Origin of the sequence: Flavimaribacter sediminis (genome assembly GCF_019492055.1) — a bacterium.
GTDB lineage: Bacteria > Pseudomonadota > Alphaproteobacteria > Rhizobiales > Rhizobiaceae > Flavimaribacter > Flavimaribacter sediminis.
In genome coordinates this window covers 795136-851368 of record NZ_JAICBX010000002.1, presented here as the reverse complement: position 1 = coordinate 851368, position 56233 = coordinate 795136, and the positions used below count along the sequence as shown (strand labels likewise).

The 56233-nt window shown below is 61.3% G+C and carries 58 protein-coding genes (1 of these 58 cut by a window edge); 42 read left to right on the top strand and 16 right to left on the bottom strand.

Features of this window, described 5'->3' with window-relative positions; translation table 11 throughout:
* Window positions 1-336, bottom strand: partial view of a DMT family transporter gene (locus tag K1W69_RS12230; RefSeq protein WP_220228625.1) — the 5' portion only. The gene continues 585 nt to the left of window position 1, outside the view; the window shows 336 of its 921 coding nt (coding positions 1-336); its start codon is at window positions 334-336; its stop codon lies off the left edge, out of view.
* Between the two features lie 59 nt (window positions 337-395).
* Entirely contained in the window at window positions 396-1793 is a 1398-nt protein-coding gene (locus K1W69_RS12225; protein WP_220228624.1) for a coniferyl aldehyde dehydrogenase, read from the bottom strand.
* 174 nt (window positions 1794-1967) lie between these two features.
* On the opposite strand from K1W69_RS12225, the gene K1W69_RS12220 reads away from it, so the two are divergent.
* On the top strand, window positions 1968-2912 hold the full coding sequence (locus K1W69_RS12220) for a nucleoside hydrolase (protein WP_220228623.1): 945 nt from the start codon (window positions 1968-1970) through the stop codon (window positions 2910-2912).
* Between the two features lie 9 nt (window positions 2913-2921).
* On the opposite strand, the gene K1W69_RS12215 is transcribed toward K1W69_RS12220, so the two are convergent.
* Window positions 2922-3836, bottom strand: a complete 915-nt coding sequence (locus K1W69_RS12215; RefSeq protein ID WP_220228622.1) for a ribokinase — start codon at window positions 3834-3836, stop codon at window positions 2922-2924.
* Window positions 3837-4073: 237 nt separating this feature from the next.
* Here K1W69_RS12215 and K1W69_RS12210 point away from each other — a divergent pair, with 237 nt between their 5' ends.
* The 31 genes from K1W69_RS12210 to K1W69_RS12060 all read left to right on the top strand — a co-directional run bounded on the left by K1W69_RS12210 (window position 4074) and on the right by K1W69_RS12060 (window position 37257).
* Complete coding sequence (locus K1W69_RS12210; protein ID WP_220228621.1) at window positions 4074-6908, top strand: [protein-PII] uridylyltransferase; 2835 nt, start codon at window positions 4074-4076, stop codon at window positions 6906-6908.
* Window positions 6905-8515 (top strand): murein biosynthesis integral membrane protein MurJ, encoded by a 1611-nt coding sequence (murJ, locus tag K1W69_RS12205; protein WP_220228620.1) that lies wholly within the window; start codon window positions 6905-6907, stop codon window positions 8513-8515. The genes K1W69_RS12210 and murJ overlap by 4 nt, the downstream gene beginning before the upstream one ends.
* Entirely contained in the window at window positions 8512-8916 is a 405-nt protein-coding gene (locus tag K1W69_RS12200; protein WP_370688237.1) for a VOC family protein, read from the top strand. Before murJ ends, K1W69_RS12200 begins: the two co-directional genes overlap by 4 nt.
* A 79-nt stretch (window positions 8917-8995) precedes the next feature.
* Window positions 8996-10060, top strand: a complete 1065-nt coding sequence (trpS, locus tag K1W69_RS12195) for a tryptophan--tRNA ligase (protein ID WP_220228619.1) — start codon at window positions 8996-8998, stop codon at window positions 10058-10060.
* A 78-nt stretch (window positions 10061-10138) separates the two neighbouring features.
* The gene (locus K1W69_RS12190) at window positions 10139-10630 is read left to right on the top strand and encodes a universal stress protein (protein WP_220228618.1); all 492 of its coding nucleotides are present in this window, start codon (window positions 10139-10141) and stop codon (window positions 10628-10630) included.
* 149 nt (window positions 10631-10779) lie between these two features.
* The gene (locus tag K1W69_RS12185) at window positions 10780-11346 is read left to right on the top strand and encodes a NifU family protein (protein ID WP_220228617.1); all 567 of its coding nucleotides are present in this window, start codon (window positions 10780-10782) and stop codon (window positions 11344-11346) included.
* A 145-nt stretch (window positions 11347-11491) separates the two neighbouring features.
* Window positions 11492-12181: a tRNA (adenosine(37)-N6)-threonylcarbamoyltransferase complex dimerization subunit type 1 TsaB gene (tsaB, locus tag K1W69_RS12180; protein ID WP_220228616.1), complete on the top strand. Its 690-nt coding sequence runs from the start codon at window positions 11492-11494 to the stop codon at window positions 12179-12181.
* Window positions 12171-12668 carry a ribosomal protein S18-alanine N-acetyltransferase gene (rimI, locus tag K1W69_RS12175; RefSeq protein ID WP_220228615.1) on the top strand — a complete coding sequence of 166 codons (498 nt, stop codon included), beginning with the start codon at window positions 12171-12173 and terminating at the stop codon, window positions 12666-12668. Before tsaB ends, rimI begins: the two co-directional genes overlap by 11 nt.
* A 64-nt stretch (window positions 12669-12732) precedes the next feature.
* The gene (gene olsA / locus K1W69_RS12170) at window positions 12733-13542 is read left to right on the top strand and encodes a lyso-ornithine lipid O-acyltransferase (RefSeq protein ID WP_220228614.1); all 810 of its coding nucleotides are present in this window, start codon (window positions 12733-12735) and stop codon (window positions 13540-13542) included.
* A gap of 141 nt (window positions 13543-13683) precedes the next feature.
* Window positions 13684-15075 (top strand): tRNA (N6-isopentenyl adenosine(37)-C2)-methylthiotransferase MiaB, encoded by a 1392-nt coding sequence (miaB, locus tag K1W69_RS12165; RefSeq protein ID WP_220229318.1) that lies wholly within the window; start codon window positions 13684-13686, stop codon window positions 15073-15075.
* Window positions 15076-15091: 16 nt separating this feature from the next.
* Window positions 15092-16147, top strand: coding sequence for a PhoH family protein (locus K1W69_RS12160; protein WP_220228613.1), 1056 nt, complete (start codon window positions 15092-15094; stop codon window positions 16145-16147).
* A complete protein-coding gene (gene ybeY / locus K1W69_RS12155; RefSeq protein ID WP_220228612.1) occupies window positions 16144-16665 on the top strand; it encodes an rRNA maturation RNase YbeY in 522 nt (173 codons plus the stop codon). The genes K1W69_RS12160 and ybeY overlap by 4 nt, the downstream gene beginning before the upstream one ends.
* 6 nt (window positions 16666-16671) lie before the next feature.
* Window positions 16672-17859: a hemolysin family protein gene (locus K1W69_RS12150; protein ID WP_220228611.1), complete on the top strand. Its 1188-nt coding sequence runs from the start codon at window positions 16672-16674 to the stop codon at window positions 17857-17859.
* Window positions 17860-18023: 164 nt separating this feature from the next.
* Window positions 18024-19604 (top strand): apolipoprotein N-acyltransferase, encoded by a 1581-nt coding sequence (gene lnt, locus K1W69_RS12145; protein ID WP_220228610.1) that lies wholly within the window; start codon window positions 18024-18026, stop codon window positions 19602-19604.
* 163 nt (window positions 19605-19767) lie between these two features.
* Window positions 19768-20184, top strand: a complete 417-nt coding sequence (locus K1W69_RS12140; protein ID WP_220229317.1) for a helix-turn-helix domain-containing protein — start codon at window positions 19768-19770, stop codon at window positions 20182-20184.
* Window positions 20185-20486: 302 nt separating this feature from the next.
* Window positions 20487-21728 carry a methionine adenosyltransferase gene (gene metK / locus K1W69_RS12135; protein ID WP_220228609.1) on the top strand — a complete coding sequence of 414 codons (1242 nt, stop codon included), beginning with the start codon at window positions 20487-20489 and terminating at the stop codon, window positions 21726-21728.
* 24 nt (window positions 21729-21752) lie between these two features.
* Window positions 21753-22445: a tRNA (guanine(46)-N(7))-methyltransferase TrmB gene (trmB, locus tag K1W69_RS12130; protein ID WP_220228608.1), complete on the top strand. Its 693-nt coding sequence runs from the start codon at window positions 21753-21755 to the stop codon at window positions 22443-22445.
* Window positions 22446-22580: 135 nt separating this feature from the next.
* Window positions 22581-23192: a ribosome maturation factor RimP gene (rimP, locus tag K1W69_RS12125; protein ID WP_370688236.1), complete on the top strand. Its 612-nt coding sequence runs from the start codon at window positions 22581-22583 to the stop codon at window positions 23190-23192.
* 52 nt (window positions 23193-23244) lie between these two features.
* The gene (nusA, locus tag K1W69_RS12120; protein WP_220228606.1) at window positions 23245-24876 is read left to right on the top strand and encodes a transcription termination factor NusA; all 1632 of its coding nucleotides are present in this window, start codon (window positions 23245-23247) and stop codon (window positions 24874-24876) included.
* 29 nt (window positions 24877-24905) lie between these two features.
* Window positions 24906-25541: an RNA-binding protein gene (locus tag K1W69_RS12115; protein ID WP_220228605.1), complete on the top strand. Its 636-nt coding sequence runs from the start codon at window positions 24906-24908 to the stop codon at window positions 25539-25541.
* Window positions 25538-28135 carry a translation initiation factor IF-2 gene (gene infB / locus K1W69_RS12110; RefSeq protein ID WP_220228604.1) on the top strand — a complete coding sequence of 866 codons (2598 nt, stop codon included), beginning with the start codon at window positions 25538-25540 and terminating at the stop codon, window positions 28133-28135. The genes K1W69_RS12115 and infB overlap by 4 nt, the downstream gene beginning before the upstream one ends.
* A gap of 98 nt (window positions 28136-28233) precedes the next feature.
* On the top strand, window positions 28234-28638 hold the full coding sequence (rbfA, locus tag K1W69_RS12105; protein WP_220228603.1) for a 30S ribosome-binding factor RbfA: 405 nt from the start codon (window positions 28234-28236) through the stop codon (window positions 28636-28638).
* Window positions 28638-29573 (top strand): tRNA pseudouridine(55) synthase TruB, encoded by a 936-nt coding sequence (gene truB, locus K1W69_RS12100; protein ID WP_220228602.1) that lies wholly within the window; start codon window positions 28638-28640, stop codon window positions 29571-29573. Before rbfA ends, truB begins: the two co-directional genes overlap by 1 nt.
* 28 nt (window positions 29574-29601) lie before the next feature.
* On the top strand, window positions 29602-30282 hold the full coding sequence (locus K1W69_RS12095; protein WP_220228601.1) for an HAD family hydrolase: 681 nt from the start codon (window positions 29602-29604) through the stop codon (window positions 30280-30282).
* A 9-nt stretch (window positions 30283-30291) separates the two neighbouring features.
* On the top strand, window positions 30292-31248 hold the full coding sequence (locus K1W69_RS12090) for a sugar-binding transcriptional regulator (protein ID WP_220228600.1): 957 nt from the start codon (window positions 30292-30294) through the stop codon (window positions 31246-31248).
* A 151-nt stretch (window positions 31249-31399) separates the two neighbouring features.
* The gene (locus tag K1W69_RS12085; RefSeq protein WP_220228599.1) at window positions 31400-32713 is read left to right on the top strand and encodes an ABC transporter substrate-binding protein; all 1314 of its coding nucleotides are present in this window, start codon (window positions 31400-31402) and stop codon (window positions 32711-32713) included.
* A 72-nt stretch (window positions 32714-32785) separates the two neighbouring features.
* A complete protein-coding gene (locus tag K1W69_RS12080; protein ID WP_220228598.1) occupies window positions 32786-33658 on the top strand; it encodes a carbohydrate ABC transporter permease in 873 nt (290 codons plus the stop codon).
* Window positions 33659-33661: 3 nt separating this feature from the next.
* Window positions 33662-34492 (top strand): carbohydrate ABC transporter permease, encoded by an 831-nt coding sequence (locus K1W69_RS12075; protein WP_220228597.1) that lies wholly within the window; start codon window positions 33662-33664, stop codon window positions 34490-34492.
* An 11-nt stretch (window positions 34493-34503) separates the two neighbouring features.
* Window positions 34504-35520: an ABC transporter ATP-binding protein gene (locus tag K1W69_RS12070; protein ID WP_220228596.1), complete on the top strand. Its 1017-nt coding sequence runs from the start codon at window positions 34504-34506 to the stop codon at window positions 35518-35520.
* Window positions 35521-35529: 9 nt separating this feature from the next.
* A complete protein-coding gene (locus tag K1W69_RS12065; RefSeq protein WP_220228595.1) occupies window positions 35530-35784 on the top strand; it encodes a hypothetical protein in 255 nt (84 codons plus the stop codon).
* A gap of 6 nt (window positions 35785-35790) precedes the next feature.
* A complete protein-coding gene (locus K1W69_RS12060; RefSeq protein ID WP_220228594.1) occupies window positions 35791-37257 on the top strand; it encodes a mannitol dehydrogenase family protein in 1467 nt (488 codons plus the stop codon).
* Here K1W69_RS12060 and K1W69_RS12055 read toward each other — a convergent pair.
* Window positions 37242-37637 carry an acyl-CoA thioesterase gene (locus K1W69_RS12055; RefSeq protein WP_220228593.1) on the bottom strand — a complete coding sequence of 132 codons (396 nt, stop codon included), beginning with the start codon at window positions 37635-37637 and terminating at the stop codon, window positions 37242-37244. The genes K1W69_RS12060 and K1W69_RS12055 overlap by 16 nt on opposite strands.
* A gap of 175 nt (window positions 37638-37812) precedes the next feature.
* On the opposite strand from K1W69_RS12055, the gene K1W69_RS12050 reads away from it, so the two are divergent.
* The 3 genes from K1W69_RS12050 to pnp all read left to right on the top strand — a co-directional run bounded on the left by K1W69_RS12050 (window position 37813) and on the right by pnp (window position 41507).
* On the top strand, window positions 37813-38721 hold the full coding sequence (locus K1W69_RS12050) for a DMT family transporter (protein ID WP_220228592.1): 909 nt from the start codon (window positions 37813-37815) through the stop codon (window positions 38719-38721).
* A gap of 155 nt (window positions 38722-38876) precedes the next feature.
* A complete protein-coding gene (gene rpsO / locus K1W69_RS12045) occupies window positions 38877-39146 on the top strand; it encodes a 30S ribosomal protein S15 (protein WP_220228591.1) in 270 nt (89 codons plus the stop codon).
* 219 nt (window positions 39147-39365) lie between these two features.
* The gene (gene pnp / locus K1W69_RS12040) at window positions 39366-41507 is read left to right on the top strand and encodes a polyribonucleotide nucleotidyltransferase (RefSeq protein ID WP_220228590.1); all 2142 of its coding nucleotides are present in this window, start codon (window positions 39366-39368) and stop codon (window positions 41505-41507) included.
* A gap of 269 nt (window positions 41508-41776) precedes the next feature.
* Here pnp and K1W69_RS12035 read toward each other — a convergent pair whose 3' ends face one another.
* Genes K1W69_RS12035 through K1W69_RS12025 form a run of 3 tightly spaced genes read right to left on the bottom strand, consistent with a single transcriptional unit; the run spans window position 41777 to window position 43117 of the window.
* Window positions 41777-41914, bottom strand: coding sequence for a hypothetical protein (locus K1W69_RS12035; RefSeq protein ID WP_258571010.1), 138 nt, complete (start codon window positions 41912-41914; stop codon window positions 41777-41779).
* Between the two features lie 37 nt (window positions 41915-41951).
* Complete coding sequence (locus K1W69_RS12030) at window positions 41952-42170, bottom strand: hypothetical protein (protein ID WP_220228589.1); 219 nt, start codon at window positions 42168-42170, stop codon at window positions 41952-41954.
* Between the two features lie 29 nt (window positions 42171-42199).
* Window positions 42200-43117: a LysR substrate-binding domain-containing protein gene (locus tag K1W69_RS12025; protein WP_258571009.1), complete on the bottom strand. Its 918-nt coding sequence runs from the start codon at window positions 43115-43117 to the stop codon at window positions 42200-42202.
* A gap of 63 nt (window positions 43118-43180) precedes the next feature.
* Here K1W69_RS12025 and K1W69_RS12020 point away from each other — a divergent pair, with 63 nt between their 5' ends.
* Together K1W69_RS12020 and K1W69_RS12015 are read left to right on the top strand one after the other, a co-directional pair.
* Window positions 43181-44350: an MFS transporter gene (locus K1W69_RS12020; RefSeq protein WP_220228588.1), complete on the top strand. Its 1170-nt coding sequence runs from the start codon at window positions 43181-43183 to the stop codon at window positions 44348-44350.
* A 251-nt stretch (window positions 44351-44601) separates the two neighbouring features.
* A complete protein-coding gene (locus K1W69_RS12015; RefSeq protein WP_220228587.1) occupies window positions 44602-45153 on the top strand; it encodes a hypothetical protein in 552 nt (183 codons plus the stop codon).
* A 185-nt stretch (window positions 45154-45338) separates the two neighbouring features.
* On the opposite strand, the gene K1W69_RS27045 is transcribed toward K1W69_RS12015, so the two are convergent.
* The 4 genes from K1W69_RS27045 to fabA are packed head-to-tail and all read right to left on the bottom strand — an operon-like array spanning window position 45339 to window position 48318.
* Window positions 45339-45695, bottom strand: coding sequence for an antitoxin Xre/MbcA/ParS toxin-binding domain-containing protein (locus tag K1W69_RS27045; protein WP_258571088.1), 357 nt, complete (start codon window positions 45693-45695; stop codon window positions 45339-45341).
* 8 nt (window positions 45696-45703) lie between these two features.
* Complete coding sequence (gene fabI, locus K1W69_RS12005) at window positions 45704-46516, bottom strand: enoyl-ACP reductase FabI (RefSeq protein ID WP_220228585.1); 813 nt, start codon at window positions 46514-46516, stop codon at window positions 45704-45706.
* Window positions 46517-46525: 9 nt separating this feature from the next.
* The gene (gene fabB, locus K1W69_RS12000; protein WP_220228584.1) at window positions 46526-47746 is read right to left on the bottom strand and encodes a beta-ketoacyl-ACP synthase I; all 1221 of its coding nucleotides are present in this window, start codon (window positions 47744-47746) and stop codon (window positions 46526-46528) included.
* A 59-nt stretch (window positions 47747-47805) separates the two neighbouring features.
* A complete protein-coding gene (fabA, locus tag K1W69_RS11995) occupies window positions 47806-48318 on the bottom strand; it encodes a 3-hydroxyacyl-[acyl-carrier-protein] dehydratase FabA (RefSeq protein ID WP_220228583.1) in 513 nt (170 codons plus the stop codon).
* A gap of 380 nt (window positions 48319-48698) precedes the next feature.
* On the opposite strand from fabA, the gene irrA reads away from it, so the two are divergent.
* Window positions 48699-49136, top strand: coding sequence for an iron response transcriptional regulator IrrA (gene irrA / locus K1W69_RS11990; protein ID WP_220228582.1), 438 nt, complete (start codon window positions 48699-48701; stop codon window positions 49134-49136).
* 23 nt (window positions 49137-49159) lie between these two features.
* Here irrA and K1W69_RS11985 read toward each other — a convergent pair whose 3' ends face one another.
* On the bottom strand, window positions 49160-50416 hold the full coding sequence (locus K1W69_RS11985; protein ID WP_220228581.1) for a DNA recombination protein RmuC: 1257 nt from the start codon (window positions 50414-50416) through the stop codon (window positions 49160-49162).
* 102 nt (window positions 50417-50518) lie between these two features.
* On the opposite strand from K1W69_RS11985, the gene def reads away from it, so the two are divergent.
* The 4 genes from def to arsC are packed head-to-tail and all read left to right on the top strand — an operon-like array spanning window position 50519 to window position 53167.
* Window positions 50519-51043: a peptide deformylase gene (gene def, locus K1W69_RS11980; RefSeq protein ID WP_220228580.1), complete on the top strand. Its 525-nt coding sequence runs from the start codon at window positions 50519-50521 to the stop codon at window positions 51041-51043.
* Between the two features lie 39 nt (window positions 51044-51082).
* Complete coding sequence (gene fmt, locus K1W69_RS11975) at window positions 51083-52012, top strand: methionyl-tRNA formyltransferase (protein WP_220228579.1); 930 nt, start codon at window positions 51083-51085, stop codon at window positions 52010-52012.
* The gene (gene truA, locus K1W69_RS11970) at window positions 52012-52755 is read left to right on the top strand and encodes a tRNA pseudouridine(38-40) synthase TruA (protein ID WP_220228578.1); all 744 of its coding nucleotides are present in this window, start codon (window positions 52012-52014) and stop codon (window positions 52753-52755) included. The genes fmt and truA overlap by 1 nt, the downstream gene beginning before the upstream one ends.
* Window positions 52756-52765: 10 nt before the next feature.
* Window positions 52766-53167, top strand: coding sequence for an arsenate reductase (glutaredoxin) (gene arsC, locus K1W69_RS11965; protein ID WP_220228577.1), 402 nt, complete (start codon window positions 52766-52768; stop codon window positions 53165-53167).
* Window positions 53168-53169: 2 nt separating this feature from the next.
* Here arsC and K1W69_RS11960 read toward each other — a convergent pair whose 3' ends face one another.
* From K1W69_RS11960 to dapD, 4 genes are read right to left on the bottom strand one after another with little or no spacing between them, the layout of a single operon-like run.
* On the bottom strand, window positions 53170-53739 hold the full coding sequence (locus tag K1W69_RS11960; protein WP_220228576.1) for a hypothetical protein: 570 nt from the start codon (window positions 53737-53739) through the stop codon (window positions 53170-53172).
* A complete protein-coding gene (dapE, locus tag K1W69_RS11955; RefSeq protein WP_220228575.1) occupies window positions 53736-54929 on the bottom strand; it encodes a succinyl-diaminopimelate desuccinylase in 1194 nt (397 codons plus the stop codon). Before dapE ends, K1W69_RS11960 begins: the two co-directional genes overlap by 4 nt.
* Window positions 54930-54979: 50 nt before the next feature.
* Window positions 54980-55348 (bottom strand): DUF805 domain-containing protein, encoded by a 369-nt coding sequence (locus tag K1W69_RS11950; RefSeq protein ID WP_220228574.1) that lies wholly within the window; start codon window positions 55346-55348, stop codon window positions 54980-54982.
* Between the two features lie 30 nt (window positions 55349-55378).
* Window positions 55379-56233, bottom strand: a complete 855-nt coding sequence (gene dapD, locus K1W69_RS11945) for a 2,3,4,5-tetrahydropyridine-2,6-dicarboxylate N-succinyltransferase (protein WP_220228573.1) — start codon at window positions 56231-56233, stop codon at window positions 55379-55381.

Genomic DNA, 56233 nt, shown 5'->3' with positions numbered 1-56233 from the left:
GACCGGATAGGTCATGTAGAGAACGCCGGCCGTCGAAACCGGCGCCACTTCGATCGCCCGGACATAGCCGACCCAGCCGACGCCCATCACAATGCCCGCGCCGATGCCCCAGGCGATCGTCCGCCACAGGACGCGGGGCAGGATAAGCGTTGGCAGAAGCGCTATCGCAGTAAAGGCGAAGCGGTAGAAGGCGACCGCGTGCGGGGCCATGCCCTCGTCGGTCAGCGAACGCGCGAAGAACGGCACCGTCCCGAAGCCGATCGCCGCGACGATGACGCCGAACGTTGCAAGAAGGGTTCCGGTCGAAGAAGAAGATACGGCGGGCCGAACGGTCATGTCCGCCCCATATCAGTCGTGTTCCGCGCAGGCAAGCGCAGTGGTTGCGGGGCGCCCGTTCAGTAGCGCGCGAGAAACCGTCCCATGGCCGAACTGAGCCAGCCCCATGGCGGTCCCACGCGTTCGAACATGTTGATGAAGCCCACCTTGTGGACGCCGCGCACATGGCTGAAGCGGCGAAAGCCCTCCAGGCCATGATAGGCGCCGACGCCGCTCGGACCTATGCCGCCGAACGGCAGGGAATCCTGCGCTGCGTGCAGCAGCGTTCCGTTCAGCGTCACGCCTCCCGAAATTGCGCCCGACAGAACTTTCTCCTGTTCCGCCCGGTCGTCGGAGAACAGGTACAGCGCCAGAGGCCGGTCACGCGCCGTCACAAAGGCGATCGCCTCGTCCAGCGTCTCGTAGGGAACGATCGGCAGGATCGGGCCGAAGATCTCTTCGCTCATCAGCACGCCGTCGGCGGGCGCGCCGATGACGACCGTCGGCGCGATCTTAGGGGAGTTGTCGCCCTGCGGTTCATGGCTCTTCACAGTGGCGCCGGCGGCCGCGGCTTCGTCGAGCGCCGAGACCAGCCTTTGGCGATGCCGGTCCGAGACGATGGACGTGTATTGCTCGTTGTCGGCGATGCCCGGATAGGATTTCTTCGCTCGCGCAAGCACGGCCTTCGCCAGATCCTCGACGGATCCGGCGGGCGCCAGCGCATAGTCTGGCGCAATGCAGGTCTGCCCGGCATTGGCGAATTTTCCCAAGGCGATCGAGCGCGCCGCCTTGTCGATCGGATAGCCCGGCGCGACGATCGCCGGCGATTTGCCGCCGAGCTCGAGAGTGACCGGCGTCAGGTTCTTTGCAGCCGCCTGCATCACCTGACGTCCGACATTCGTCGATCCGGTGAAGAGAAGGTGATCGAAGGCGAGACCTGAAAAGATTTGCGCGGTTTCCACGCCGCCGGTCACGACCGCGACCTGCTCCGGCGCAAAATGCTCGGCGATAAGGCGTTTCAGAAGTTCGGAGAATGCGGGCGTCAGTTCCGAGGGCTTGATCATGGCCCTGTTTCCGGCTGCAAGCGCATTGCAAAGCGGCCCGAGGGCCAGGAACAGGGGATAGTTCCAGGGCGAGATGATCCCGACCACGCCGACCGGTTCATAGCGCACCCACGCGCGCGCCGGATGCAGGGCGAGATCGACGGAGCGGCGTTCCGGCCGCATCCATCGGGCCACCTTGCGCCGCGCATGGCGGATGCCGCGCGCCGTTGGAACAATCTCCAGCATCTCGGTTTCCGCGCGGGCGCGTCCGCGAAAATCCTCGGAAATCGCCGTTGCGATGACCTCGCCATTATCCAGCAGCAGCTTTTCTAGCGTCGTCAGCGCCCGGCGGCGCGCCTTTGCGTCGGGCGCTGCTTCAACGCGCGAGAGCGCGTGCTGCCGCTTGAAAGTCGCGATCACTTCATCTTCTGTCATTGGCCTCCCCGTTTCCTTTGGCGAATACGCCAAAAGCCACAATATAGCGACGGTGCTCCAAATCCAATCAGTGCGCGTTGCGCAACTGCGCGGGATCAGCTGAATTTCCGCCAGGCCGCGCTTGCCTTTCGGGTCGGCCCGGGCCCATAGTCGCGCGATATTTTGGGGAGCCGCATGCAGGATACCGTTCAGAAAATCATCATCGACACCGATCCCGGACAGGACGACGCGCTGGCCATGCTTCTGGCATTCGCCAGCGACAGGCTGGAGGTGCTGGGCGTCACGGCGGTGGCCGGCAACGTGCCGCTGGCGCTCACCAGCGTCAACGCCCGCAAGGTCTGCGAACTTGCCGGACGAACCGACATACGGGTATTCGCCGGCGCCAGCGAACCGACAGACCGGCCGCTGGTCACGGCTGAGAATGTCCACGGCAAGACGGGCCTGGACGGGCCGGATCTCCCTGAGCCGACGATGCCGTTGCAGCCGGGCCACGCCGTCGATTTCATTATCGAAACGCTGCTTGCGCATCCGCCGGGAGAGGTGACGCTCTGCACGCTCGGCCCGCTCACGAATATCGCCATGGCGCTGCAGCGCGCGCCGGAAATAGCCGACAGGATCGGCCGTATCGTTATGATGGGCGGCGGCTTCTTCGAGGGCGGCAACATTACGCCGGCGGCCGAGTTCAACATCTATGTCGATCCGATGGCCGCGGCCGCCGTCTTCGCCTCACGCGCGCCGATCACCATGATGCCGCTCGACGTCACTCATCAGTGCCTGACGACCCGTTCGCGCCTGCAGGCGATCCACAGGCTCGGCACGCCGGTTTCGAAGGCGGCCGTCGAACTGCTGGAATTCTTCGAGCGCTACGACGAGGCCAAATACGGCACGGACGGCGGTCCGCTGCATGACCCGACAGTGATCGCCTGGCTCCTGAAGCCGGAGTTGTTTTCCGGGCGCCAGTGCAATGTCGAGATCGAGACCGCGTCACCGCTGACGGAGGGCATGACGGTCGTCGACTGGTGGCAGGTCACCGACCGTCGGCACAATGCGCTGGTCATCCGTGATGTCGACGCGGACGGCTTTTACGCCCTCCTGACCGAGCATCTCGCGCGGCTTTAGGCGAAACCGTTACAGAACGAAAATCTCGAGCGCGGCGTCGACATCGCTGGCGGCGGGGATAGCCGGCTGCGCGCCTTCGTGCATGCAGGCGAGGCTCCCGGCGATGGTCGCGCGCTGCAGGGCCGAGCCGATCTCCATGCCGTTGTCGAGCGCAGCGGCCAGATAGCCGCAGAACGTGTCGCCGGCGCCCACCGTGTCGATGGTTTCGACATCCATCGCCGCGACGCGGCTGATCTGGCCGTGCCGGGCGGCAAGGGCCCCCTCCGCGCCAAGCGTGATGACGATCGTCTGGCCCGACTCTTCGTGCATCCTGGCAAGTTCCGCGTCGCGCTCTTCGGTCGCAAGCTCGGACTTGCCGCACAATTCGGCGAATTCCGTCTCGTTGGTGATGAGGATATCCGCGAGCTTGGCCAACTCCGCAGCTTCGGCGGTGAAGGGCGCAAGATTGAGCAACGTGGAGACACCGGCCTTGCGGGCGTTGGTGAGCGCGGTTCTCAGCGCATCGGCGGGGATTTCCATCTGCAAAAGCAGATGATCTCCAGGATTCATTTGCTGCACCGCATAGGCCGCGTCGATCCGGTCAAGCCGGCCATTGGCCCCCGGCACGACGGTGATCTGGTTTTCTCCTTCGGCGTTGACGAGGATCATGGCGATGCCAGTCACATCGTCGACCGAGCGGACGGCTTCGAGATTGACCTTCTCGGCCCTCAGCAGTTCCAGCGACTGTTCGGCGAAGGAATCCTTGCCGACCGCGCCGTATAGCACAACGCCTGCTCCGGCGCGCCGCGCCGCCAGCGCCTGGTTGGCGCCCTTGCCGCCGGCCGAGGTCGAGAAGGCCTTTCCACCTACCGTTTCCCCCGGTTTCGGAAACCGCTCGACCTTGGCGATGAGGTCCATATTGATCGAGCCGAGTACTGTAATCATGAACGCCTTTTCCTGGTGCAGCGAAGGGCCGGCGTAACCGGGCAAGCCTTCGATCTGTCGATTCAGGCTGATTTACAACGTCAAATCACGATAGGAAACACATACTTGCCGCCAATCCATCGAAAATATCTATAGCAACCCTGCGGTGATTGTTGATCCGGATTGCCGGTGGCCCTCGGTCGCAAAACGGTATACAGCAATTCCCCCGCAGCAGTAGGAAAGTGAAACCGGTCGCCCATGGCATCGAAAGACCTTCAGCTAGACCGTATTATCGAGACGGAAAGATTTGCGCGCGCGCTGACGGCCATTGCGCAGGATCATCCCGATCCGGCCTCTCCGGCGGCCCGCAATGCGCTGTTCCTCTTTGTCAAGGAAACGATCAGGGAAGGCCGCCAGACGATCCGCGCCATGCTCGACGAGGATGGCGGCGGGATCCTGTGCGCACAGCGGCTTTCGGCGTTCCAGGACGTCGTCATCGCAGGCATATTCGACTACGCGGTCAAGCACGCATTTCGCGTCGACAATCCGTCGACCGCGGAACACCTGTCGGTCGTCGCAGTTGGCGGATACGGTCGCGCAACGCTTGCGCCGGGTTCCGACATCGATCTCCTGTTCCTGCTGCCCTACAAGGAAACGCCTTGGACGGAGAGCGTCGTCGAATTCATTCTCTACATGTTGTGGGATCTCGGTTTCAAAGTCGGCCACGCCACCCGCAACATCGATGAATGCGTCCGTCTGTCCCGCTCCGACATGACGATTCGCACGGCCATTCTGGATCATCGGCTGATCTGCGGATCGCCGGAGCTGCACAGCGAAATGGCGCAGCGCTTCGAAGGCAGCGTGATGAAGAACACGACGCGTGAATTCATCGCCGCCAAGCTGGACGAGCGCAATGCGCGCCACCGCAAGGCCGGCGACAGCCGCTATCTGGTCGAGCCGAACATCAAGGAGGGCAAGGGCGGCCTGCGCGACCTTCAGACCCTGTTCTGGCTTGCCAAGTATCACTATGACGCCGCAGCGTCGCGCGACCTCGTCAAGCTCGGCGTGCTGTCGCGCCGCGAGGCGAACCTGTTCGACAAGTCGGGCGATTTTCTGTGGGCGGTGCGCTGCCACATGCATTTTCTCACCGGCAAGGCGGAGGAAAGGCTGACATTCGACATCCAGCGCGAAATCGCGGCGAGCCTCGGCTATCAAGACCACCCGGGCCTTTCGGCCGTCGAGCGATTCATGAAGCACTATTTCCTTGTCGCCAAGGACGTTGGCGACCTGACGCGCATTTTCTGCTCCACGCTGGAAGCCGAACAAGCCAAGGAAAGCCCGTCGCTCAGGCGCGTGCTGCGGCGCTTTTCGCAGCGGCCCAAGAAGATTCCCGGCACGACCGATTTCATCGAGGATCATGGCCGCATCAATGTCCTGGACGACGAGGTGTTTCGGCGCGATCCGGTCAACCTGATCCGGCTGTTTCACCTGGCCGATATCCACGAGCTCAAGTTCCATCCGGAAGCGCTCAGGCTGGTGACCCGCTCGCACGGGCTTATCAAGACCGAGCTGCGGGAGAACGAGGAGGCCAACCGGCTGTTCCTCTCCATCCTCACCTCGCGCCGCGATCCGGAACTGATCCTGCGGCGGATGAACGAGGCCGGCGTGCTCGGCCGCTTCATCCGCGAATTCGGCAAGATCGTGTCGATGATGCAGTTCAACATGTACCACCACTACACCGTCGACGAGCATCTCATCCGCGCGGTGGGCATTCTTGCGCGGCTGGATCGCGGCGAGGAGGAAGGCTCGCATCCGTTGGTGGCTCGCATCATGCCGGACATCAAGGACCGAGAGGTCCTCTATGCGGCCGTCCTGCTGCACGATGTGGCCAAGGGCCGTCCGGAAGATCATTCCGTCGAAGGCGCCAGGATTGCGCGCAAGCTCGGGCCTCGCTTCGGCTTCAGCAGCGGACAGACCGATCTTCTGGCCTGGCTGATCGAACAGCATCTGGTCATGTCGCTGGTCGCACAGACCCGGGACCTGCACGATCGTCGCACGATTGTCGATTTCGCGGACACGGTGCAGTCGCTCGACCGCCTGCGAATGCTTTTGTGCCTTACGGTATGCGATATCCGGGCCGTCGGGCCGGGCGTCTGGAACGGCTGGAAAGGCCAACTCCTGCGCACGCTTTATGGCGAAACGGAACTGACGCTCACAGGCGGCTTCACCGCCGCTTCGGCCCGTCAGCGCGCCGCGGATGCGCGCGCGGCGCTTGCAAAAGAACTCGACGGCTGGACGAAGAAAGAACGCGACGACTACGTCAAGCTGCATTATCAACCCTACCTCCTGTCGGTTTCGACGGAGGATCAGGTCCGGCACGCCGAGTTCATCCGCGAAACCCGGAAGGAAGACAAGGTGCTGGCGACCATGGTTCGCACCTATTGTTTTCACGCCATCACAGAGATCACCATCTATGCGCCCGACCATCCGCGGCTGTTGTCCGTCGTGGCCGGCGCCTGCGCGGCCGCCGGAGCGAACATCGCCGACGCTCAGGTCTTCACGACCACCGACGGACGCGCCCTGGACACCATCATGATCAACCGGGAATTCGACGATGACAGCGATGAATTGCGTCGCGGCGAACGCATCGGCAAGGTCATCGAGGATGTGCTCACAGGCCGCAAGTACCTGCCCGAAGTCATCGCGACCAAAAAGACCAGGAGGCGCCGGACGCGGCCGTTCAAAGTCACGCCCAAGGTCTCGATCAGCAACACGCTGTCCGATCATTTTACGGTTATCGAGATCGAGGGACTCGACCGCGTCGGATTGCTGTCGGATGTGACCGCTGTGCTTTCGGATCTGTCTCTCGATATCGGCTCGGCCCACATCACCACCTTCGGCGAGCGGGTGATCGACACCTTTTATGTGCGCGATCTCGTCGGTCACAAGATCGTCAACGAAAACAAGCAGGCCAACATCATCGCGCGTCTGAGAGCGGCCGTCGCCGGCGTCGAGGACGACATGCGCGAAAAGATGCCGGCCGGCATCATCGCGCCGCCCGCGCCGGTGATGCGCCGCGGCGGTCGGTCATGAGCCTCGTCGGCAAGTTCGCCAGTGTCGGCTCCGCCACCATGGCGAGCCGCGTTCTCGGCTTCGTCCGCGAGGCGCTGATTGCGGCCTTGCTGGCGGCCGGTCCGGTGGCCGACGCGTTCTACGCGGCTTTTCGCTTTCCGAACCTGTTTCGGCGCCTGCTTGGCGAGGGAGCCTTCAACTCAGCCTTCATTCCGCTCTTCGCAAAGGAACTGGAGGGTGGCGGGCAGGCGGCGGCCGAGGTGTTCGCGCGACAGGTACTTTCGGTGCTGCTGGTCATCCTGATTGCGCTCTCGGCGCTGGCGATGATCTTCATGCCGTTCCTCGTCGGCACGGTGATCGCGCCGAAATTCGCCGACACGCCGGACAAGTTCGATCTGACGGTGCTGCTGACACGCGTCATGTTTCCCTATCTCGCAGCCATGTCGCTGGTCGCCATGCTGTCCGGCGTTCTCAATTCCTACCGGCGGTACTTTTTGGCCGCGCTCGCGCCCACCCTGCTCAATATCGTGCTCGTGCTGGTGCTGCTCGTCGCTCTCTACAATGATTTCGCGCCTGACACTGTCGGTATCGCGCTCGCCGCCGGCGTCACCATTTCGGGTCTCCTGCAATTTGCCTTGCTGTACGCTGCCGTCAGGCGCACAGGCTTCGGTCTTCAGATCGCCAGGCCGCGCCTGTCGAAGCCCGTCCGGCGGCTGCTCTGGCTGGCGCTGCCTGCGGCCATAACCGGCGGCATCACGCAACTCAATCTGCTGGTCGGTCAGGTCATCGCCTCGGGTCAGGACGGCGCCATATCGGTGCTCAACTACGCGGACCGCATCGAACAGCTTCCGCTTGGCGTCATCGGCATCGCCGTGGGCGTAGTGCTGCTTCCGGAATTGTCCCGCGCGCTCAAGGCGCAGGACATAAAGGAAGCGATATACCTGCAAAACCGCAGTCTCGAATTCGGCCTTGCGCTGACTGTTCCGGCGGCCGTGGCGTTGATCGTCATTCCGGCGGAACTCGTCGCCCTGCTGTTCGAGCGGGGCGCGTTCGGTCGCGAGACGACGCTGCTGACGGCCTCGGTGCTCGCGGGCTTCGCCGCCGGACTTCCGGCCTTCGTTCTCAACAAGATATTCACACCGGCCTACTACGCCCGGGAGAACATGCGCACGCCAATGGTCTTCGCAGGCGCCAACGCCGCGGTCAACATCGCCGGAAGTCTGATCCTGTTTCCACAAATCGGCGTGCTCGGCATCGCCATCGCGACGTCGCTTGCCGGCTGGGTCAATGCGCTGCTGCTCGCCGGCGCGCTGTTCCGCTACAATACGTTCAGGCCCTCCGCGCTGACAGGCCGGCGCATTCTTCTGATCATCGTCGGATCCGCGATGATGGGCGGCCTGCTTTTTGTACTGTCCGGATGGATCGGGCCGGTGCTGCTTGACGGCAATATTCTTGTCAGGATTGGCCTGATGGCGCTGGTCATTGCTGTTGCAGGCGGGTTCTATCTGTCCTTCGCGATCCTGACGGGCGTGTTTGAACTGTCGCAGCTCAGGAAGCTGATGCGACGGGGCCGGAAAACGTCCAGCGCCGATTCAGACGAACCGGCCAATCCGGCCAAAGAGGAATGAACGGCCCAATGCGCGCCATCGCCCATGTGACGTTTCTCGTGCCAAGCTATGATGAAGGCATCGCCTTCTTCACCGAAACGCTCGGTTTCGATCTCGTGGAGGATACGCCGCTCGGCGGAGGCAAACGCTGGGTTCTCGTCCGCCCCTCGGGCGGAAACGGGGCGTCGTTGCTTGTCGCCGAAGCGACCGATGATGCGCAGCGAGCGGCGATCGGACGGCAGACGGGCGGTCGCGTCGGGTTCTTTCTGCACACCGACGATTTCGCTCGCGATCACCGGCAAATGCTGGATCGGGGCGTCGAATTCATCGAGGAGCCGCGCTTTGAAGCCTATGGAACAGTCGCTGTCTTCCGCGATCCCTTCGGCAACAGTTGGGATCTGATCGAACCTGCCCATACCTGATTTTCCTTGATCCTGGCCGGCGCCCCGTGCATAACCCGCCGCGACTTGTCCAACCGAAAAAGTTATCGCGTAACGATCCATGTCTGAATTCAAACCGCTCGTCTTTTCCGGGGTTCAGCCGACCGGCAATCTGCATCTCGGCAATTATCTCGGCGCAATCCGCAAATTCGTCGCGCTGCAGGACAGCCACGACTGCATCTACTGCGTGGTGGACCTTCATGCGATCACCGCCCAGCTGGTGCACGAGGATCTCAAGCACCAGACGCGATCGATCACCGCTGCGTTTCTCGCCTCCGGCATCGATCCGAAGTCGCATATCGTGTTCAACCAGAGCCGGGTGCCGCAGCACGCCGAACTGGCCTGGGTGTTCAATTGCGTTGCGCGCATCGGCTGGATGAACCGCATGACGCAGTTCAAGGACAAGGCCGGCAAGGATCGCGAGAACGCGTCGCTGGGGTTGCTCGCCTATCCGAGCTTGATGGCCGCCGATATCCTCGTTTATCGCGCCACCCATGTCCCGGTCGGCGACGACCAGAAGCAGCATCTGGAACTCACGCGCGACATCGCCCAGAAATTCAACATCGATTTTTCGAACCGCATTCAGCAATGCGGACTGGACGTTGCGATGACAGTGGGCGAGGAAAAGATAAAGGGATATTTCCCGCTGACGGAGCCGCTGATCGACGGGCCGGCGCCGCGCGTCATGAGTCTGCGGGACGGAACGAAAAAAATGTCCAAATCGGACGTCTCGGACCTGTCGCGGATTAATCTCACTGACGACGCCGACACCATTTCGAAGAAGATCCGCAAGGCGAAGACCGATCCGGAACCGCTCCCGGGCGATGTGGCCGGGCTTGCCGAGCGGCCGGAAGCCGACAATCTCGTCGGTATCTACGCGGCTCTTTCCGATCGAAGCAAACAGGACATCATCGACGAATTCGGCGGCCAGCAGTTCTCGGCCTTCAAACCGGCGCTCGCGGATCTTGCGATCGAGGTGCTGTCGCCTGTCAGCGTGGAAATGCGGCGTCTGCTTGATGACCCGGGACATATCGACGCCGTGTTGAAGGACGGCGGCGAGCGGGCCTCGGCCATAGCCGAACAGACGATGCGCGACGTCAAGTCGATCATCGGCCTCATCGACTGAGCTTCCCAAATCATCGGCGAACCGCTATGATTCAGTTGTCGCGGTTGTCGACGTCCGGGGAAATGGCAGAGTCCGTTCATGGTTTCGAAAAGACTTTCCAGGGTCGAAGGCCACAAACGCAAGTTTCTTGCCGTCATCGACGAGACGCCTGAGTGCGAGCGCGCCGTCTATTATGCGGCGAACAGGGCGAAGCGGACCAACGGCACGCTTGTCATGATCTATGTCATCGAGCCTGGTGATTTCCAGCACTGGCTCGGCGTCGAGGAGATCATGAAGGCAGAAGCGCACGAGGAAGCCGAAACAGCAGTCGCCAAATTCGCAGCCATGGTGCGCGAGCGCGTCGGCATCGAGCCGGAAACCCAAATTCGCGAAGGCGATACAGCCGAAGAGATCCACTCCCTTATCGAGGAAGACCAGGATATCGCCATTCTGGTTCTTGCCGCTGGGTTAGCCAAGGAAGGCCCCGGACCGCTGGTCTCGACAATAGCCGGCCGCGGCGCGGCGTTTCCGATTCCCGTCACGGTCATTCCGGCGAGCCTGGGCGACGAGGATATCGAGGCGCTCTGCTGATTCTTCGAAATTCCGACCGCTGTTTCAATCCTGAGTGTTAAACTCTATATAGACGCCAGGACAGGCCTCGACGTCTTGAAGACGCATGGTCCGAAGCCTATAATCTGGAATAATTCCAAAAAGGCGGAATTTCCGCCCGGAGACGAAGCATGTTCATTCAAACAGAAGCAACCCCAAATCCGGCGACGCTCAAATTCCTGCCGGGCAAGGTCGTCCTGGAGGACGGTACGGCCGATTTCCGGGATGCCGACGCGGCTGCGGAATCATCGCCGCTTGCTGCAAAACTGTTCTCGATTCCGGGCGTCACCGGCGTTTTCTACGGCTATGACTTCATAACCGTTACAAAGGACGACGCCGAATGGCAGCACCTCAAGCCGGCTATTCTCGGCACGATCATGGAACATTACATGTCCGGCGATCCGGTGATGGCCAGCGACGCCTCCACAGACGAAGCCGGAGCCGATGGCGAATTCTTCGATGCGGATGACGAGCCGATCGTCGCCACCATCAAGGAATTGCTTGAAACCCGTGTTCGGCCGGCCGTTGCCCAGGATGGCGGCGACATCACCTTCAAGGGATATCGCGACGGCAGGGTTTTCCTCAACATGAAGGGCGCCTGCGCCGGTTGCCCCTCTTCGACGGCGACTCTCAAGCACGGCATTCAGAACCTGCTGCGTCATTTCATTCCTGAAGTGCAGGAAGTCGAAGCGGTCTGAGGTCTGGCCTGATTTCAGGTTGAATTCCGGTGAGACGGAGAAAAGCTTGCTGGCCCGTTTGATTTCGCAATCGACCGGGCCTTTTCTCTTTGCGGCCGCGGCTCTATAAGCTGCGCATTTTCAACTGTCGGAAACCGGACATCCGATGAAACTGCTTGCCGTCGACACCGCCGCGCATCTCTGCGCCGCCTGCCTCTACGATTCGCAAACGCGGCGCGTAGCCGGGCGCGCTGTCGAAGACATTGGCCGGGGTCACGCCGAAAGACTGCTCGCGGTCATCGAAAAGGCGCTCGATCTGTCCGACCTCGATTATCAATCCGTTGACCGGTTGTGCGTTTGCGTCGGACCCGGATCCTTTACCGGGATCCGCGTGGGCGTTGCGGCCATGCGCGGCATGGCGTTATCGCTCGACATACCGCTGGTCGGCGTCACCGCCCTCGAGGCGCTTGCCGCCGAGGTGGAAGATGAACGCGCTGTTATGGCCGTGCTTGATGCAAGACGCGGCGAAGTCTACGCCCAGCTGTTTCCATCAGAAGGTAAACCGTCGGAGGCTCGCGCCATGCTTCCCAGGGAGGCGATGGCTCTGGCGGCCGACAACAGCGCGGTTCTTGTCGGCTCGGGCGCCGACATCATAGCTGCACAGCCGGGATTCGATGTGTCCGGCCTGACCATCGCTAAGACGGCAGCGACGCCGGACATTGAAACCATCGCCAGGCTTGGCGCACAGCGCGCGCCTGACGCGGCGTCGCCAGGTCCGCTCTATTTGAGATCTCCCGATGCGAAGCCACAGCAGGGATTTGCAGTTGCAAGGCGTATGACAGGGCATGAGACATAGGTTTCCGTTCCGGCGGCAGGTCGAATTCGATATCGCCGTCATGACATCTCAGGACTGCCAGGAAGCATCGCGGCTGCACGCCACGGGTTTCACTCGCCCCTGGAGCGACGGGGAAATCAATACGCTCATGAACAAGTCGACGGTCTTCGGCTTCATTGCGCGCCCGGAAGGCGGCAGGGAAGCGGGGACCGCCATGGGCTTCGTGCTGGCGCAGCTTGCCGCTGGCGAAGCGGAAATCCTGACGATCGCGGTTGCGCCGGATGGGCGACGCCAGGGTATGGGATGGCGGCTGATGGGCGCGGTGATCCGACATCTGCGCGCCGAGGGAGCGGAGGCGCTGTTTCTCGAAGTCGACGAAACCAACGCCGCGGCGATCGCGCTCTATCGCAAGCTGGGTTTCGGCGAAGTGGCGCGGCGCGACCGCTATTATGGTGACAGGAACGCTGCGAAAAGCGCGGCGCTTGTCATGCGCCTCGATCTTGGATAAAGGCCGATGATGCCTTCGACATTCCGCACATATGGTCTTCTCGCATGACCGAGAAACGCCGCCGATGATAGCATGGATCCGCATCGTTTCGGGTCTTGCGCTGGTTGTGCTGGTGACCATTGTGTTGTTGCCGGTACAACTGATCGGCAACCGTTTCGGCTGGAAGCTGTCCTGGTATCTACCGCGCTACTGGCACAGGATTGCGCGCCGGGTTCTTGGTCTCAAGATCATACGACATGGCCAGCTTGAGAAGCGGCGTCCGGCGCTGCTTGTCGCCAATCACAGCTCATGGATGGACATCATTGTGCTCGCCGCCGTGGCCGATGTGGTCTTTATCGCCAAGTCCGAAGTCAAGGACTGGCCGGTCTTCGGTTGGCTGGCTGTCTGGCAGAGGACAGTCTTCGTCGAGCGGGAGCGTCGTCGCGATACGGGCAATCAGGTTTCCGAAGTCGGGCGTCGCCTGGCCGATGGTGAAATCGTCGTGCTCTTCGCCGAAGGCACGACGTCGGATGGAAATAGGGTGTTGCCGTTCAAGAGTTCGCTTTTCGGCGCCGCCGCGTCGGCGCTCGACGCATCGCCTGAAGGACGCGTCGCGATCCAGCCTGTCGCGCTTGCCTACACCCACGCCAACGGATTGCCGCTTGGCCGCTACGGCAGGCCGATGGCCGCCTGGCCTGGCGACGTCGAACTGCCGCCGCATCTTTTGGCCATTTTGAAGGAAGGCAGCGTCGATGTTCACGTCTGTTTCGGAGAAACCGTGATCTTCGACAGTTCAGCCAATCGCAAGCTTGTCAGTCGCAGCGCCGAACAGCAGGTGCGCAGAATGCTGCAGAAGCGGCTTTACGGTTACGAAGCAGGCAGGGAATCGGCGTGATTTGGCCTGTGCGAGGCGTTGAAACGCCGGATTTGTCTTGACTCTTCGCCCCAGAGCCGCAATTGCGTGCCCGAAATCCCCAAAGATGCTAGGAAGGACGCGGATCAGTTGAGCGGATTCGCAAAGTCGGTAGAAGCGAGCATGCAGTTGGAAGCCCTTACAGACGAGACGTCGACGAAATCTGCAGGAGACAATACCCGCAAGGTTTTCGTCAAGACCTATGGCTGCCAGATGAACGCCTATGATTCCCAGCGCATGGCCGATGCGCTGGGGCGGGAGGGATATGAGCGCACGGACAGTCCGGAGGACGCCGACCTGTTGCTTCTCAATACCTGTCATATTCGCGAAAAGGCGGCTGAAAAGGTCTATTCCGAACTGGGCCGCATTCGCCGCCTCAAGGAGGAGCGCGCGGGCCAGGGGCGGGAAATGCTGATCGGCGTTGCCGGTTGCGTCGCTCAGGCCGAAGGCGAAGAGATCCTGCGCCGCGCCCCGATCGTCGATCTGGTGATCGGGCCGCAGACCTATCATCGACTTCCGGACGCGATCGCCAGGGTGCGCGACGGCGAGAAGGTCGTCGAGACCGACTATGCGATCGAGGACAAGTTCGAAAACCTGCCGGAGCCTGAGAAAAAGGCGATCGCAGCGCGCGGCGTCACAGCCTTCCTCACCGTTCAGGAGGGGTGCGACAAGTTCTGCACCTTCTGCGTCGTTCCCTATACGCGCGGATCGGAAATGTCGCGGCCAGTGTCGCAGATCGTTTCGGAGGCGCGCAGGCTTGTTGCTGGCGGCGTCAGGGAAATCACGCTGCTTGGCCAGAACGTCAACGCCTGGCATGGCGAAGGCGATGACGGCCGCGAATGGGGGCTCGGCGAATTGCTTCGCCATCTGGCCGGCGTCGACGGCCTGGCGCGTCTGCGCTACACGACCAGCCATCCGCGCGACATGGACGATGCGTTGATCGAGGCGCATCGCGATCTCGACAAGCTGATGCCCTATCTGCATCTTCCGGTGCAGGCCGGTTCCGACCGGATCCTGAAGGCGATGAACCGCCGTCACACCGCCAACGACTATCTCGGACTGATCGACCGCATCCGCGCCGCGCAGCCCGGTCTCGCCCTTTCGGGAGATTTCATCGTCGGGTTTCCGGGTGAAACCGAAGGTGATTTCGAAGACACGCTGGCGCTTGTCGAGAAGGTTCGTTACGCGCAGGCCTTCTCGTTCAAGTATTCGCCCCGACCGGGCACGCCCGGCGCCGAACGCACTGACCATGTTGCCGAAGAAGTCAAATCGGAACGCCTGCAGCGGCTTCAGGCGCTGTTGTCGCAGCATCAGTCGGAGTTCGCCGAATCCTGCGTCGGCCGCGATATCGACCTGCTGCTGGAAAAGCCGGGCAGGCTGCCCGGACAACTCGTCGGCCGGTCTCCATGGCTGCAGCCGGTAATTGTTGATGCAATGTCGTCGCAAATAGGTGACATTATCAGGGTGAGAATCACCCGGACCGGGGCAAACTCGCTGTTTGCCGACCGGATTTGAGGCCAGGAGCCCGCTGTTGAGCACGAGTCAGACGAGCAGCAGACCGAACAGAAATCCCGCCGGCGCTTCAGACGCCACCCACATAGTCCTGACTTTCGAGAACAATCGTCTCGCCTCAGAGCTTTTCGGCCAGTTCGACCAGAACCTTGCGCTGATCGAGCAGAAGCTGGGCGTCGATGCGCGGGCCCGCGGCAACCAGGTGTCGCTGCACGGCGCCGAGGAGGCGACGAACCAGGCGCGCCGCGCCCTCGATTATCTCTATGAGAGGCTGCAGGAAGGCGCCGAGGTGCAATCGTCCGACGTCGAGGGCGCGATCCGCATGTCGGTCGCGGCCGACGACCAGCTCACCTTGCCGACCATGGAGCGCAAGGGCCGCATGTCCTTTGCCCAGATCGCCACCCGCAAGAAGACGATCGCCGCACGCACGCCGACCCAGGACGCCTATATCCGCGCCATGGATCGCGCGGAACTGGTTTTCGGCGTCGGGCCTGCGGGCACCGGCAAGACCTATCTCGCCGTCGCCCACGCGGCGCAGCTTCTGGAACGCGGCGAGATCGAGAAGATCATCCTGTCGCGCCCGGCGGTCGAGGCCGGCGAACGGCTTGGCTATCTGCCCGGCGATATGAAGGAGAAGGTCGATCCCTATCTGCGTCCGCTTTATGACGCCCTTTACGACATGATGCCCGGCGACAAGGTCGAACGGGCGATCACCGCCGGCGTTATCGAGATTGCGCCGCTGGCCTTCATGCGCGGGCGCACGCTCGCCAACGCCGCGGTGATACTCGACGAGGCGCAGAACACCACGTCGATGCAGATGAAGATGTTCCTGACGCGGCTTGGCGAAAATGCCCGGATGATCGTCACCGGCGATCCGAGCCAGATCGACCTTCCGCGCGGTCAGCGCTCCGGCCTCGTCGAGGCGCTGCACATCCTTCGGGGCGTCGAAGGCGTCGTCACCGTGCGCTTCACGGAGACCGACGTTGTCCGTCATCCGCTCGTTGCGCGCATCGTCGCGGCCTACGATTCGGAGCAGCGCATGGTCGATGAAAGCGGCAAGCCGGACACCGAATGAACTCGCCCGCACAATCGAAGAAACTCCTGATCGAAGTTTCGGTCGAAGGCGGGCAATGGGAGCCGGAAGGCGTCCTGTCGGCGATGTGCGAGCGTGTGCTGGGCTGCGCCGCTGACTATTTGGCAGAGCATGGCCAGCCGTTTCCCGAAAACGGGACGGAGGTGTCGATGCTTTTTACCGAGGACGAGGAGATGCGGCTCATCAATGGCCGCTGGCGCTCGAAGGATGCGCCGACCAACGTTCTGTCGTTTCCGTCCGCGCCGCTCGAACCCGGCCATATTCCGGGCGTGTTCCTGGGCGATATCGTTCTGGCGTATGATACGATCGCGCGCGAGGCGGAAAGCCTGGAGATCCCTTTTGATAACCATCTGACGCATTTGCTGGTGCATGGACTGCTTCATCTGCTAGGGTATGATCACATACATGACGGGCAAGCGCGTGTGATGGAAAATCTCGAGACTCGCATTTTGGCGAAACTCAACCTATCTGACCCCTATGAGGACACCGATCCGGTTTGAGGATAGATGAACCAGAATAAAACGACGGCCGCTCCTTCCGTAGCCGCCGAAACGGGCGATGGATCCGGCGACGAGCCGGGGAGTAGTCGGGCGCTCGTACCGCTAAACCTGAAACCGCAGTTGCAGCCCTCGCTTTGGAGCCGTCTTGTCCGGCTGATCAGGGGCGGCATGACGCAGCACCCCGACGAGGAGCTCAACGAAGCCCTTGGCGCAAGCGGCGCCGGCGCGACCTTCCGCCCGGAAGAGCGCGCGATGCTCGACAATATTCTGAAGCTCCGGGTGCTTCGCGTCGAGGACGTGATGGTGCCGCGCGCCGATATCCGTTCGGTCGACCAATCGGTGACGCTTGGCGAGCTGCTTGAAATCTTCGAGGAGTCAGGCCATTCGCGTATGCCCGTTTACGGCGATTCGCTCGACGATCCCCGCGGCATGGTTCACATTCGCGATTTTCTCGCGCATATCACCAAACAGGCGCGTGGGCGACGACGGTCGCCCGCCAGTAACGGAGCCGCAGCCAAGGCGGACAATGGCGGCGCAGCGAGCACGCGCGAGCGGCCGCGCAAGGTTGAAAAATTCGATCTCGCGCGGGTTGACCTCAACAAGACGGTTCACGAGGCCGGCCTTGTCCGCGACGTCCTGTTTGTGCCCCCGTCCATGCTTGCGTCGGACCTCATGCAGAAGATGCAGGCTACGCGGACGCAGATGGCGCTGGTCATTGACGAATATGGCGGGACCGACGGTCTCGTTTCGCTGGAAGACATCGTGGAAACCGTCGTCGGCGACATCGAGGACGAACATGACGACGAGGCCGAAATGATCTCGCGGCAATCCGAAGACGTGTTCATCGCCGACGCCAAGGCGGAGCTCGACGATATCGCGGAGGTGATCGGCGGCGATTTCGACGTCGGAGACAAGGGAGAGGAAGTCGACACGCTCGGCGGTTTGATCTTCTCCATCCTCGGGCGCATTCCGGCGCGCGGCGAAGTCGTCAAGGCGCTGCCACATTTCGAGTTCCATGTGCTTGAGGCCGATCCGCGCCGCATTCGCCGCGTGCGCATCGTGAGGCAAAGGGTGGCCGAACGCCGCCGCAGACCGGTTCCGGTCAAGGTCGAGGCCGATAACTCCAACGATCCGGTTCCGCCGCAACCTGCCGAACACCCCGCCGAGGCGCAGGAAAGCGAACTCAGCCGGTAGCCTCTGGATTCTTGCCGCAGTTTTGCGCCGGCGGGAATTGTTCTACACCATCATCGCAGTCCGAATCAGTTGATTCGCGTTCGTTCGGCGCGCAGCAAAGCGGGTCGGTTGATTTGGTGCGTCACGCCGGCGCGGCCAGTTGGTCCGCCTGTAACGGGGAAGCGATGGAGCGACTTGCCGGAAAGATTACGCTGAGTTGGGGCGCAAGCCGGTGGGCGTGTGCGTTCGGCGCCGGCGCGCTGGCGGTGCTGGCGCTGGCCCCCTTCGATTTCTTCGCAGTCCTGTTCGTCTCGTTCCCTTTTCTCGTCTGGCTGCTGGACGGCGCAACAGGCGATCCCGACGCAGGCTTCCTGCGTCGGCTGTCTCCGGCGTTCTGGACCGGCTGGTGGTTCGGTTTCGGATATTTCGTCGCCGGTCTGTGGTGGCTCGCCAACGCACTGTTCGCAGAAGGCTACGCCTTTGTCTGGGCGCTGCCCTTTGCTGTTTTCGGACTTCCCGCCATGCTCGCCGTGTTTTACGGGCTGGCCGCCGCGCTCGCCCGCGCCATGTGGTGCGACGGCGCGGGACGTCTCGCAGCCCTGGCGCTCGCTTTCGGGCTGGCCGAATGGCTGCGCGGGTTCGTATTCACCGGGTTTCCCTGGAATACGATCGGCTATGGCGCGATGCCGACGCCGCTTTTGATGCAGTCGAGCATGATTGTCGGGATTTACGGCGTGTCGGCGCTCACGGTGTTCGTCGCGAGCGTTCCTGCGTTGCTTGTCACGCGCGACGGTCTGCGCGCCGCTTTGCTCGTTGCGGCGCTGCTTGTCGCAGCCCATATCGGTTTCGGCTTCTGGTCGCTGGCGCAGCCGGGCGATGAGGCGGATAGTGGCGCGGTCGTGCGCATTGTGCAGCCTTCTGTCCCTCAATCGAGCAAATGGGATGTCGAAGAGCGCGAGGAGATCTTCAGCACCCTGCTGCGTCTGAGCAGCGCAAATGCGGGAAGCGGGGCGCGTCCGGGATTGATCGTCTGGCCGGAAACGGCTCTGCCTTTCCTCCTGACCGAAAATCCCGATGCGCTCGGCCGCATCGCCGACATGCTGCAGGAAGGGCAGGTGCTCCTGACGGGCGCGGTCAGGCAAGAAAACAGCGGCGGCGCGACGCGCTACTACAATTCCATTCTCGTCATCGACGACGCCGGTGAAATCGTCACCGCGGCCGACAAGGTCCACCTTGTTCCCTTCGGCGAATACCTGCCGTTCCAGGAATTGATGGAAAGCATCGGCCTTCAGGCCATCGCCACCATGCCGGGCGCCTTCAGCGCGGCAAGCAGTCGCGCCACGGCGCCATTGCCCGATGGTCGCCACTTTCTTCCGCTGATTTGTTACGAGGTGATCTTTCCGGACGGCGTTGACGCAGCAGGCCCGGCGGCCGACTTCATCGTCAACGTGACCAATGACGCCTGGTACGGTGTAACGCCCGGCCCCTGGCAGCATTTCCGGCAGGCGCAAGTGCGAGCGGTTGAAACCGGCCTGCCAATGATTCGTGCAGCAAACAATGGAATATCTGCAGGAATTAATGCACGAGGCCAAGTATTAGATGGACTTTTACAAAACGTGATTGCATCTGTGGATTTAAATATTCCGTACAAACGCCATTTAATTGTGGGTAGTATAGGCAGGTCTTTGCTATTTTTGGTGATAATCGCAGTACTTTTGGCGTGGGCGCTCAGTTGTCGTTTCGGTTTTCTCTCGCGCAGCAATTGACGTCAAAGATCCAAAATTGCATATTCGGCCGTACTACACCTACGCTTGATGTTTGTGTTGTTTAAGGTTCGTTTCAGGGGCGAGGGAATCTGGCAGTCGGCATCTAAATCGTCAATCAAACGGCGGGATTTGTTTAGTACCCGCGGGAAAACTTGAAATGAATATGATCGTAAACAAGAAAAAGCCCAATCCTATCGACATCCATGTCGGAAGCCGCATCCGTCTGAGACGGACAATGCTCGGAATGAGCCAGGAAAAGCTCGGAGAAGCGCTTGGCATCACGTTCCAGCAGATCCAGAAGTATGAAAAGGGAACGAACCGGGTCGGCGCCAGCCGTCTGCAGAATATCGCCTCTATACTTAACGTTCCGGTGTCTTTCTTCTTTGAAGACGCGCCGGGCGACCCGTCAACCGGACGTGGCGGCAGCTCGGAAGCTTCCAGCTCCAACTACGTGGTCGATTTTCTTTCTTCTTCGGAAGGTCTTCAGCTCAATCGTGCGTTCGTCAAGATCGAGGACCCCAAGGTTCGCCGCAAGATCGTCGATCTCGTAAAGTCGCTCGCCGCGGCGGAAGCCGACTGACCAGACGGATTCCCTCCCAAGAAATCGGATTCGATGAAATGACGGCCTTTCGAGGCTGTCATTTCTTGTGATGTCTGTGCGCAATTTGCGTTGGTCTTCGCCGCCTTCAGGTCGCGAAAAAATCATATCAAGATATATTTATGTCGTTCTGCGCTTGTTTTTGGGCGCCTTCTTCAATAACACCACTGCCAGCGCGTGTCCGGGAACGGGCACTGTCAAGATAATGAGTCCGGGGTGGTTTGCGGATCTGGCTTTCCTGTGAACGTCAATTCCGCCACACTGCCTCTCCGTTGGGGTAGAATATGTCTCGCAACAATTATTTCTTTACGAGTGAATCGGTGTCCGAAGGGCATCCCGACAAGGTCTGCGACCGGATTTCCGACGAGATCGTCGATCTGATATACAGGGAAGCCCGCAAAACGGGTGTTGATCCGTGGAACGTCCGCATCGCCGCCGAAACCCTGGCGACCACCAATCGCGTCGTCATCGCCGGCGAAGTCCGGGTTCCGCCGTCGCTGATGAAGACGGACAAGAACGGCTGCGAGGTCATTAATCCGTCGCGTTTCCGCTCCGCTGCGCGCCGCGCAATCCGCGACATCGGCTACGAACAGGACGGCTTCCACTGGAAAACCGCCAAGATCGACGTGCTGCTGCATTCGCAGTCCGCCGACATCGCTCAGGGCGTCGACAGCGCGTCGGACATGCAGGGCCATGAGGGCGCCGGCGACCAGGGCATCATGTTCGGCTACGCATGCAACGAGACGCCGGACCTGATGCCGGCGCCGATCTATTATTCCCACAAGATCCTGAGGCTCCTGGCCGATGCCCGCAAAAGCGGCGAGGGCGATGCGGGTCAGCTCGGTCCGGACGCCAAGAGCCAGGTGACAGTCCGCTACGAAGACGGCAAACCCGCCGAGGTCACGCAGATCGTCCTGTCGACCCAGCACCTCGCGCCGGACTGGGATTCGAAAAAGGTCCGGGCGGTCGTCGAACCCTTTATTCGGGAAGCTCTGGAAGGGCTGCCGATTGCAGACGACTGCAACTGGTACATCAATCCGACGGGTAAATTCGTCATTGGCGGCCCGGACGGCGACGCCGGCCTGACCGGCCGCAAGATCATCGTCGACACCTATGGAGGCGCAGCGCCGCATGGCGGCGGCGCATTTTCCGGCAAGGACACGACCAAGGTCGACCGTTCGGCCGCCTATGCTGCGCGCTATCTGGCCAAGAACGTCGTCGCCGCGAAGCTGGCTGAACGGTGCACGATCCAGCTTTCCTACGCGATCGGCGTCTCGCAGCCTCTTTCAGTCTATGTGGATCTGCATGGCACAGGAAAGGTCAGCGACGAGAAGGTGGAGCAGGCGATCCGCGCGGTCATGGATCTTTCGCCTTCCGGCATCCGCAAGCATCTCGATCTGAACCGGCCGATCTACGCAAAGACTGCGGCTTATGGACATTTCGGTCGCAAAGGCGGTCGCGACGGTTCTTTCTCCTGGGAAAAGACCGATCTTGTCAAAGCACTCAAGGAAGCCGTCCGCGACTGAAGGACGTCGCTCTGCTCTGTTCTGATGGCCACCGGGCGTGACAACCAGAGATCCTTCTTCGGGCGTCGCAAGGGCAAAACCCTGCGTCCGAAGCAGCGGCAGGCGGTAGACGACGTACTGCCGCTCTACCGGATTGATATTTCCGGTCCATCCCCCGCGGACGCCGCCGGCCTTTTCGAGGCCGATGTCGATCGCATGCGCCTGGAAATCGGCTTCGGAGGCGGCGAGCACTTTCTCCACCGGGCGGCGGAGCAGCCGGAAACCGGCTTCATCGGCGTGGAGCCCTTTGTCAACGGCATGGCGAAATGCGCAGCGGCGCTGGCCGAAGAGCCGCTTCGCAACGTCCGTCTGTTCGATGAAGAAGCCGCCTTGCTTCTGGACTGGCTGCCTGAAAATTCGGTCGATCACGTCGACCTTCTCTATCCCGATCCATGGCCCAAGAAACGACACTGGAAGCGACGGTTCGTGAACGAGGAAAGCCTCGACCGCCTGGCGCGCGTTCTCAAACCCGGCGGCGTGTTCTGTTTCGCCTCCGACATCGACACCTATGTCAACTGGACGCTTTTGCATTGCCGCAGCCACCCGGCCTTCGCGTGGCGGGCCGAAACCGCGCAGGATTGGCGTCGGCCCTATCCGGGCTGGCCCGGCACGCGCTACGAGGCAAAGGCCGTCAGGGAAGACCGGACGCCGGCCTATCTCACCTTTCGCCGGGTGTGAGGGTCGAGGGCGAAACGCCCTTGCAATTGCGCGCTCCCGCCGTTATATGAGAGACAAATCTTGATCATGATGAGCAAGAGTGGGCCCCACCGGACCCGCTCTTTTTGTTTGTCGGGATCTGTCGGAGAGAGCCGTTTGAACGAACAGACCAAGCCGCTGGATAACGAGTCGGAAGAACCGCGTCTGGTGACCGAGACCGGCGTTGAAGCGCGTATTGCCGCAATTGTCGAGCCGGTGCTGCAGTCGATCGACTTCCGTCTCGTGCGGGTGCGATTATCCGGCCAGAATGGCCTGACGCTACAGATCATGGCCGAGCGCAACGACGGAGCCATGACCGTCGAGGATTGCGAGGCTGTGTCGCGCGCCCTGTCGCCGGTGCTGGATGTTGAGGATCCGATCGATCGCGCCTATCATCTTGAAGTGTCGTCCCCGGGCATCGACCGGCCGATGGTCAGGCGGTCCGATTTCACCCGCTGGCAGGGCCATCTGATGAAATGCGAGACGTCGGTTCCCGTTGAGGATCGCAGGCGTTTCAAGGGGCGTATCGCCGCCGCCGAAGACGACGCGTTCATGCTGGAACGTAATCAGCCGGGTTACGGCGAAGCCCTGACCGTGCGTATCCCGTTCGAGGCGTTGACCGAGGCCAGGCTGATCCTGACCGATGATCTGATCCGGGACGCGCTGGCTGCGGACAAGGCGGCGAAGGCTGCGCGAGCGAAACGGGAAGAAACCGGGAATACCCATTGAATTCGGTCTGATTGCGGCCAAGCCGCATCGGAGACAGTAACGGAGATCAAAAATGGCAGTCAGTGCTAACAGGCTGGAGCTTCTTCAAATCGCCGATGCGGTGGCGCGCGAAAAGGCCATCGATCGTGAGATCGTCATCACCGCAATGGCCGACGCCATACAGAAGGCGGCGCGTTCGCGCTACGGCTCGGAATCGAACATCCGCGCTGACATCAATCCGAAAACCGGAGAGATCAAACTGCAGCGCCTGCTTGAGGTCGTTGAGCAGGTTGACGATTATTCCACGCAGATCGCCATCGAACTGGCCCGCGACCGCAATCCGGACGCCCAGTTCGGAGATTTTATCGCCGAGCCGCTTCCACCGATGGATTTCGGTCGCATCGCCGCCCAGTCGGCCAAGCAGGTCATCGTCCAGAAGGTGCGTGAAGCCGAACGCGACCGGCAGTACGAGGAATTCAAGGATCGCGTTGGCGAGATTATCAACGGCACGGTCAAACGCGTCGAATACGGCAATGTCATCGTCGATCTCGGCCGCGGCGAAGCCATCATCCGCAGGGACGAACTGATCCCGCGTGAAAGCTTCCGATATGGCGACCGCGTTCGCGCCTTTGTCTACGACGTGCGCCGCGAACAGCGTGGACCGCAGATTTTCCTGTCGCGGACGCATCCGCAATTCATGGTCAAGCTGTTCACCATGGAAGTGCCGGAAATTTATGACGGCATCATCGAGATCAAGTCGGTCGCCCGCGATCCGGGCTCCCGCGCAAAGATCGCGGTGATCTCCAACGACAGTTCGATCGATCCGGTCGGCGCCTGCGTCGGCATGCGCGGCAGCCGCGTTCAGGCGGTCGTCGGTGAATTGCAGGGCGAGAAGATCGACATCATTCCGTGGTCCTACGATCCGGCGTCGTTCATCGTTAACGCGCTGCAGCCGGCGGAAGTCGCAAAGGTCGTTCTCGACGAGGATGCAGAGCGCATCGAGGTCGTCGTGCCTGACGATCAGCTCTCGCTCGCGATCGGACGTCGTGGTCAGAATGTGCGCCTCGCTTCGCAGTTGACCGGCTGGGATATCGACATTCTGACCGAGCAGGAAGAATCGGAACGTCGTCAGAAGGAATTCAATGACCGCACCGAACTCTTCATGAACGCTCTCAATGTTGACGAGATGGTCGGCCAGGTTCTGGCGTCGGAAGGCTTCTCCCAGGTTGAGGAAGTCGCCTATGTCGATCAGGACGAAATCGCCTCCATCGAAGGTTTCGATGAGGAAACGGCGGAAGAAATCCAGAGCCGCGCCCGGGAATATCTGGACGCCCTCGAAGCCGAGCTTGAGGAAAAGCGCATCGAACTGGGCGTCGAAGACGATCTGAGAACCATTCCCGGCATGACCACGGGGATGCTCGTGGCGCTCGGCGAGGAAGGCATGAAGACGATGGACGACTTCGCTGGTTGCGCCGCGGACGATCTGGTCGGCTGGGTCGAGCGCAAGGATGGCGAGACCAAGAAGTTCGACGGAACTTTCTCCAGCATGGATGTGTCGCGCGCCGACGCGGAGCAGATGATCGTCGCGGCCCGGCTGGCTCTTGGCTGGATCACGGAAGAAGATCTCGCCGAGCCTGAAGCGGAAGAAGTGGAAGGCGAAGGCGAGGCCGTCGCTGAGGAGCAGGAAGCGGGAGCGTCCGCCTGAACCCTGCCGGCTCGGCCGGAGGTTGTGGCATGAACGACCGGACCTGCATCGTCACACGGCAATGTCTGACCGCGGATCAGATGATCCGTTTCGTGGCTGCGCCTGACGGAACGGTGGTTCCCGATCTCAAGGGTCGGCTGCCGGGTCGCGGTTGCTGGGTTACGGCCAGCCGCGAGTGTATTGAAAAGGCGATCGCAAAGAAGGCTTTCGCCCGCGCGCTCAAGGCTGATGTGAAGGCGCCGGCCGATCTTGCCGATTCCATCGAGGCGCAGATGGTCGCGGCGCTTGTCGGCATGATCAACATGGCCCGCAAGGCCGGTCAGATTGTGATGGGCGGCGCGAAGGTCGACGCGGCGATCCGTTCAGGCAAGGCGGTCGCCGTTTTCCACGCCGTGGACGCGGCGGCGGACGGGGTGCGCAAGCTTGATCAGGCGCGGTTTGCGGCGGTTGCTGCGGGAAGCGATGAAATTTTATCCTTCCGGCTGCTGCCGGCGGAAGAAATGACCGCGATTTCGGGCGACCGCAACCTAATTCACCTTGCGGTGCTTGCAGGGCAGGCCGGTGAAGGTGTAGTGAAGCGCGCAAAGATGTTGGACCGCTATCGCAATCCTGCGAAAGGCGGTCGGATGGCGGGTGATCCCGCAAAGGAAACGGATACGGAATGAGCGAAACGAAGGACGACAAGACTCTCAGTGTCGCCGGTAAGAAGACCCTGACCCTGAAGCGATCGGGTGTCGAGCACGGAACTGTGCGCCAGGATATGGGTCGTGGCCGCACCAAGGCTGTCGTGGTCGAAACACGCAAGCGGCGTATTTCGCGTCCCGAAGACGAGAAGCCGGCGCCGGCTCCGGCCGGATTGGCGCCCAAGCCCGCCCCTGCCCCGAAGCCCAAGCCGGCGGCTGCGCCGAAGCGTGTGACGGAAGACGCGGACGCGCGCAAGCCATCGGTCGTGCTGAACGAACTTTCGGCCAGCGAAATGGATGCGCGCAAGCGCGCCCTTGAAAACGCGAAAGTGCGCGACGCCGAGGAGCGCCGGGTCGCCGAGGAACAGGCCAAGCTTCAACGGGAGCAGGAAGCGCTTGAAAAGCAGCGCGCCGAAGAAGAAGCCCGCCGCCAGGCCGAGGAAGCAGCAAAGCAGCCGCAACCGGAAGAGGTTGCGGAGGCGGCGGCTGAACCGGAGCCTCAACCGGTTACTCCGGCAGTTGTGGAAGCTGCCGAGGCGACGCCGGCGCGTGCGCCCGACAAGACCGCCCGCCAGCAACGCGGCAGTGACGAAGAGGAAGATCGCGGACACAGACCGGCCCAGCGCGGCAAGCCTGCGCGCCCCGAAACACCCAGACCTTCGCGTCCGCGCAGCGACGATTCACGCCGCCGCGGCAAACTGACGCTCAACGCGGCTCTGAGCGACGACGGCAACCAGAGAGGGCGCTCGCTTTCGGCGATGCGTCGTCGTCAGGAGAAACTCAAGCGGGCTCACACACAGGAAGCGCGCGAGAAGATTTCCCGCGAAGTCACCCTGCCTGAGACGATCACCATCCAGGAACTGTCACAGCGCATGGCGGAGCGTTCGGTCGACGTCATCAAATACCTGATGAAGGAAGGCCAGATGATGAAGCCCGGCGACGTCATTGACGCCGATCTGGCCGAACTGATCGCCGGCGAGTTTGGGCACACCGTCAAGCGCGTCGCCGAATCCGACATCGAGGAAGGCATCTTCAACATCGAGGACGATGCAGGCGCCCTGAAACAGCGTCCGCCGATCGTCACCATCATGGGTCACGTCGACCACGGCAAGACCTCGTTGCTCGACGCCATCCGGCATGCCAATGTTGTTTCCGGTGAAGCCGGCGGCATAACCCAGCATATCGGCGCCTACCAGGTCGAGCAGGACGGTCAGAAGATCACCTTCATCGATACGCCGGGCCACGCAGCATTTACTGCGATGCGCGCCCGCGGCGCAGAAGCGACCGATATCGCCATTCTGGTGGTGGCGGCCGACGACAGCGTGATGCCGCAGACGATTGAGTCCATCAACCACGCCAAGGCGGCAGGCGTGCCGCTGATCGTGGCGATCAACAAGATCGACAAGCCGGAAGCGGACGCCAACAAGGTTCGCACCGAGCTGCTTCAGCACGAGGTTTTCGTCGAGTCCATGGGCGGCGAGGTGCTCGACGTCGAGGTCTCCGCAACCAAGCAGACCAATCTGGACAAATTGCTGGAGGCCATCCTCCTGCAGGCGGAACTGCTCGATCTGAAAGCCAATCCGGATCGTACGGCGGAAGGCACGGTCATCGAGGCGCAGCTTGATCGCGGTCGTGGTTCGGTCGCCACCGTCCTGGTGGAAGCGGGTACGCTTCATACCGGTGAAATCGTTGTCGCCGGCGACGAGTGGGGCCGTGTGCGCGCGCTCGTCGACGACCACGGAAACCAGGTCAAGGAAGCCGGACCGGCCATGCCGGTCGAGATCCTCGGACTTCAGGGCACGCCGCAGGCCGGCGACCGTTTCGCGGTCGTCGAGAACGAGGCGCGCGCTCGCGAAATCTCCGAATATCGTCAGCGCAAGGCCCGCGAAAAGGCGGTCGCCCACCAGGCCGGTTCCCGCGGTTCGCTGGAACAGATGATGTCGCAGTTGCAGGCGTCCGGCGTAAAGGAATTCCCGCTGGTCATCAAGGGCGATGTGCAGGGATCGATCGAGGCGATCGCCGGAGCGCTCGAGAAGCTTGGAACAGACGAAGTCCAGGCCCGTATCGTGCATTCGGGCGCCGGAGGCATCACGGAGTCCGATATCTCGCTGGCGGAAGCGTCCAATGCGGCGGTGATCGGCTTCAATGTCCGCGCGAATGCCCAGGCGCGCGACGCTGCAAGCGCGGCCGGTATCGAAATCCGCTACTACAACATCATCTACGATCTGGTCGACGACGTGAAGGCCGCCATGTCGGGCATGTTGTCGCCGGAACGGCGCGAAACCTTCCTCGGCAACGCCGAGATTCTCGAAGTCTTCAACATCACCAAGGTCGGCAAGGTTGCCGGCTGCCGCGTGACGGAAGGCAAGGTCGAGCGCGGCGTGGGCGTGCGCCTCATTCGCGACAACGTCGTGATCCACGAAGGCAACCTGAAGACGCTCAAGCGCTTCAAGGACGAAGTCGCCGAAGTGGCCGCCGGACAGGAATGCGGCATGGCCTTCGAAAACTACGAGGATATTCGCCAGGGCGATGTCATCGAGTGTTTCCGGGTCGAGCACATTACACGCACGCTCTGATCTGCGAAAAATTGCGGCCCCGGACGTCCGGGGTCGCCCGAATTTGAACCATTCGCGTCCGGTCCGAACCCGGAGCCAATGTCGAAAAGGTACGTTGCATGTCCAGATTTACTTCCGCTGGCCCGTCCCAGCGCCAGTTGCGCGTTGGCGAACAGGTCAGAGCCGCCGTCACCTCCGTGCTGCAGCGCGGAGAAATTCGCGATCCGCTGATCGAAAGCGAAGTCATCTCCATTTCCGAGGTGAGCATGTCCCCGGATCTGAAGATCGCGACCGCCTATGTGACGCCGCTTGGCCAGTCTGACCACGCAGCCATCGTCGAGGCGCTGAACCGAAACGCCAGGTACATTCGCAAACAGATAACGCCGGCGCTCCGTCAGATGAAATACATGCCGGAACTCCGCTTTCGCGACGACACCAGCTTCGAGAACTACCGCAAGATCGATGAATTGCTGCGCTCGCCCGAAGTCGCGCGCGATCTCGACCGAAAAGAGGACGACGACTGATGGGGCGCCGCGGTAAGAAAAAGGGCCGGGCGATATCGGGCTGGCTGATCCTGGACAAGCCGGTCGATTTCGGTTCGACCGAGGCGGTCTCCAAGATCAAGTGGCTCTTCAAGGCGCAGAAGGCCGGCCATGCGGGCACGCTTGATCCGCTGGCTTCCGGCATGTTGCCGATCGCCCTGGGCGACGCCACGAAGACCGTTCCCTACGTCATGGACGGCAGCAAGATCTATCGTTTCACCGTTGCCTGGGGCGAAGAGCGCGAGACGGATGATCGCGAGGGGAACGTCGTCCGGTCAAGCGAGGACAGACCGGAGCGCAGCCAGATCGAAGCGCTGCTCCCGCGTTACAAGGGCGTCATTGAACAGACGCCGCCGCAATATTCCGCGATCAAGATTGACGGAAACCGCGCCTACGATCTGGCGCGCGAGGGCGAGGTCGTGGAAATGCCCACGCGCGAGGTCGAGATATTCCGCCTCGATCTTGTCTCCGTTCCCACGCCCGATACGGCGGTGTTCGAGGTCGAGTGCGGAAAAGGCACCTATGTGCGATCGCTTGCCCGCGATTTCGGGCGGGATCTCGGCTGCTTCGGACATGTCGCCGATTTGCGGCGCACCTATGTCGCGCCATTCGACGAGGAGGATCTGGTGCCGCTCGAAGAGCTGATTGCGCTGGAGGAGGTCGAAGATGACGCGGAGCGCCTGGCCGCTCTTGACGACTACCTCGTCCACACCGGCGAGGCGCTCAGCATGCTGCCGCAGGTCGCCGTGAGCGACGGCCAGGCCCAGCGATTGCTCAGCGGCAATCCTATCCTGTTGCGGGGGCGCGATGCGCCGCTGCCCGCCGACGCCGCCTATGCGACCAGCCACGGCCGACTTGTCGCAATCGGTGAAATAGCAGAAGGTGAATTCCGCCCGAGAAGGGTCTTCGCCACCTGAGCCAACCGCAACCGGATCGTTCGAGGCCATGTCGTCAGATCGCGTTTCACTGGTCATATTCGATTGTGACGGCGTGCTGATCGACAGCGAGATCATCAGCGCCCGTATCCTGATCGACCTTCTTGCCGAACGCGGCGTCCACGTCGATCTGGACTACGTGCAGCGCAATTTTCTTGGCCGAAGCTTTCCAAAGGTGGCTGAGGAAATCCGCACCAGCCTCAATTACCGGCTGCCGGAAGATTTCGAGGCGCTTTACCGGTCGAACCTGCTGGCCGCTTTCGAAACGGAATTGCGGACGGTAGCGGGCATTGAGGCCGTTCTGGCCGACCTCGGCGTCGCCTCCTGCGTTGCGACGTCAAGCAGTCCGCCGCGGGCGAAACGGTCGCTCGAACTCGCCGGTCTTTCGGGCTTTTTCAGAGATCGGTTATTTACCGCTTCAGAGGTTGCGAACGGCAAGCCGGCTCCGGATCTGTTCTTTCACGCAGCGGAGCGGATGGGCGCAAACCCCGCCAATACGCTCGTCATCGAGGACAGCCTGCCCGGTTTGAAAGCGGCGCGCGCCGCCGGCATGCAGGTTCTGCATTTCACCGGCGCCGGTCACATGCTGAACCGGGCGTCGAGCCTGCCGGACGAACTCGCCGACGTGCCGGCTTTTGACAAATGGGGCGATTTCTATGATATGGCCCCCTTGCTGAAAAGAGCCGGTTAGGAAAACGCAATGCCGGGCAGGACCGACCATGAGACAAGCCGGCTGGACGACGCGGCCCGCGCCGGATGGCTCTATTATGTCGCCGGCAACACCCAGGACGAGATCGCCCGCAAGCTCGGCGTGTCCCGGCAATCCGCGCAGCGTCTGGTCTCTCTCGCCATCACTGAAAAGCTGATCAAGGTCCGCCTTGACCATCCCATCGCCCATTGCATGGAACTGGCGCGCAGGCTGACGGACGTCTATCGGCTCGACTATTGCGACGTTGTGCCCAGCGACCCTGATTCGCCCGGCTCCATCGTCGGTCTGGCAGAGGCCGGCGCCGGGCTCATGGAGCGCGAGCTCAAATCATCCGATCCCAAGATCATCGCCTTCGGCACGGGGCGGGCGCTGCGCGCCTGCGTTGAAGAGCTATCGCCGATGGATTGTCCGCAACACCGCATCGTGTCGCTGCTCGGCAACATGTCCGCCGACGGATCGGCGTCGGCCTACAACGCCATCATCCAGCTCGCTGACAAGGTCCGGGCCCGTCACTATCCAATGCCGCTGCCGGTCTTCGCCACCTCGCCGGAAGAGCGCGAATTGCTGCATGGGCAGAAGCCGGTGCGCAATATTCTGGATCTCTGCGCCAGCGCAGACGTCACCTTCGTCGGCATTGGCAATATCGGCGACAACTCGCCGCTCTTCGTCGACGGCTTTATCGACCGGGATCAGATGGACGCCGTCATTCGGGCCGGCGCGGTGGGCGAGATCGTGAGCTGGATCTACGATGCGCAGGGTCGCCTCATCGAGAACCACACAAATTCGGTGGTGGCGAGCGCCCCGATCCGCTCCAATCCCGCAAATTCGGTGATCGGCATCGCCGCCGGAGACCAGAAAGTCCCGGCGATCCGCGCCGCGCTTGCCGGCCGGCTCATCAATGGGTTCATCACCAATGAAGCGACGGCCGAAGCTCTTTTGCGAAACTGATTTCCCTAACAATATGAAATAAAACTGAAAAATCAGAAATTCCACTGTCAGTCAAAGAATGTGATTGATGTGGCGGTTGACAAATGTGCGTCGAAAGCGAATAATTGCCCGAAGCAATAGCAATTGCTCAATGCCTTTTTGGGAGGAAGTCATGAAAAAGCTTATTACCGCTCTCGCGGGCGCGTCCGCGCTTGCGCTTTCCGTATCCGCTCCGGCGCTCGCCGAAACGCTCACCATCGCCACCGTCAACAATGGCGACATGATTCGCATGCAGAAGCTTGCGGATGATTTCACGTCGAAGAACCCCGATATCGACCTGGAATGGGTGGTTCTCGAAGAAAACGTTCTGCGCCAGCGCGTCACCACCGACATCGCCACGAAGGGCGGTCAGTACGACATCATGACGATCGGCACCTACGAAGTTCCGATCTGGGGCAAGCAGGGCTGGCTGGTCGCGCTTGATGATCTGCCGGCATCCTATGATGTCGACGACCTTCTTCCGGCGATCCGCGGCGGCCTGACGGTCGACGGCAGTCTCTACGCCGCTCCGTTCTACGGAGAGAGCTCCATGGTCATGTACCGCAAGGACCTGATGGAGAAAGCGGGCCTCGAAATGCCCGAGGCCCCGACCTGGGACTTCATCGCCAAGGCCGCAAAGGCCATGACCGACAAAGACAATGAAATCTACGGCGTCTGCCTGCGCGGCAAGGCCGGCTGGGGCGAGAACATGGCGTTCCTGACGGCTGCTTCCAATTCCTTCGGCGCGCGCTGGTTTGACATGGACTGGAAGCCCCAGTTCGACACGGACGCCTGGAAGAACACGCTGACGTTCTATCTCGACCTGATGGAGGAAGCCGGTCCTCCCGGAGCGTCGTCCAACGGCTTCAACGAGAACCTGGCGCTCTTCCAGTCCGGCAAGTGCGGCATGTGGATCGACGCCACCGTCGCCGCGTCCTTCGTGACCGACCCGGAAAACAGCACGGTCGCCGATAAGGTCGGCTTTGCGCTCGCGCCGGACAATGGCCTCGGCAAGCGCGGCAACTGGCTGTGGGCCTGGTCGCTCGGAATTCCGGCGGGAACCGACTCCGAGGCGTCAGCCAAGAAGTTCATCGACTGGGCGACGTCCAAGGATTACCTCGCGCTTGTCGCCGAGAAGGAAGGATGGGCGAGCGTGCCGCCCGGAACCCGGACCTCGCTCTACGAGAACCCGGAATATGCGAAGATCCCCTTCGCCAAGATGACGCTTGAAAGCATCAATTCCGCCGATCCGCAGAATCCGACCGTGGAGCCGGTTCCCTATGTCGGCGTCCAGTTCGTCGCAATCCCTGAATTCCAGGGCCTCGGAACGGCGGTCGGACAGCAGTTTTCGGCGGCGCTCGCCGGCAACATCACGGCCGACCAGGCCCTGCAGAACGCGCAGCGGCTCACAGAGCGCGAAATGCAAAAGGCCGGATACATCAAATAGCATCCTCCCTTGGGGCCGGTCTTCGGATCGGCCCTCTTTTTTCAGAATCCGGAATTCATCTGGAGACGTGTTATGGCCACCGCTCATTCAAGAACCGCGGCGCGTTTCATGTTATCTCCGGCCGTAGTCCTGTTGCTCGGTTGGATGATCATCCCGCTGTCGATGACAATTTATTTCTCGTTTCTGCGTTACAATCTCCTGATGCCGGGCATGGAAGAATTCACCGGCTTCACCAATTACCGGTTCTTCCTGACCGACCCCGCCTTCTTCGAGGCTCTCGTCAATACGATCGTGCTGGTGGTCGGCGTGCTGCTCATCACTGTTATCGGCGGAACCCTGCTTGCGCTGCTCCTCGACCAGCCCGTATGGGGTCAGGGCGTCGTGCGCATTCTGGTGATCGCGCCCTTCTTCGTCATGCCGACGGTCAGCGCGCTGGTGTGGAAGAACATGTTCATGAACCCGGTTAACGGCCTGTTCGCCCACATGGCGAAGGCGGTCGGGCTCGAACCCTTTGATTTTCTTGCGCAGGCGCCGCTCTTCTCGATCATCATCATGGTCGCCTGGCAGTGGCTTCCCTTCGCCACGCTCATCCTGCTGACGGCGCTGCAGTCGCTGGATCGCGAGCAGATCGAGGCGTCCGAGATCGACGGCGCGGGACCGTTCAGCCGGTTCTTCTATATCGTGCTGCCGCATATGGCGCGCGCGATCACCGTCGTCATTCTCATCCAGACGATCTTCCTGCTGTCCGTCTTCGCCGAAATCCTTGTCACCACCAATGGCGGACCGGGATACGCATCGACCAACATAACCTACCTGGTCTACGTCCAGTCGCTGCTGCAGTACGACGTCGGAGGCGGTTCGGCGGGCGGCATCGTCGCAGTCATTCTTGCAAACATCGTTGCGATCTTCCTGATGCGGATGATCGGCAAGAACCTGGAGGTGTGACCGATGGCTCGTGCTGTTTCGACAAGGCGCCAGGTCGCCGTTTCCATCCTCGCCTGGGTGGTCGCCCTGGCGATCTTCTTCCCGATCCTTTGGACCGTGCTGACCAGCTTCAAGACGGAGGCGGAGGCGATCGCATCGCCGCCCTCCTTCCTGTTCTTCGACTGGACGCTGGAAAACTACGGCGAGGTTCAGGAGCGTTCGGATTACTTCCGCCACTTCATGAACTCGGTCGTCATCTCGCTCGGCTCCACCTTGCTTGGCCTGCTCATCGCCATTCCGGCCGCCTGGTCGATGGCCTTCGTGCCGGCCAGGCGCACCAAGGACGTGCTGATGTGGATGCTGTCGACCAAGATGCTTCCGCCGGTCGGCGTGCTGATCCCGATCTACCTGATGTTCCGGGATCTGGGCCTGCTCGACACGCGGACCGGCCTGGTGATCGTGCTGACGCTCATCAACCTGCCGATCATCGTCTGGATGCTCTACACCTATTTCAAGGAGATCCCGGGCGAGATCCTCGAAGCCGCGCGCATGGACGGCGCGACCCTGTGGTCGGAGATCGTACATGTGCTGACGCCAATGGCGGTCCCGGGCATTGCGTCGACATTGCTGCTCAACGTCATTCTTGCCTGGAACGAGGCGTTCTGGACACTGAACCTGACGGCGGCCAAGGCGGCCCCGCTCACCGCATTCATTGCAAGCTATTCCAGTCCCGAAGGGCTTTTCTACGCAAAGCTCTCCGCGGCTTCCACTATGGCGATCGCACCCATTCTCATCATTGGCTGGTTCAGCCAGAAGCAGCTGGTGCGCGGCCTGACCTTCGGCGCTGTTAAATAGGGGGCGCGATCATGGGAACGATAACTTTATCCAAAGTAACAAAGTCTTTCGGTTCGACGGAGGTCATTCCGCCGCTGGATCTGGAAATCAACGACGGCGAGTTTGTGGTGTTCGTCGGCCCGTCCGGCTGCGGAAAATCGACGCTTCTCCGCCTGATCGCCGGGCTTGAGGACGTAAGTAGCGGCGTCATCGAGATCGATGGCCGCGACGCCACCCGCATTCCGCCGGCCAGACGCGGTCTCGCCATGGTGTTCCAGTCCTATGCGCTCTATCCGCATATGTCGGTAGCGAAAAACATCGCCTTTCCGCTGAAGATGACGGGCGTGGACAAGAAGGTCGCCGACGAGAAGGTGGCGGCGGCCGCAAAGGTGCTCAATCTGACGGATTATCTGGAGCGCCGGCCGGGGCAGCTGTCCGGCGGCCAGCGGCAACGCGTCGCCATCGGCCGCGCGATCGTGCGCGAGCCGGAAGCCTTCCTGTTCGACGAGCCGCTGTCCAATCTCGACGCCGCGCTGCGGGTCAACATGCGGCTGGAAATCTCGCAGCTCCACCAGGATCTCGCGACGACCATGATCTACGTCACCCACGACCAGGTCGAGGCAATGACCATGGCCGACAAGATCGTGGTGCTACACGCCGGCCATATCGAGCAGGTCGGCTCGCCGCTGGAGCTCTACAACAACCCGGCGAACATGTTCGTCGCCGGCTTTATCGGATCGCCCAAGATGAACTTCATCGGCGGCGAGACGGCCTCGACCTTCGGCGCTGACACGATCGGCGTGCGGCCCGAGCATTTCGCAATCGCGACGGAGCCATCCGACGGCGCCTGGGAGGCGACGGTGGATGTGTCGGAGCATCTCGGGTCCGACACCTTCTTCCATCTGCATTCCGGTATCGGGGAGCGGCTGACGATCCGTTCGGTCGGGGAACTTGGACTCAAGCACGGCGACAAGGTCTATGTGACCCCGGATCAGTCCCGCATCCACCGGTTTGACGCCAACGGGAAGACGGTTGCGTCACAGAGGTAAGGAGTTCGCATGCGCCGCCTTGCAAATAGGCTTGCGATGATCACCGGCGCGGCTGTCGGCGTCGGCAAAGCTTGTGCCGGCGCCCATGCACGCGAAGGCGCAAGGGCCGCCATCGCCGGTTTCGACCGGGCGAGAGCCGCTGGGGCGGCTGTCGGAATAGGCGATGGCGCCCTTGCTGTTCGGGCGGCAGCTGCGTTCGAACGCACGGGAGGAACCACAGTCTTGTTGACACGGCCGGCGATGGCGACGGCGCAAACCGGATGAATTGATATGCCCAGACTTGACCGCCGCCTCCTGGAACACCCTCCCAAGGGTGTGAGCGCACCCGCATATGACCGTTCCGCCCTGACGTCCGGGATTGTTCATGTCGGGGTCGGCAATTTTCATCGCGCCCACCAGCAGGTGTATCTCGACCGTCTCTTCTCCATGGGAGACGATCACGACTGGGCGATCACCGGCGCAGGCGTCAAACCGTACGACGCGAAAATGCGAGCGACCCTGGAAAAGCAAGACTGGCTGACGACGGTTCTGGAGCTTGACCCGGCCGGCTATACGGCGCGCATCTGCGGCGCAATGATCGACTTCGCGGAAATCGACGCCGGGGCGATCATCGCGGCGATGGCGCGGCCGGAAACCCGCATCGTCTCGCTCACCATTACGGAAGGCGGCTACTATCTCGACGCAAAGCGCGGCGGGTTTCAGGCCGATCATCCGGACATCGTCGCCGACAGTCGCAATCGCGATGCGCCGTCCACGGTGTTCGGCATGCTGATCGCCGGGCTCGTCCGCCGCCGTGAAGCAGGGCTTGCCCCGTTCACAGTCATGAGCTGCGACAATCTTCCGGACAATGGCAAGGTCTGCAGAGACGCCGTCACCGGTCTTGCCAGTCTGATTTCGCCGGAGCTGGGCGACTGGATCACCGGGAACGTCGCGTTTCCCAGCGGCATGGTCGATTGCATCACGCCCGCCACCGGCGATCGCGAACGGAAGCTGCTGCAGGACACCTTCGATATCGAGGACGCTTCGCCCGTCGTCTGCGAGCCGTTCCGGCAATGGGTTCTGGAAGATCATTTCCCGCTTGGCCGCCCGGCGCTCGAGAAAGTCGGGGTGGAATTCGTCCCCGATGTCGGCCCGTTCGAACTGATGAAGCTCAGGATCCTCAACGGCGGTCACGCCGCGATCGCCTATCCTTCGGGCCTGATGGGCCTGCGCTTCGCCCACGACGCCATGGAAGAGCCGCTCGTGCGCGGCTTTCTCGAAAAACTGGAGCACAGCGAGATCATCCCCACAGTGCCGCCGGTTCCGGGCGTCGATCTCGACAGCTATTTCCGAAAGGTGGCCGAGCGTTTCTCCAATCCAAAGGTTGGCGACACGATCGCGCGGCTTTGCCTCGACGGGTCCAACCGGCAGCCGAAATTCATCCTGCCCACGGTCGCCGACAGGCTCGACGCCGGACAACCTGTTGACGGTCTCGCCTTGGAGGTCGCCCTGTGGTGCCGCTATTGCGCGGGCGAAACTGACGACGGCGCGCCGATCGTCATCGACGATGTGAATGCCGAAAGGCTCAACAAGACCGCGCTTGAAGCGCGGAGCAATCCGTCCGCCTGGCTTGCCATGGGCGACATTTTCGGTCTCCTTAAGGATCGGACGCCCTTTGCCGAGGCCTTCGCCAAAGCCCTGAATTCACTTTGGAAATCCGGAACGCGCAAAACGCTGGAAACCTATTTGTCCGGCTGATCGGGGTAGACCGGCCGCGACCGGCCCTTGTCGTCCAGCGCCACGAAGGTGAATTCGGCGCTGGTCACCATTTCGGTTTCCTCGGCGTGTCTTTGGCGTCGCCAGGCCTCGACATGGATGGTCATCGACGTGCGCCCCACTCGGCCAAGGGTGGCGTACAGAGTGACCTCGTCGCCGACATGAACCGGACGCAGGAATTTCATGCCCTCGACGGCGACGGTTGCGCAGCGTCCCTTCGAAATGCGGGCCGCGACGCTGCCGGCCGCAAGATCCATCTGCGACATAAGCCAGCCGCCAAAGATATCCCCGGACGAATTGGTGTCCGCGGGCATGGCGATGGTCCGGATAATCGGATTGGCGTCGGACGGGGTGTCTTGCATCGGTTTGGCTCCCGGTTCGAAGTCCGGTCACAATAGATAAAATTGAAGCTGCGATGAAGCGTCTCGCCCATCGGCCACGCATGCTGTATTGCCGGACCATCATCTACGACATGATTCGTGGTCTCGGGAGAGAAATTCTGGATAATTCGGCCGATAAGAGTGTCAGGCGCAAGCAATGAATGCGGACCGGCCGCTTCTCGGCATTGCTTTGATGCTCGGCTTTTGCGTGTTGGCGCCGCTCGGCGACTCCATCGCCAAGCTGCTCGGAGACACGGTGCCGCTCGCTCAGCTCCTGTTCTTCCGGTTTCTCATGCAGGCGTTCCTGCTGATCCCGATCGTCCTGTGGACGGGCAGGGAACTGCGCCTGCGCGGCCGGGTCCTCAAACTCGCGATCCTCCGCGCCTTTCTTCACGTCATCGGCGTCGCGGCCATGTTCACGTCACTGCGCTACATGCCGCTTGCCGATGCGGTCGCGATCGCTTTCGTCATGCCCTTCATCATGCTGCTTCTTGGCCGCATGGTGCTTGACGAGGAAATCGGGCCGCGCCGTCTGGCTGCCTGCGTCGTCGGTTTCATCGGCACGCTTCTGGTCATCCAGCCGCGTTTCGCCGATGTCGGCGTTTACGCCTTGCTGCCACTGGTGGTCGCGGTCATCTTTGCCTTGTTCATGCTGGTGACGCGGATGATCGCCAAGCAATGCGACCCCATCACGCTGCAGGCGGCGAATGGAATTTACGTGTCGATAGGCCTGGGGGCGGCTTATCTGCTGACGGCGGGGCGCGAAAACTCGGTCTTCACCATGGTCTTCCCCGATACCCGTGAAACGCTGCTGCTTTTGTCGATCGGCGTTCTTGGCACGGTGGCGCATCTGTTGATGACCTGGTCGCTGCGCTATGCGCCCGCCTCGTCGCTCGCGCCCATGCAATATCTCGAAATACCGTTCGCGACCCTCATCGGCTGGATGATCTTCAAGGACTTGCCGAACGGGATGGCGGCGGTCGGCATCTGCATCACCGTGGCCTCCGGCCTTTACGTCGTCTATCGCGAACGCGCCAATGCGCGCCTGGTGCCGCCGGAGACCTGAAGGCGGATACCGGCGGTTGAAAATAGGGCTGGTATTTTGCCCCGGCGTGGCCTATATGCAGCGCCATACGGCTTTTGAGCCGTCAATAACGGCCCCTGCTGGACGACATCCCGGCACAGGGCGACTTCCATCTTGAAAAACCGAAAGGATGTACGATGTCGATCACTGCTGAGCGCAAGGCTGAGATTCTGAAAGAATATGCGACGAAGGATGGCGACACGGGTTCGCCGGAAGTCCAGGTCGCGCTGCTGACCGAACGCATCACAAATCTTACGGAACACTTCAAGGGTCACAAGAAGGACAACCACTCCCGCCGTGGCCTCCTGAAGATGGTTTCCAATCGCCGTTCTCTGCTCGACTATCTGAAAAAGAAGGACGAGGAACGGTACAAGAAGCTTATCGCGAGTCTCGGTATTCGCCGTTAGCTTGTTCGGCGGCGCGGAAACGCGCCGCCGTTTTTATTCGGACGCTGCGGCGTCCGGAGGGACTGTCACGGGGCAGGATTGCAGGTTGCTTGCAAAGTTTACGAGCCACCCGTTGTCTTGCCCGTGGCAATCGGAAGAACGGCGCCCGAGGGCGCCTGATTGCAACAAACGGGGCGTGGAATCCGATGATCGGAGCCGCTCCGCCAAAAAGGACAGGACATGTTCAATTCCCACAAGGTAGAAATCGAATGGGGCGGTCGTCCGCTCATTCTCGAAACAGGCAAGATCGCCCGTCAGGCTGACGGCGCCGTTCTCGCCACCTACGGTGAAAGCACCGTGCTCGCCACGGTCGTTTCCGCCAAATCCGCGAAGCCCGGACAGGACTTCTTTCCCCTCACGGTCAACTATCAGGAAAAGACGTTCGCGGCCGGCAAGATTCCCGGCGGCTACTTCAAACGCGAAGGACGTCCAAGCGAAAACGAGACCCTCGTCTCACGTCTGATCGACCGTCCCATCCGTCCGCTGTTCCCTGCCGGCTACAAGAACGAGACCCAGGTCATCATCACGGTGATGCAGCACGACCTGGAAAACAATCCGGACATTCTTTCGATGATCGCCGCGTCAGCGGCGCTGACGCTTTCCGGCATCCCGTTCATGGGCCCGATCGGCGGCGCGCGCATCGGCTACATCAACGGCGAATACGTGCTCAACCCGCATGTCGACGAAATGGATGAATCGGATCTCGATCTCATCGTCGCCGGCACCCAGGACGCCGTTCTGATGGTCGAATCGGAAGCACAGGAACTTCCGGAAGACGTCATGCTGGGCGCTGTCGTCTTTGGCCAGAATGGCTTCCAGCCGGTCATCGACGCCATCATCAAGCTGGCCGAGGCCGCAGCCAAGGAACCGCGCGAATTCGAACCGGAAGATCTTTCTTCGCTCGAAGAAGCCATGCTTGGCGTCGCCGAAACCGAACTGCGCGACGCCTACAAGATCATCGACAAGGCTGAACGCTACGACGCCGTGGACGCGGTCAAGAAGAAGGTTGTTTCGCATTTCATTCCCGAAGGCGTGGAAGAGCCCGAATATTCGGCCGAGCAGGTCGGCAGCGTCTTCAAGTCGCTGCAGGCGAAGATCGTCCGCTGGAATATTCTCGACACCAAGAGCCGTATCGACGGCCGCGACCTGGAAACGGTTCGCCCGATCGTCGCCGAAGTCGGCCTCCTGCCGCGCACCCACGGTTCCGCCCTGTTTACCCGCGGCGAAACCCAGGCGATCGTCGTCGCCACGCTGGGCACCGGCGAAGACGAGCAGTATGTCGACAGCCTGACCGGCATGTACAAGGAAAACTTCATGCTGCACTACAATTTCCCGCCCTTCTCGGTAGGGGAAACGGGTCGCATGGGGTCTCCGGGTCGCCGCGAAATCGGTCACGGCAAGCTTGCCTGGCGCGCCGTCCACCCGATGTTGCCGACGTCCGAACAGTTCCCGTACACGCTGCGCGTCGTATCGGAAATCACCGAATCCAACGGTTCGTCCTCCATGGCGACCGTTTGCGGCACGTCTCTCGCCCTTATGGACGCCGGCGTTCCGCTGGCGAAGCCGGTCGCCGGCATCGCCATGGGCCTGATCAAGGAAGAAGAGCGTTTCGCAGTTCTTTCCGACATTCTCGGTGACGAAGACCATCTCGGCGACATGGACTTCAAGGTCGCCGGAACCAAGGACGGCATCACCTCCCTGCAGATGGACATCAAGATCACCGGCATCACCGAAGAGATCATGGGCATCGCGCTCGACCAGGCCAAGGGCGGGCGGCTGCACATTCTCGGCGAGATGAGCAAGGCGATCAATGAAAGCCGTGAAGAACTCGGCGAGTTTGCGCCGCGCATCGAAGTCATGACCATTCCGGTCGACAAGATCCGCGACGTTATCGGCTCCGGCGGCAAGGTGATCCGCGAGATCGTCGAAAAGACCGGCGCCAAGATCAACATCGAGGATGACGGCACCATCAAGTTCGCTTCCGCTTCGGCCAAGGAGATCGAGGCCGCCAAGAAGTGGGTGCACTCGATCGTCGCCGAGCCGGAAGTCGGCGAAATCTATCAGGGCACCGTCGTCAAGGTCGCCGATTTCGGCGCCTTCGTGAACTTCTTCGGTCCGCGCGACGGTCTGGTGCACATCTCGCAGCTCGCACAGGAGCGCGTCGGCAAGACATCCGACGTCGTCAAGGAAGGCGACAAGGTCTACGTCAAGCTTCTGGGCTTCGACGACCGCGGCAAGGTTCGCCTGTCCATGAAGGTCGTCGACCAGGACTCCGGCAAGGAGATCCCGAAGGATCAGCCGGCGGAAGCCGCCCAGGACTGAGCCTGACACATCCAGAAATCATTGGCCCGCCGGGAAACCGACGGGCTTTTTTATTGCGTTTGAAAGAAAGCAGAGATACGCAAACTTGAGTTGAATATTCGTGCGATACAATAAAAAATTGATGTTTTGATCATCCAGATTGCGATCATTTTTCTACCTGGTCTTATCTGGGCGCGTTTGGACTCGTTATGCCGTAAACCGGGTTATGCCGCATGACCGAGCGTCGTGGCTGTTGAGCCGGCATTCGGCCATGCGACGGTTCGGCATAATCAGAGTGCTTCGATATACGCGAGTCGTTCATCGTTGAGACGATACCGCCCCGCATGTGTTTCCGGGCTGACGATCTGAACGAGCGCCTTTTCCTTCAGCCGCATATCGGCGTGGATATAGATCTGGCTCGTTTCCACGGATTCATGCCTCAGCCACAATGCGATCACCGATTGGTCAACCCGGCCGCTGCACAACACTCGGGTCCAGCAGCAGAAGCCGTTCTTTGCCGAACTTGCCCTGTTGGATGTGAAGCACGCCGGATTCGGCATCGAGCAGGTCAGGCCGCGAAGGGCCGTAGAAAGAAGGCAGCATTCGCGCATGCTCGATGATCGCAACGATTTCGACATCGCTGTAGATATAGGGGTGAGAATGCAGAAAGCGGCCCGGCGCCAATCCCCGTGGTGGAGCCTCGTTTTTCTGTTTTAAGTGGGTTTTATTCCGACGCTGGCCTCACTTAGGATCCATCGGCGGAAGGCAGCGATCTTTGGCACAGTCATCCTGCCCGGCTGCACGACGACGAAGTACCCCGCCGACGTCGGAACGGGCGCATCGAGCGCGAGCACGATGCTGCCCGCGTCCAGAGCGAGGGCCGCGTACACATCTCGCACGATAGCGAGACCTTGGCCGGCAATGACGCCTTGAATTAACAGGGCGTCGTCGGCGTAGCTCGGCCCCTTTCTTGCATTGCGGGTCGGCTTGACGCCGTGCAATTCAAACCATGTCGGCCAATCGGCCCGGTCGCGGTCCTGTAGAAGCGGATAGCGTAGACAATCGGCGGGATGACTCAAGGGACCGTCGATCAGAAGCGACGGGCTTGCGACCGCCACAAGCTGGGGTATAAAAAGTAAGGCGGCGTTGAGGCCGGGATAGTTGCCAGAGCCGTGCCTGATCGCCACATCCACCGCGCCGCCTGTCATGTCCGCGAGTTGCACCGACGTTTCAATTTGAATCTCGATATCGGGATGTTGCGCGGTGAAGCGGCCGATGCGTGGCGCTAGCCAGCACGCCGCGAGGGATGGCGTTGTGCTGACGACCAGAGAACGCGGCCCTGGCCTTCGATCGTCTAAGAGTTGTACGGCTGCGTCGATCTGCGTGAAGGCCGGCGCGACTTCGCCAAACAGGCGCAAGCCATGCGCCGATAACTTCACCTCGCGGTTTCCACGTTCCAGGAGTTGGACGCCGAAGCGCGCCTCCAGCGCCTTGATCTGCTGGCTCACGGCCCCCGGAGTCACATTCAGTTCCTGCGCAGCGCGCTTGATGCTGCCCTGCCGACCGATCTCGACAAAAGTGCGCAACGCACCAAAGGAAACGGGTGATGTCATGTCGAAGAGTTTAGACAAACTAAATCATTAGGCAATAGAAATGGTTTGTACTAGTAAGGCCAAAATGTATGTCTGGCCCACATGCAGACAGAACATTCCTCAACCGAACGCTTGTCAGCCGCCCTGGTCCGTCTCCTGGCGATCGGCGCCGGCGCGGCCGTCGCCAACAGCTACTACAATCAGGCATTTCTCGGCCATCTGACCACAGATTTCGGGCTGGCAGCGGGGATCGCCGCGATCGTGCCGGTGCTGACCCAGGCCGGTAATGCGCTCGGCGTGCTGTTTCTCGCCCCACTTGGGGACCGACTCGAACGCAAATCCCTCATCCTCGCGACCATCGCCGTCCTTGTGGCCGCGCTAATCGGCGCGGCTGTCTCGCCGGGGTTCGTGTGGCTTGCCGCAGCCAGCCTCGCGGTCGGCCTGTTCGCCACAGTTGCGCAGCAGATTGTGCCGCTCGCCGTGCATCTGGCCCCGCCAATGGAGCGCGGACGCATTCTCGGCAAGGTGACAGGCGGCATCCTGATCGGCATCCTCGTTGCACGCACCGTCAGCGGCACAATCTCGGACCTTTGGGGTTGGCCTTTCGTGTTCTGGTTCGCGGCGGCCGTGATGATTGCGATCGGTGTGGCGTTGGCGCTCTGGTTGCCCCGCGTGCCGCCGACAACTGATCTGAGCTATCCGCGTCTGCTTGGCTCGCTCGGGACGCTGGTGCGGACGTATGGCGTTCTCCGGCGAGCGGTCGCGGTGCAATTCCTGATCTTCGCAGCCTTCATCGGTTTTTGGTCGAATCTCGCGCTGTTGTTGGCTGAACCAACCTATCAGCTTGGTGGTACTGCGGTTGGTCTTCTGGCACTTGTCGGGGTTGCAGGCGCGCTCGCTGCGCCAGTCGCCGGAGGTTTAGCAGACCGGCGCGGGCCGGCCATGGTCGTGTCGATCGGCGCAGGCCTTGTGGTGCTCGCCTTCCTCATCTTCTGGCTTTGGCAAGGTTCCCTCATCGGCCTGATTGTCGGCATTGTGGTAATGGACCTTGCGGTGCAGTCCTCGCAAGTCGCCAATCAGGCGCGCATCTATGCGCTCGATCCGGCCGCCCGAAGCCGGCTCAACACCGTGTTCATGGCAACCATGCTCGCCGGGGGTGCCGTCGGTGCTGGCATTGGTGGCTCTGCCTATGCTGTGTGGGGCTGGACCGGCACGTGCGCTTTCGGGGCAATCTCGGCCGCATTGGCACTGCTGTTGTCGCGCAAATCCTAAGTTTCGCGACAAAGCTGGCGACACTGATGCCGTGGGAAAAATTCGCCGCAAAAACCTGGTCGCGAATTGTAGTCCATGTATCGGGACGCTTTCGTAACTGCTGGCGGCTTTCCGTCCTGTTAGTCAGAATACCGCCCCAACACCGATAGCTGATTTTGTCGATCTGAAGCACCATCGAATTTAGGCACAATAGCCGGCCATCCCGTTCATGCGGCATAATCCCGCTTACGGCATAAGACCCACGCTACGCCATGAAGGAGAAGCCCAGTCAGACCGAGTTAATTGTTCGCGCATTGATGCACGGGTTGACGACGTACGCCTTCGATTACCTGATCTACAAGTCAACCAACGACAATTTTTCCGAGCTGAAGTTAGAGAACGCAGACGGAACTGCAATTCTCACGGATGTTTTTATCGATGAAATCCTGTGGTCAATACCGATTGCATTCGTATTGGCGGTCTTGTGGATCTACTCTGCAAACCGAAAATGGCTGACCCGAATGTTGCAGATGATCGGAGCCACGAAGAGATATGGAGGCGAGGATGTCTGGGATTTCATATTCAATTCGTCCCGGGTCGCGGTCGAGTATGTTCGCGTAAGAGATTGGGAAAAGAATGTGGTTTACGCAGAATGGGTCAATACATTCTCGGAAACGGGGCAATTAAGGCAGTTGGTTCTGCGAGATGTTGCCATGTATTATGAAGACAATATGTTTGAGGCGCCGCTGATCTATATCGCTCGTGATCCAAAGGACATGCATATCGAATTTCCTTACAAAAATAGGAGTATGCATGATGGATAGCAACGAACGGCCAGACGCCAGGAAAGGTGCATTCATTCTCAGGGAAGGATATCCCGACAAAGGCGGCCAGAACACGGCTACGTCACAAATCCGGACGCGTCCGGCGGCCGCCTTTTGTCCCGTCATACGGGCGGAAGACAGCGCCATTCAAAGGTTTGCCCGGAAGAGACAAGAATACCTAGCGTCTAGTGAACGGGCGTCTTCACGCGTCCGTTGAGATAATCGAAGACGCGGCTCAGACCGTCCTCTGTCACCACAAGATTTCGTGGTTTGCACCCCAGCGCCAGATTTTCGTTTTGCATCCACTGTCTCATTGTCTCCGCGCTACCGGCCGACAACGTGTCGAGTAACCGAAAAATGCGAATGAGCAGCAGAGCCCTGTCATCTGAATTCGCGCCTGCCGAAATAGAGGCAGGGATTGCTTTTGCAACGAGGGATCGCGCGGGTGTGAGCCTCAGAACGCGCGCAAGCTCCTCATCGATCAATCCCAATTGATCAGCGGCCTTTAGGACTGCCTTTGACACGATGGAACTGCGTGTCATGACCATGATCACTGTCCGTTTGAATAGCGGTTCTTCAGTTCCTCGATGATCGGCATCGACGTGATGTGGTAGCCGGAATCGACATAGTGAATTTCGCCGGTCACGCCATTGGAAAGGTCCGAAAGCAGATAAAGCGCCGAACCGCCCACATCGTCGATCGTGACCGTGCGGCGCATCGGCGAGTTGCGCTGCTGGAAATTGTACATTTCCCGCGCATTGGCGACGCCGGAGCCTGCAAGGGTGCGGATCGGGCCGGCGGAAATGGCGTTCACGCGAATGCCGTCCTGGCCGTAATCGGCGGCGAGATAGCGTACGCTCGCCTCGAGCGCAGCCTTGGCGACGCCCATGACATTGTAGTTGGGCATCACGCGGGTCGAGCCGGCGTAGGTCAGCGTGATCATCGATCCGCCGTCTTTCATGAGATTGGCCGCGCGTTTGGCGATTTCAGTGAATGAGAAGCAGGAGATGACCATGGTGCGCGAGAAATTGGCGCGTGTCGTATCCGCATAAAGACCCTTGAGCTCGTTGCGGTCGGAAAAGCCGATGGCGTGAACCACGAAATCGATGCCGCCCCAAGCCTGTTCGATGGTGTCGAAAGTGGAATCGACCGTCTCGATGGCTTCCACGTCGCATGGAATGACGAGATCGGCGCCGACTTTCTCCGCCAGAGGCCGCACCCGTTTGCCGAAGCCTTCGCCCTGATAGGTAAAAGCGAGTTCCGCGCCTTGTGCATGCAGCGCCTGAGCAATTCCCCAAGCGATTGAATGGTCGTTTGCGACTCCCATGATGAGGCCGCGTTTGCCCGTCATTAATCCACTCATGGAAAAAACCTATCCGTTATAGCGCTTGAAAACGAGCGTTGCGTTGGTTCCACCGAATCCGAAGGAGTTCGACAAGGCGATGTCGATTTTCGCATCGTCGATACGTTCGCGGACAATCGGTATGCCTTCGAATTCCGGGTCGAGCTCCGTTATGTGGGCGCTCTCGCAGATAAAGCCCTCGTTCATCATCAGCAGCGTGTAGATGGATTCCTGCACGCCGGTCGCTCCCAATGAGTGTCCGGTGAGTGATTTGGTCGAGGAGACAAAGGGCGCCTCTTCGCCGAAAACCTGGCGGATCGCCCCGATCTCGGCCGCATCTCCGACCGGCGTCGAGGTTCCGTGCGTATTGATATAGTCCACCGGACCGTCGACTGTTGAAAGGGCGAGCTTCATGCAGCGCACTGCGCCTTCGCCGGACGGCGCGACCATGTCGTAGCCGTCGGATGTCGCGCCGTAGCCGACAATCTCGCCATAGATCTTGGCGCCGCGAGCTTTCGCATGCTCCAGCTCTTCCAGGATCAGCACGCCGGCGCCGCCGGCGATGACGAAGCCGTCGCGGCTGATGTCGTAGGCGCGCGATGCGGTGGCGGCGCTGTCGTTGAATTTCGAAGTCATCGCGCCCATCGCGTCGAAAAGGTTCGACATGGTCCAGTCGAGATCCTCGTGGCCGCCGGCGAACACCATGTCCTGCTTGCCCATCTGGATGAGTTCGTAGGCGTTCCCGATGCAATGCGCCGAAGTCGAACACGCCGAGGAGATCGAGTAGTTCACTCCGTGAATCTTGAACCACGTGGCGAGCGTCGCAGAGGCTGTCGACGACATCGCCTTCGGCACTGCAAAGGGTCCGATCCGTCGCGGGCTTCCTTTCTCGCGGGTGGTGTCCGCGGCGTCGACGATGGTGCGGGTCGACGGCCCGCCGGATCCCATCACGATGCCTGTCCGCTCGCTGGAAATATCGTCCTGTTCAACGCCGCTGTCTTCGATCGCCTGCAGCATGGCGACGTGATTCCACGCGCCGCCCTTGCTCAGAAACCGCATGGCGCGGCGGTCGACCAGATCGGTGGGGTCGAGCGTCGGCGCGCCCCATACCTGGCATTTGAAGCCGTGGTCGGCAAAATCCTGGGAAAAGGTAATGCCGGACCGGGCGTTGCGCAACGAGTCGGTGACTTCCTGCGCATTGTTCCCGATGGAGGAGACGATCCCCATTCCGGTGACGACAACTCTTTTCATACGGTGTCCTTTCCGCAAAGCCTGTCGATGCTGGATCCGAGAGTATTCGGAACCGGTTCCTACGCCTTTTCCTGGAAAAGGCCAACGCGCAGATCGCTTGCCTTGTAGGACGGTTCGCCGTCGGCGTTCGCCCACCCGTCGCCGATGCCAAGCACCAGACGTCCACGGATGACGCGCTTGAAATCAACGCCGAATTCCACAAGCTTGGTCTCGGGGGTCACCATCTTGGTGAGTTTGACCTCGCCGCAGGAAATCGCCCGGCCGCGACCGGGTTCGCCGAGCCAGCCGAGAAAGAAGCCGGTCATCTGCCACAAAGCGTCAAGACCCAGGCAACCGGGCATTACGGGGTCGCCCTCGAAATGGCATTTGAAGAACCAGAGTTCGGGTGTGACGTCGAATTCGGCCCGGACATAGCCTTTGCCGTATTCGCCGCCCGTTTCCGAAATGGCCGTGATACGATGAAACATCAGCATCGGCGGAAGCGGAAGCTGTGCGTTGCCCTGTCCAAACATGTCGCCATGCGAGCAAGTCAGAATGTCATCGTAGCTGAAGCTGGATTTCCTGGTGTTCATGTACTGAAGTTACTCCCGAAAACGCCACGCCGTCAGTAGCGGCGCAGTCCCTGTTCTTGCTTGCCTGGCCCGCCTTAGCACAAAGAAACCCCGTTGCGAACTTCCGATTGCGCCGGGAATTCAGGGCCGCGGGGGGTGTAGCCGACATGTGCATTGCCGGCTTTTCCGGTGGCCAGGTCGACTCCGCTGTGAATTTCGCCGATCATCTATCACATTACCTCGGGTGGCGGAAACCATGGGGATGGCGAAATCGGATCATTTTCCGTATAGTCAGGCTGAGACGTAAAATAGGACTTGAGAACTCAACTATTGAAAGATGGGCTCAGTCCGGATATATACATGTGATCAATTTCAACCATTTGCGGCCAAGACGAAGAGAAATGCATCATCTTACAGAACAAAAGACGTGCCCGACGCGCTTCGCCGGCGATCGCCTCCGTTCTGCGGGCCTGCGTCCGACGCGCCAGAGAATAGCGCTCGCAGGGCTGTTATTCGCCAAGGGTGACCGCCATCTGACCGCCGAGGAACTGCATGACGAGGCCGTAACGGCCGGCGTGCCTGTGTCGCTCGCCACCGTTTACAATACGCTGCACCAGTTTACCGATGCGGGCATGTTGAGGGTTCTCGCTGTCGAATCGGCCAAGACCTATTTCGACACCAATACCTCCGATCACCACCATTTCTTCGTCGAAGGCGAATCTGAGGTGATGGACATTCCCGTCAGCGGATTGAGCGTAAACGGCTTGCCGGAAGCCCCCGAAGGCATGGAAATCGCCCATGTCGATGTGGTGATCCGCCTCCGTCGCAAGTCTTCCTGACCAACCGATCCTTGTAGTAAGACCTACTGCCCGCCGGCGTGCAGTTTCAACGCGCCCGTGTGACCGGGCACGGACACCGGCTTGCTTTCCTGTTCAGGCGCGGCCGGTCTTTCTGACGACGGATCGGCCTCGATCTCCAGCGCTTCGATCTTTGCGCCGCGCTTGGTGATCTTGCCGGTTGTCGTGAGAATCTGGTCGATGTCCCGCTGCGCCTGGCCGAAATGGGTCTGCAGCTTGCCGACGCGATCGTCCAGCCGGGTCAGGTCGTCCATCAGCCGCGCCACCTCGCCCTGGATCAGATGCGCCTGTTCACGCATGCGCGCGTCCTTCAGGATCGCCTGAACCACCTGCAGCGACAGCATAAGCAGCGACGGCGACACCAGCACGACGCGCGAGCGGTGCGCCTTCTGGATCGTGGCTTCAAAATTCTCGTGGATTTCGGCGAAGATCGATTCCGACGGCACGAACATGAAGGCCGTGTCCTGGGTTTCGCCGGTGATCAGATATTTGTCCGCGATATCGCGGATATGCACTTCCACGTCGCGACGAAACTGCTGCGCCTTCTGTTTTGAGGCTTCCGGATCCTCGTTCTCGCGAATGGCGTTCCAGGCTTCCAGCGGAAACTTGGCGTCGACGACAAGGGCAGGGGCGTCATTGGGCATGTAGACCAGACAGTCCGGCCGGTTGCCATTACTCAGCGTCGCCTGGAATGCATAGGCGTTCGAGGGCAGGCCGTCGGCGATGATCGCCTCCATGCGGGCCTGGCCGAATGCGCCGCGCGTCTGCTTGTTGGCGAGGATCGCCTGCAGGCCGACGACATCCTTGGCGAGCGCCTGGATGTTGTTCTGCGCCGTGTCGATCACGGCAAGCCGTTCCTGCAGCCGCGCCAGGTTTTCATGCGTGGACTTTGTCTGCTCGCTGATCGTCGCGCCCAGCCGCTGGGTCATGCCGTCGAGGCGTTCGTTGATCGACTTGTTGATTTCCGTCTGGCGCGTGCCGAACACTTCGGCGATCGTCGCCATGCGGCCCTGCATCTCCGACTGGGTTTTCAGAATGTCGGCCAGCCGGGTCTCGGTCTCGGCGGCGCGTCTGGCGGCGTCCTGGCGCGCGGCTTCAGCGGCTTCCGCCCGTCGGCGGGCGGATCGGCGCGCGATCGAAACGGCGAGAATAAAAAGAAGAATCACGATCGCGACGGCGACGGCGAGCGCCATGCCAAGCGTTACGGTCGTCTCGCCCGCCTGCAGCACGGGCTGGTCGAATGATAGCTGAACAGGATCCATGGGCGCGACTCTATCTGATTCGCCCGCCAATGCCAGATCAAAACGGGAACATGGATAATCCGGAGAATTGACCCGGGCGCGCCGAATGCTTAAGTGCATGCCATGACAATCAAGCCTATCGTTCTTCTTCCCGATCCGGTTCTCAGAAAGAAATCAGAGGATTTCGAGCAGGTGGACGAGTCCGTCCGCAAGCTCGCCGACGACATGCTGGAAACCATGTACGACGCGCCTGGCATCGGCCTCGCCGGAATCCAGATCGGCGTTCCGCGCAACATCGTGGTCGTCGACTGTTCAGGCGACGACGAGGAAAAAGCGCCGATGGTGTTCTTCAATCCGAAGATCCTGGCGTCATCGGACGAGCGGTCCGTCTACGAGGAAGGCTGTCTGTCGATCCCGGACTACTACGCCGAGGTCGAGCGGCCGGCGTCGGTGACCGTCGACTATGTCGACTATTACGGCGCGCGCCAGACCATCGAGGCCGACGGCATTCTTGCGACATGCCTGCAGCACGAGATCGACCACCTGAACGGCGTGCTTTTCATCGACTATCTGTCGAAGCTGAAACGCGACATGGTCATCCGGAAATTCACCAAACTGGCGAAGTCCCGCGGCCAGCCGGCGATGTGACAGGCCGCCTGCGGGCAAAGAAACATCCGGGAGCGATCCTTGCGCATCATCTTCATGGGGACACCCGACTTCGCCGTTCCGACGCTGGCGTCCCTTGCCGGCTATGGACACGAGATCGTCGCGGTCTATTCCCAGCCGCCGCGGCCCGGCGGCCGGCGCGGCCTGGAAACGGTCAAGTCGCCGGTCCACCGGCAGGCCGAAATCCTCGGCTTTCCCGTGCGAACCCCGAAAAGTCTTAAAAGCGAAGAAGAACAGGAAGAATTCCGTGCGCTCGACGCCGATGTCGCGGTTGTCGTCGCCTACGGCCTCATTCTCCCGAAGCCCATTCTCGAGGGAACGCGCCTTGGCTGTTACAACGGCCATGCGTCTCTCCTGCCGCGCTGGCGCGGGGCGGCTCCGATCCAGCGGGCGATCATGGCCGGCGACAGGGAAACCGGGACCATGGTTATGAAGATGGACGAAGGGCTCGACACAGGCCCTGTCGCCATGGAGGAGCGGGTGGAAATCGGTCCCGACATGACGGCGGGCGAGCTGCACGACCAGCTTATGCTGATCGGCGCGGACCTGATGCAGCGGGCGATGGCCGCTCTCGAGCGCGATTCGCTGACGCTGACCCCGCAACCGGAAGACGGCGTGCTCTACGCCGAAAAGATCACCAAGGCGGAGACACGGATCGACTTTACCCAGCCGGCTACGGAGGTTCACAACCGGATCCGCGGACTGTCGCCCTTTCCCGGCGCCTGGACAGAGATGATGCTCGGCGGCAAGGCCGAGCGCGTCAAACTGCTGCGCTCGCAACTGGCTGAAGGCGGCGGTGAGCCCGGAACCGTGCTTGACGACCGCTTGAGCGTCGCCTGCGGCGACGGCGCCGTCCGGCTTGTCGAACTGCAGAAAGCCGGCGGCAAGGCGATGACGGCGGAGGATTTCCTGCGCGGCGCCGCCGTCGCTCCCGGCGCGGTGATCGGCTGATGCCGCGCTATCGCCTGACCGTCGAATATGACGGCACGGGCTATGTCGGCTGGCAACGGCAGGACAATGGCCGTTCGATCCAGGGCGCCATCGAGGAAGCCGCGCTGAAATTCACCGGCGAGACGATCACGGTGCGCGGCGCCGGGCGCACCGACGCCGGCGTGCACGCGCTCGGCCAGGTCGCCCATCTGGATTTTCAAAAGCAATGGCCGGCGGAAACCGTTCGCAACGCGCTCAACGCCCATCTTGGCCAGGCGGGCGACACCATCGCCATCATCGAGGCGATGCCGGCCGAGGCCGATTTCGACGCCCGGTTCTCCGCCGTCGCCCGTCACTACGTCTATCGCATCGTCAACCGTCCGGCGCCGCTGGCGCTGGAGAGGAAGCATGCGCTGTGGGCGCCGCGCCCGCTCGATCACGCGGCGATGCACGAGGCGGCCCAGTTGCTCGTCGGGCGGCACGATTTCACCACTTTCCGCTCGGTCCAGTGCCAGGCCAGGGATCCCGTCAAGTCGCTTGATCGTCTGGATGTCACACGCGACGGTCATAATGTAACGATCCACGCTTCGGCGCGATCCTTCCTTCACAACCAGATCCGTTCCTTTGCGGGCACGTTGCGGGTGGTCGGCGAGGGGTCCTGGACGCCGGACGACGTCAAGGCCGCGCTTGAAGCGCGCAATAGGGCCGCCTGCGGACCGGTCGCGGGGCCGGAAGGCCTGTATTTTCTGAGAGTCGACTACTGAGGACAAAGCAATGTCAGTCACCATCTACCACAACCCCGCCTGCGGCACGTCGCGCAACACGCTGGCGATGATCCGGCAGTCCGGCGTCGAGCCGGAGGTCATCGAGTATCTGAAAACGCCGCCCGGCCGCGACAAGCTCGTCGCGCTGATCGCCGCCATGGACATGCCCGTGCGCGATCTTCTGCGCCGCAAGGGCACGCCCTATGACGAGCTTGCCCTCGACGATCCGAAATGGAGCGACGACCAGCTGATCGACTTCATGGTCGAGCATCCAATCCTGATGAACCGGCCGGTGGTCGTGGCGGACAAGGGCGCGGCTCTCTGCAGGCCTTCGGAGAAGGTTCTGGAGCTTCTGGACAATCCGGATATCGGCGCCTTCGCGAAGGAGGACGGCGAGGTCGTTCGCAAATAGGCTCAACCGAACAGATAGTAGGTCAGGAACACCCAGCCGAACTCCATCGCGATGATGAAAATCGCGACGGGTGCGTTGTCCGCGAGGACGCGGCGATAGACGCGGAAACTCGCCCAGATGGAAAATATGATCAGCGTGAATGTCAGCAGGGCCGGCAGCGGTGATTCCGGCATGAAGCGGTGGAGAACCTGCGGCGCGGTCAGCACATAGGAAAAGGCGAGTCCGTACCAGTTGGACGCGATCAGCCAGTGCCCGAAACGATGGCTGAAGCCCAGCGGCCGCGAAAGCAGGGCGAGCAGCGCCAGAAACGTCGCGATCGTCAGCGCGCTTTCAGCGGCCTGGCGCAAAAAGAAATCGAGCCCTGGAGAGGCTTGCGGATCGGAAGCCAGGATGACGTTGCGCAGGTCGATCCAGGAATAGATATAAACCGGCAGCATGTAGAAATAGGCCCAGAACGAGCGCCAAAAACCGCGATTGCTGAAGTCGAGATACTGCATGCCCGCCGGGTCGTTGCGTATCAGCAGCCACACGCCGCGCAGATAGTGTCCGACTTCGTCGAGGGAAGGGATCATCGCGGCGTCTTGCTGAACCAGCGTTCGAGGAAGGCGAGATAGATCTGCGTCAGACCCTCGAGATCATCGAGACCGGCGTTCTCGTCGATCATGTGCATGGTGTCGCCGACAAGGCCGAACTCCAGCACAGGGCAGTAATCCTTGATGAAGCGCGCGTCGGATGTGCCGCCTGTGGTGGATAGCGCCGGCTCCCGGTCCGTGACCGTTTTTACCGCGTCGCGCATCGCGCCGATCAGCGCCTCGTCGCGGGTGAGAAAGACAGGGCTCACGCGGTCGACCCATTCCAGCGCATAGTCGGCAGGCCCGCGGCCGGGCCGCAATCCGTCGTCGCGCGCGGCCTTTTCGAGCCTGTTTTTGATCTCGGCGCGCAGCGTTTCACCGCTCCACGTGTCGTTGAAGCGGATATTGAAGCTCGCCCGCGCGCTCGCCGGAATGACATTCAAAGCCGGATTGCCGACGTCGACGGTGGTGACTTCCAGGTTGGTCGGCGGAAAAGCGTCCGTGCCTGCGTCCAACTGCGGGTTCATCAGCGCGTCAAGCATTGGCGTCAGCGCGCGCAGCGGATTGTCGGCGAGGTGCGGATAGGCCACGTGGCCCTGAACGCCGTTGACCGTGATCCGGCCGCTTAGCGAGCCGCGCCGCCCGATCTTGATCATGTCGCCGAGGGACTCTGGATTGGTTGGCTCTCCGACAATGCAGCCGTCCCAGCGTTCGCCCTTTCCGGCCGCCCATTCCAGCAGTTTGACCGTGCCGTTGACGGCGGGGCCTTCCTCGTCCCCGGTGATCAGCAGCGAGATCGAGCCTTCCGGCTGGCCATGCGCTTCGACAAACCGCGCCACAGCTGCGACGAAACAGGCGATCCCGCCCTTCATGTCGACGGCGCCGCGCCCGTAGATCCGGCCGTCGGCGATTGCGGCGTCGAATGGCGGATGTGTCCAGGCGGCCTCGTTGCCCGGCGGCACCACGTCCGTGTGGCCGGCGAACATCAGATGCGGACCGCTGTCGCCCAGCCGCGCATAGAGATTGTCGATCGCTGGCGTATCCGTGTCCTCGAAGACGCGGCGGTCGCTCGAAAAACCGAGCGGCTCGAGCATCGCCTGCAGGCAGGAGAGCGCGCCGTCGTCCTGCGGCGTGACGGAAGCGCAGCGGATAAGCGCGGCGAGATTTTCGATCGGATCGGATGAAGTCATTGCGATGGATTATCCAACTCGGCGCGGTTTGTCATCACCGTTGCCTTGCATCAGCTCTTTGGCCGGTTCGGTTCGTCGCCATAGGCGTTTGCGCCGGCGGCTCCGGGCCACAGGCAAAGGCCGAGGAACACCCCCAAATTGATGAAGGGCACGAAAAGCATGATCGACAGCGGACCCGGAAACCCGATGTCGTGCAGGCGTTTGACTACCAGGGCGAGGACAGACCAGACCGACATTACCCCGTATGCGATGAACAGAAGGGCCCAGGTCCCCTGGCGGATGCTGTCCTCGTCCGCCAACCGGACCTGGTTCAGGATCACGAAGCCGACGGCCGTCACGAACAGATAGCCGAGCAGAAACGGAAGGCGGCCAAGCCGCCCGGAAAAACCGAGGAAGACCCATCGCATGTCCGGTTTCATCGGTTTTCCGTGTCCTTTATGTCCCGCCGGTCAGGCCCGCAGCAACTCGTTGATGCCGGTCTTCGACCGCGTCTTTTCGTCCACCCGCTTGACGATCACCGCGCAGTAGAGATGCGGCGCGGCCTTGTTGCCCGTATCCGTGCTGCCCGGCATGGAGCCTGCGACGACCACGGAGTAGGGCGGAACCTCGCCGTAGAAAACTTCGCCGCTCTCCCGGTCGACGATGCGCGTCGACTGGCCGATATAGACGCCCATGCCGAGCACCGAGCCCTCGCGCACGATACAGCCTTCGACCACTTCCGAGCGGGCGCCGATAAAGCAGTTGTCCTCGATGATCACCGGCCCGGCCTGCAGCGGCTCAAGCACGCCGCCAATGCCGACGCCGCCCGACAGGTGAACATTTTTGCCTATCTGCGCGCAGGAGCCGACGGTCGCCCAGGTGTCGACCATCGTTCCCTCGCCGACATAGGCGCCGAGATTGACGAAGGAGGGCATGAGAACGACATTCGGCGCGATATAGGCGGAACGGCGCACGATGCAGTGCGGCACGGCCCGGAAACCGGCGCGTTCGAACTCGTGCGCGCTCCAGCCTTCGAACTTGGAGGGGATCTTGTCCCACCAGTGCGCGTCGCCGGGGCCGCCCTTGATAACGTCCATCGGGTTGAGCCGGAACGACAGCAACACCGCCTTCTTCAGCCACTGATTGACCGTCCAGTCGCCGCTGTCGGCCCGTTCGGCGACGCGCGCCGCGCCGCTGTCGAGCAGGTTCAACGCTTCCTCGACCGCGTCGCGGATTTCGCCCCTTGTCGATGTGCCGACGGAATCGCGGTTGTCGAAGGCGGCGTCGATCGTCTTTTCCAGTGCGGCGAGGTCTGTTCTGCTCAT

Bases quoted from the DNA above. Each gene is read 5' to 3' on its own strand.
- K1W69_RS12215 (WP_220228622.1), bottom strand. From the start codon at position 3,836: ATGATTACAGTACTCGGCTCGATCAATATGGACCTCATCGCCAAGGTC.
- K1W69_RS11985 (WP_220228581.1), bottom strand. From the start codon at position 50,416: ATGGATCCTGTTCAGCTATCATTCGACCAGCCCGTGCTGCAGGCGGGC.
- arsC (WP_220228577.1), top strand. From the start codon at position 52,766: ATGTCAGTCACCATCTACCACAACCCCGCCTGCGGCACGTCGCGCAAC.
- K1W69_RS12055 (WP_220228593.1), bottom strand. From the start codon at position 37,637: ATGCAAGACACCCCGTCCGACGCCAATCCGATTATCCGGACCATCGCC.
- K1W69_RS12075 (WP_220228597.1), top strand. From the start codon at position 33,662: ATGGCTCGTGCTGTTTCGACAAGGCGCCAGGTCGCCGTTTCCATCCTC.
- dapD (WP_220228573.1), bottom strand. From the start codon at position 56,233: ATGAGCAGAACAGACCTCGCCGCACTGGAAAAGACGATCGACGCCGCC.
- ybeY (WP_220228612.1), top strand. From the start codon at position 16,144: ATGAACTCGCCCGCACAATCGAAGAAACTCCTGATCGAAGTTTCGGTC.
- truB (WP_220228602.1), top strand. From the start codon at position 28,638: ATGGGGCGCCGCGGTAAGAAAAAGGGCCGGGCGATATCGGGCTGGCTG.
- olsA (WP_220228614.1), top strand. From the start codon at position 12,733: ATGATAGCATGGATCCGCATCGTTTCGGGTCTTGCGCTGGTTGTGCTG.
- K1W69_RS12065 (WP_220228595.1), top strand. From the start codon at position 35,530: ATGCGCCGCCTTGCAAATAGGCTTGCGATGATCACCGGCGCGGCTGTC.
- K1W69_RS12185 (WP_220228617.1), top strand. From the start codon at position 10,780: ATGTTCATTCAAACAGAAGCAACCCCAAATCCGGCGACGCTCAAATTC.
- miaB (WP_220229318.1), top strand. From the start codon at position 13,684: ATGCAGTTGGAAGCCCTTACAGACGAGACGTCGACGAAATCTGCAGGA.
- K1W69_RS12190 (WP_220228618.1), top strand. From the start codon at position 10,139: ATGGTTTCGAAAAGACTTTCCAGGGTCGAAGGCCACAAACGCAAGTTT.
- fabI (WP_220228585.1), bottom strand. From the start codon at position 46,516: ATGAGTGGATTAATGACGGGCAAACGCGGCCTCATCATGGGAGTCGCA.
- K1W69_RS12020 (WP_220228588.1), top strand. From the start codon at position 43,181: ATGCAGACAGAACATTCCTCAACCGAACGCTTGTCAGCCGCCCTGGTC.
- lnt (WP_220228610.1), top strand. From the start codon at position 18,024: ATGGAGCGACTTGCCGGAAAGATTACGCTGAGTTGGGGCGCAAGCCGG.
- rpsO (WP_220228591.1), top strand. From the start codon at position 38,877: ATGTCGATCACTGCTGAGCGCAAGGCTGAGATTCTGAAAGAATATGCG.
- K1W69_RS11950 (WP_220228574.1), bottom strand. From the start codon at position 55,348: ATGAAACCGGACATGCGATGGGTCTTCCTCGGTTTTTCCGGGCGGCTT.
- K1W69_RS12225 (WP_220228624.1), bottom strand. From the start codon at position 1,793: ATGACAGAAGATGAAGTGATCGCGACTTTCAAGCGGCAGCACGCGCTC.
- murJ (WP_220228620.1), top strand. From the start codon at position 6,905: ATGAGCCTCGTCGGCAAGTTCGCCAGTGTCGGCTCCGCCACCATGGCG.
- irrA (WP_220228582.1), top strand. From the start codon at position 48,699: ATGCATCATCTTACAGAACAAAAGACGTGCCCGACGCGCTTCGCCGGC.
- K1W69_RS12050 (WP_220228592.1), top strand. From the start codon at position 37,813: ATGAATGCGGACCGGCCGCTTCTCGGCATTGCTTTGATGCTCGGCTTT.
- K1W69_RS12090 (WP_220228600.1), top strand. From the start codon at position 30,292: ATGCCGGGCAGGACCGACCATGAGACAAGCCGGCTGGACGACGCGGCC.
- K1W69_RS12095 (WP_220228601.1), top strand. From the start codon at position 29,602: ATGTCGTCAGATCGCGTTTCACTGGTCATATTCGATTGTGACGGCGTG.
- K1W69_RS12140 (WP_220229317.1), top strand. From the start codon at position 19,768: ATGATCGTAAACAAGAAAAAGCCCAATCCTATCGACATCCATGTCGGA.
- infB (WP_220228604.1), top strand. From the start codon at position 25,538: ATGAGCGAAACGAAGGACGACAAGACTCTCAGTGTCGCCGGTAAGAAG.
- K1W69_RS12115 (WP_220228605.1), top strand. From the start codon at position 24,906: ATGAACGACCGGACCTGCATCGTCACACGGCAATGTCTGACCGCGGAT.
- def (WP_220228580.1), top strand. From the start codon at position 50,519: ATGACAATCAAGCCTATCGTTCTTCTTCCCGATCCGGTTCTCAGAAAG.
- fabA (WP_220228583.1), bottom strand. From the start codon at position 48,318: ATGAACACCAGGAAATCCAGCTTCAGCTACGATGACATTCTGACTTGC.
- K1W69_RS12200 (WP_370688237.1), top strand. From the start codon at position 8,512: ATGAACGGCCCAATGCGCGCCATCGCCCATGTGACGTTTCTCGTGCCA.
- trpS (WP_220228619.1), top strand. From the start codon at position 8,996: ATGTCTGAATTCAAACCGCTCGTCTTTTCCGGGGTTCAGCCGACCGGC.
- K1W69_RS11960 (WP_220228576.1), bottom strand. From the start codon at position 53,739: ATGATCCCTTCCCTCGACGAAGTCGGACACTATCTGCGCGGCGTGTGG.
- K1W69_RS12085 (WP_220228599.1), top strand. From the start codon at position 31,400: ATGAAAAAGCTTATTACCGCTCTCGCGGGCGCGTCCGCGCTTGCGCTT.
- K1W69_RS27045 (WP_258571088.1), bottom strand. From the start codon at position 45,695: ATGACACGCAGTTCCATCGTGTCAAAGGCAGTCCTAAAGGCCGCTGAT.
- nusA (WP_220228606.1), top strand. From the start codon at position 23,245: ATGGCAGTCAGTGCTAACAGGCTGGAGCTTCTTCAAATCGCCGATGCG.
- fabB (WP_220228584.1), bottom strand. From the start codon at position 47,746: ATGAAAAGAGTTGTCGTCACCGGAATGGGGATCGTCTCCTCCATCGGG.
- K1W69_RS12070 (WP_220228596.1), top strand. From the start codon at position 34,504: ATGGGAACGATAACTTTATCCAAAGTAACAAAGTCTTTCGGTTCGACG.
- dapE (WP_220228575.1), bottom strand. From the start codon at position 54,929: ATGACTTCATCCGATCCGATCGAAAATCTCGCCGCGCTTATCCGCTGC.
- metK (WP_220228609.1), top strand. From the start codon at position 20,487: ATGTCTCGCAACAATTATTTCTTTACGAGTGAATCGGTGTCCGAAGGG.
- tsaB (WP_220228616.1), top strand. From the start codon at position 11,492: ATGAAACTGCTTGCCGTCGACACCGCCGCGCATCTCTGCGCCGCCTGC.
- pnp (WP_220228590.1), top strand. From the start codon at position 39,366: ATGTTCAATTCCCACAAGGTAGAAATCGAATGGGGCGGTCGTCCGCTC.
- K1W69_RS12080 (WP_220228598.1), top strand. From the start codon at position 32,786: ATGGCCACCGCTCATTCAAGAACCGCGGCGCGTTTCATGTTATCTCCG.
- rbfA (WP_220228603.1), top strand. From the start codon at position 28,234: ATGTCCAGATTTACTTCCGCTGGCCCGTCCCAGCGCCAGTTGCGCGTT.
- K1W69_RS12150 (WP_220228611.1), top strand. From the start codon at position 16,672: ATGAACCAGAATAAAACGACGGCCGCTCCTTCCGTAGCCGCCGAAACG.
- trmB (WP_220228608.1), top strand. From the start codon at position 21,753: ATGGCCACCGGGCGTGACAACCAGAGATCCTTCTTCGGGCGTCGCAAG.
- truA (WP_220228578.1), top strand. From the start codon at position 52,012: ATGCCGCGCTATCGCCTGACCGTCGAATATGACGGCACGGGCTATGTC.
- rimI (WP_220228615.1), top strand. From the start codon at position 12,171: ATGAGACATAGGTTTCCGTTCCGGCGGCAGGTCGAATTCGATATCGCC.
- K1W69_RS12210 (WP_220228621.1), top strand. From the start codon at position 4,074: ATGGCATCGAAAGACCTTCAGCTAGACCGTATTATCGAGACGGAAAGA.
- K1W69_RS12015 (WP_220228587.1), top strand. From the start codon at position 44,602: ATGAAGGAGAAGCCCAGTCAGACCGAGTTAATTGTTCGCGCATTGATG.
- K1W69_RS12220 (WP_220228623.1), top strand. From the start codon at position 1,968: ATGCAGGATACCGTTCAGAAAATCATCATCGACACCGATCCCGGACAG.
- K1W69_RS12060 (WP_220228594.1), top strand. From the start codon at position 35,791: ATGCCCAGACTTGACCGCCGCCTCCTGGAACACCCTCCCAAGGGTGTG.